General features: G+C 59.3%; 52 protein-coding genes, 1 tRNA gene and 1 pseudogene (1 of these 54 cut by a window edge). 27 read left to right on the forward strand and 27 right to left on the reverse strand.

What is annotated here, in order from left to right; all coding sequences use genetic code 11:
• The 3 genes and pseudogenes from HMPREF2996_RS08460 to HMPREF2996_RS08470 form a co-directional block, all read left to right on the forward strand.
• A pseudogene (locus HMPREF2996_RS08460) lies at positions 1-467 on the forward strand (lyase family protein); the annotation flags it as partial.
• 407 nt (positions 468-874) lie between these two features.
• Complete coding sequence (locus tag HMPREF2996_RS08465; protein ID WP_070710727.1) at positions 875-1,498, forward strand: TetR/AcrR family transcriptional regulator; 624 nt, start codon at positions 875-877, stop codon at positions 1,496-1,498.
• Positions 1,492-3,066, forward strand: coding sequence for an MDR family MFS transporter (locus tag HMPREF2996_RS08470; protein ID WP_070710726.1), 1,575 nt, complete (start codon positions 1,492-1,494; stop codon positions 3,064-3,066). The genes HMPREF2996_RS08465 and HMPREF2996_RS08470 overlap by 7 nt, the downstream gene beginning before the upstream one ends.
• Positions 3,067-3,146: 80 nt before the next feature.
• On the opposite strand, the gene HMPREF2996_RS08475 is transcribed toward HMPREF2996_RS08470, so the two are convergent.
• The 5 genes from HMPREF2996_RS08475 to HMPREF2996_RS08495 all read right to left on the reverse strand — a co-directional run bounded on the left by HMPREF2996_RS08475 (position 3,147) and on the right by HMPREF2996_RS08495 (position 8,168).
• On the reverse strand, positions 3,147-4,280 hold the full coding sequence (locus HMPREF2996_RS08475) for a hypothetical protein (RefSeq protein ID WP_070730937.1): 1,134 nt from the start codon (positions 4,278-4,280) through the stop codon (positions 3,147-3,149).
• Between the two features lie 81 nt (positions 4,281-4,361).
• On the reverse strand, positions 4,362-4,937 hold the full coding sequence (locus tag HMPREF2996_RS08480) for a GNAT family N-acetyltransferase (RefSeq protein WP_070710724.1): 576 nt from the start codon (positions 4,935-4,937) through the stop codon (positions 4,362-4,364).
• A 71-nt stretch (positions 4,938-5,008) separates the two neighbouring features.
• A complete protein-coding gene (locus tag HMPREF2996_RS08485) occupies positions 5,009-6,367 on the reverse strand; it encodes a PhoH family protein (RefSeq protein ID WP_070730939.1) in 1,359 nt (452 codons plus the stop codon).
• A gap of 334 nt (positions 6,368-6,701) precedes the next feature.
• The gene (locus HMPREF2996_RS08490) at positions 6,702-7,331 is read right to left on the reverse strand and encodes an LGFP repeat-containing protein (protein WP_246823018.1); all 630 of its coding nucleotides are present in this window, start codon (positions 7,329-7,331) and stop codon (positions 6,702-6,704) included.
• Between the two features lie 135 nt (positions 7,332-7,466).
• The gene (locus tag HMPREF2996_RS08495) at positions 7,467-8,168 is read right to left on the reverse strand and encodes a LysR family transcriptional regulator substrate-binding protein (protein WP_070730942.1); all 702 of its coding nucleotides are present in this window, start codon (positions 8,166-8,168) and stop codon (positions 7,467-7,469) included.
• Between the two features lie 98 nt (positions 8,169-8,266).
• Here HMPREF2996_RS08495 and HMPREF2996_RS08500 point away from each other — a divergent pair, with 98 nt between their 5' ends.
• The gene (locus HMPREF2996_RS08500) at positions 8,267-8,623 is read left to right on the forward strand and encodes a DUF5997 family protein (RefSeq protein WP_210384596.1); all 357 of its coding nucleotides are present in this window, start codon (positions 8,267-8,269) and stop codon (positions 8,621-8,623) included.
• Here HMPREF2996_RS08500 and glyA read toward each other — a convergent pair.
• Positions 8,620-9,921, reverse strand: coding sequence for a serine hydroxymethyltransferase (gene glyA, locus HMPREF2996_RS08505; protein WP_070447049.1), 1,302 nt, complete (start codon positions 9,919-9,921; stop codon positions 8,620-8,622). The genes HMPREF2996_RS08500 and glyA overlap by 4 nt on opposite strands.
• 196 nt (positions 9,922-10,117) lie before the next feature.
• On the opposite strand from glyA, the gene coaA reads away from it, so the two are divergent.
• Positions 10,118-11,044, forward strand: coding sequence for a type I pantothenate kinase (coaA, locus tag HMPREF2996_RS08510; RefSeq protein ID WP_070447050.1), 927 nt, complete (start codon positions 10,118-10,120; stop codon positions 11,042-11,044).
• 15 nt (positions 11,045-11,059) lie between these two features.
• Here coaA and HMPREF2996_RS08515 read toward each other — a convergent pair whose 3' ends face one another.
• The 3 genes from HMPREF2996_RS08515 to mca are packed head-to-tail and all read right to left on the reverse strand — an operon-like array spanning position 11,060 to position 13,039.
• On the reverse strand, positions 11,060-11,830 hold the full coding sequence (locus tag HMPREF2996_RS08515; protein ID WP_070447051.1) for an isoprenyl transferase: 771 nt from the start codon (positions 11,828-11,830) through the stop codon (positions 11,060-11,062).
• A 21-nt stretch (positions 11,831-11,851) separates the two neighbouring features.
• Positions 11,852-12,145 carry a hypothetical protein gene (locus HMPREF2996_RS08520; RefSeq protein WP_010187365.1) on the reverse strand — a complete coding sequence of 98 codons (294 nt, stop codon included), beginning with the start codon at positions 12,143-12,145 and terminating at the stop codon, positions 11,852-11,854.
• Positions 12,146-12,148: 3 nt separating this feature from the next.
• Complete coding sequence (mca, locus tag HMPREF2996_RS08525) at positions 12,149-13,039, reverse strand: mycothiol conjugate amidase Mca (protein ID WP_070730944.1); 891 nt, start codon at positions 13,037-13,039, stop codon at positions 12,149-12,151.
• Between the two features lie 92 nt (positions 13,040-13,131).
• Here mca and HMPREF2996_RS08530 point away from each other — a divergent pair, with 92 nt between their 5' ends.
• The 3 genes from HMPREF2996_RS08530 to HMPREF2996_RS08540 all read left to right on the forward strand — a co-directional run bounded on the left by HMPREF2996_RS08530 (position 13,132) and on the right by HMPREF2996_RS08540 (position 14,569).
• The gene (locus HMPREF2996_RS08530) at positions 13,132-13,623 is read left to right on the forward strand and encodes a DUF4307 domain-containing protein (protein WP_070447054.1); all 492 of its coding nucleotides are present in this window, start codon (positions 13,132-13,134) and stop codon (positions 13,621-13,623) included.
• Between the two features lie 117 nt (positions 13,624-13,740).
• Positions 13,741-14,262: a transcription elongation factor GreA gene (greA, locus tag HMPREF2996_RS08535; protein ID WP_010187368.1), complete on the forward strand. Its 522-nt coding sequence runs from the start codon at positions 13,741-13,743 to the stop codon at positions 14,260-14,262.
• Between the two features lie 49 nt (positions 14,263-14,311).
• Positions 14,312-14,569, forward strand: coding sequence for a hypothetical protein (locus HMPREF2996_RS08540; RefSeq protein ID WP_070447056.1), 258 nt, complete (start codon positions 14,312-14,314; stop codon positions 14,567-14,569).
• Positions 14,570-14,662: 93 nt separating this feature from the next.
• Here the strand turns inward: HMPREF2996_RS08540 and HMPREF2996_RS08545 are convergent, their stop codons facing one another.
• The 9 genes from HMPREF2996_RS08545 to HMPREF2996_RS08590 all read right to left on the reverse strand — a co-directional run bounded on the left by HMPREF2996_RS08545 (position 14,663) and on the right by HMPREF2996_RS08590 (position 24,509).
• Positions 14,663-16,483, reverse strand: a complete 1,821-nt coding sequence (locus tag HMPREF2996_RS08545) for a hypothetical protein (protein ID WP_246823019.1) — start codon at positions 16,481-16,483, stop codon at positions 14,663-14,665.
• Positions 16,484-16,496: 13 nt separating this feature from the next.
• On the reverse strand, positions 16,497-17,165 hold the full coding sequence (locus HMPREF2996_RS12485; protein ID WP_083313801.1) for a DUF3558 family protein: 669 nt from the start codon (positions 17,163-17,165) through the stop codon (positions 16,497-16,499).
• Between the two features lie 840 nt (positions 17,166-18,005).
• Positions 18,006-18,806, reverse strand: a complete 801-nt coding sequence (locus HMPREF2996_RS08560) for a Bax inhibitor-1/YccA family protein (RefSeq protein ID WP_070646298.1) — start codon at positions 18,804-18,806, stop codon at positions 18,006-18,008.
• Between the two features lie 1,035 nt (positions 18,807-19,841).
• Positions 19,842-19,918 (reverse strand) — tRNA-Leu (locus HMPREF2996_RS08565).
• Between the two features lie 78 nt (positions 19,919-19,996).
• A complete protein-coding gene (locus HMPREF2996_RS08570) occupies positions 19,997-20,959 on the reverse strand; it encodes a Ppx/GppA phosphatase family protein (RefSeq protein ID WP_070646294.1) in 963 nt (320 codons plus the stop codon).
• A 16-nt stretch (positions 20,960-20,975) separates the two neighbouring features.
• The gene (locus tag HMPREF2996_RS08575) at positions 20,976-21,524 is read right to left on the reverse strand and encodes a DUF501 domain-containing protein (protein ID WP_070730953.1); all 549 of its coding nucleotides are present in this window, start codon (positions 21,522-21,524) and stop codon (positions 20,976-20,978) included.
• Between the two features lie 34 nt (positions 21,525-21,558).
• Complete coding sequence (locus tag HMPREF2996_RS08580; RefSeq protein ID WP_070646291.1) at positions 21,559-22,062, reverse strand: FtsB family cell division protein; 504 nt, start codon at positions 22,060-22,062, stop codon at positions 21,559-21,561.
• A 235-nt stretch (positions 22,063-22,297) separates the two neighbouring features.
• Positions 22,298-23,575, reverse strand: coding sequence for a phosphopyruvate hydratase (eno, locus tag HMPREF2996_RS08585; protein ID WP_070730955.1), 1,278 nt, complete (start codon positions 23,573-23,575; stop codon positions 22,298-22,300).
• 142 nt (positions 23,576-23,717) lie between these two features.
• Complete coding sequence (locus HMPREF2996_RS08590) at positions 23,718-24,509, reverse strand: lysozyme family protein (protein WP_070730956.1); 792 nt, start codon at positions 24,507-24,509, stop codon at positions 23,718-23,720.
• 239 nt (positions 24,510-24,748) lie between these two features.
• Here HMPREF2996_RS08590 and HMPREF2996_RS08595 point away from each other — a divergent pair, with 239 nt between their 5' ends.
• Positions 24,749-25,171: a hypothetical protein gene (locus HMPREF2996_RS08595; RefSeq protein ID WP_070447076.1), complete on the forward strand. Its 423-nt coding sequence runs from the start codon at positions 24,749-24,751 to the stop codon at positions 25,169-25,171.
• On the opposite strand, the gene HMPREF2996_RS08600 is transcribed toward HMPREF2996_RS08595, so the two are convergent.
• Positions 25,168-25,785: a MazG nucleotide pyrophosphohydrolase domain-containing protein gene (locus tag HMPREF2996_RS08600; protein WP_070730958.1), complete on the reverse strand. Its 618-nt coding sequence runs from the start codon at positions 25,783-25,785 to the stop codon at positions 25,168-25,170. The two genes, HMPREF2996_RS08595 and HMPREF2996_RS08600, sit on opposite strands and share 4 nt — an antisense overlap.
• An 81-nt stretch (positions 25,786-25,866) precedes the next feature.
• Between HMPREF2996_RS08600 and HMPREF2996_RS08605 the strand changes: the two genes are divergently transcribed.
• The gene (locus tag HMPREF2996_RS08605) at positions 25,867-27,354 is read left to right on the forward strand and encodes an amino acid permease (protein WP_070730964.1); all 1,488 of its coding nucleotides are present in this window, start codon (positions 25,867-25,869) and stop codon (positions 27,352-27,354) included.
• Here HMPREF2996_RS08605 and HMPREF2996_RS08610 read toward each other — a convergent pair.
• The 3 genes from HMPREF2996_RS08610 to HMPREF2996_RS08620 are packed head-to-tail and all read right to left on the reverse strand — an operon-like array spanning position 27,351 to position 32,089.
• Positions 27,351-27,776: a hypothetical protein gene (locus HMPREF2996_RS08610; protein ID WP_246823020.1), complete on the reverse strand. Its 426-nt coding sequence runs from the start codon at positions 27,774-27,776 to the stop codon at positions 27,351-27,353. The genes HMPREF2996_RS08605 and HMPREF2996_RS08610 overlap by 4 nt on opposite strands.
• Before the next feature lie 53 nt (positions 27,777-27,829).
• A complete protein-coding gene (gene mfd / locus HMPREF2996_RS08615) occupies positions 27,830-31,468 on the reverse strand; it encodes a transcription-repair coupling factor (RefSeq protein ID WP_070730968.1) in 3,639 nt (1,212 codons plus the stop codon).
• 12 nt (positions 31,469-31,480) lie between these two features.
• Positions 31,481-32,089 (reverse strand): TetR/AcrR family transcriptional regulator, encoded by a 609-nt coding sequence (locus tag HMPREF2996_RS08620; RefSeq protein WP_070646275.1) that lies wholly within the window; start codon positions 32,087-32,089, stop codon positions 31,481-31,483.
• 428 nt (positions 32,090-32,517) lie between these two features.
• On the opposite strand from HMPREF2996_RS08620, the gene rhuM reads away from it, so the two are divergent.
• A complete protein-coding gene (rhuM, locus tag HMPREF2996_RS08630; RefSeq protein ID WP_083313802.1) occupies positions 32,518-33,648 on the forward strand; it encodes a RhuM family protein in 1,131 nt (376 codons plus the stop codon).
• A gap of 379 nt (positions 33,649-34,027) precedes the next feature.
• On the opposite strand, the gene HMPREF2996_RS08635 is transcribed toward rhuM, so the two are convergent.
• Positions 34,028-34,747, reverse strand: coding sequence for a trimeric intracellular cation channel family protein (locus tag HMPREF2996_RS08635; RefSeq protein WP_210398915.1), 720 nt, complete (start codon positions 34,745-34,747; stop codon positions 34,028-34,030).
• A gap of 292 nt (positions 34,748-35,039) precedes the next feature.
• A complete protein-coding gene (locus HMPREF2996_RS08640; RefSeq protein WP_070730970.1) occupies positions 35,040-36,674 on the reverse strand; it encodes a multicopper oxidase family protein in 1,635 nt (544 codons plus the stop codon).
• Positions 36,675-36,744: 70 nt separating this feature from the next.
• Between HMPREF2996_RS08640 and HMPREF2996_RS08645 the strand changes: the two genes are divergently transcribed.
• From HMPREF2996_RS08645 to HMPREF2996_RS08700, 12 genes are all read left to right on the forward strand, one after another.
• Positions 36,745-37,986, forward strand: coding sequence for an MFS transporter (locus tag HMPREF2996_RS08645; protein ID WP_070730972.1), 1,242 nt, complete (start codon positions 36,745-36,747; stop codon positions 37,984-37,986).
• 65 nt (positions 37,987-38,051) lie between these two features.
• Positions 38,052-39,515, forward strand: a complete 1,464-nt coding sequence (gene glmU / locus HMPREF2996_RS08650; RefSeq protein WP_083313803.1) for a bifunctional UDP-N-acetylglucosamine diphosphorylase/glucosamine-1-phosphate N-acetyltransferase GlmU — start codon at positions 38,052-38,054, stop codon at positions 39,513-39,515.
• A 24-nt stretch (positions 39,516-39,539) separates the two neighbouring features.
• Positions 39,540-40,514, forward strand: coding sequence for a ribose-phosphate diphosphokinase (locus tag HMPREF2996_RS08655; protein WP_070529220.1), 975 nt, complete (start codon positions 39,540-39,542; stop codon positions 40,512-40,514).
• 210 nt (positions 40,515-40,724) lie between these two features.
• The gene (locus HMPREF2996_RS08660) at positions 40,725-41,381 is read left to right on the forward strand and encodes a 50S ribosomal protein L25/general stress protein Ctc (protein ID WP_070730974.1); all 657 of its coding nucleotides are present in this window, start codon (positions 40,725-40,727) and stop codon (positions 41,379-41,381) included.
• Between the two features lie 93 nt (positions 41,382-41,474).
• The gene (gene pth, locus HMPREF2996_RS08665; protein WP_070447102.1) at positions 41,475-42,023 is read left to right on the forward strand and encodes an aminoacyl-tRNA hydrolase; all 549 of its coding nucleotides are present in this window, start codon (positions 41,475-41,477) and stop codon (positions 42,021-42,023) included.
• Between the two features lie 5 nt (positions 42,024-42,028).
• Positions 42,029-42,907, forward strand: a complete 879-nt coding sequence (locus HMPREF2996_RS08670; protein ID WP_070447104.1) for a fumarylacetoacetate hydrolase family protein — start codon at positions 42,029-42,031, stop codon at positions 42,905-42,907.
• Positions 42,908-43,002: 95 nt separating this feature from the next.
• On the forward strand, positions 43,003-43,467 hold the full coding sequence (locus HMPREF2996_RS08675) for a PepSY domain-containing protein (RefSeq protein ID WP_230307889.1): 465 nt from the start codon (positions 43,003-43,005) through the stop codon (positions 43,465-43,467).
• A gap of 75 nt (positions 43,468-43,542) precedes the next feature.
• Positions 43,543-44,448, forward strand: coding sequence for a polyphosphate kinase 2 (ppk2, locus tag HMPREF2996_RS08680; protein ID WP_070447108.1), 906 nt, complete (start codon positions 43,543-43,545; stop codon positions 44,446-44,448).
• Between the two features lie 30 nt (positions 44,449-44,478).
• Entirely contained in the window at positions 44,479-45,684 is a 1,206-nt protein-coding gene (locus tag HMPREF2996_RS08685) for a sensor histidine kinase (protein ID WP_070447110.1), read from the forward strand.
• The gene (locus tag HMPREF2996_RS08690) at positions 45,665-46,336 is read left to right on the forward strand and encodes a response regulator (protein WP_070730976.1); all 672 of its coding nucleotides are present in this window, start codon (positions 45,665-45,667) and stop codon (positions 46,334-46,336) included. The genes HMPREF2996_RS08685 and HMPREF2996_RS08690 overlap by 20 nt, the downstream gene beginning before the upstream one ends.
• Before the next feature lie 86 nt (positions 46,337-46,422).
• On the forward strand, positions 46,423-47,166 hold the full coding sequence (locus tag HMPREF2996_RS08695; protein WP_070447115.1) for an ATP-binding cassette domain-containing protein: 744 nt from the start codon (positions 46,423-46,425) through the stop codon (positions 47,164-47,166).
• Complete coding sequence (locus tag HMPREF2996_RS08700) at positions 47,159-48,691, forward strand: ABC-2 family transporter permease (RefSeq protein WP_083276486.1); 1,533 nt, start codon at positions 47,159-47,161, stop codon at positions 48,689-48,691. The genes HMPREF2996_RS08695 and HMPREF2996_RS08700 overlap by 8 nt, the downstream gene beginning before the upstream one ends.
• Positions 48,692-48,870: 179 nt before the next feature.
• Here HMPREF2996_RS08700 and HMPREF2996_RS08705 read toward each other — a convergent pair whose 3' ends face one another.
• Complete coding sequence (locus tag HMPREF2996_RS08705) at positions 48,871-50,325, reverse strand: glyceraldehyde-3-phosphate dehydrogenase (RefSeq protein WP_070730978.1); 1,455 nt, start codon at positions 50,323-50,325, stop codon at positions 48,871-48,873.
• Positions 50,326-50,389: 64 nt separating this feature from the next.
• Positions 50,390-51,373 (reverse strand): nitronate monooxygenase, encoded by a 984-nt coding sequence (locus HMPREF2996_RS08710; protein ID WP_070730980.1) that lies wholly within the window; start codon positions 51,371-51,373, stop codon positions 50,390-50,392.
• A gap of 38 nt (positions 51,374-51,411) precedes the next feature.
• Here HMPREF2996_RS08710 and pth (HMPREF2996_RS08715) point away from each other — a divergent pair, with 38 nt between their 5' ends.
• From pth (HMPREF2996_RS08715) to HMPREF2996_RS08730, 4 genes are all read left to right on the forward strand, one after another.
• A complete protein-coding gene (pth, locus tag HMPREF2996_RS08715) occupies positions 51,412-52,092 on the forward strand; it encodes an aminoacyl-tRNA hydrolase (protein ID WP_070730983.1) in 681 nt (226 codons plus the stop codon).
• A gap of 41 nt (positions 52,093-52,133) precedes the next feature.
• A complete protein-coding gene (locus HMPREF2996_RS08720; RefSeq protein ID WP_070730985.1) occupies positions 52,134-52,991 on the forward strand; it encodes an SDR family NAD(P)-dependent oxidoreductase in 858 nt (285 codons plus the stop codon).
• A 24-nt stretch (positions 52,992-53,015) separates the two neighbouring features.
• Positions 53,016-54,647: a peptide chain release factor 3 gene (locus HMPREF2996_RS08725; protein WP_070646236.1), complete on the forward strand. Its 1,632-nt coding sequence runs from the start codon at positions 53,016-53,018 to the stop codon at positions 54,645-54,647.
• Positions 54,648-54,722: 75 nt separating this feature from the next.
• Entirely contained in the window at positions 54,723-55,733 is a 1,011-nt protein-coding gene (locus HMPREF2996_RS08730; RefSeq protein ID WP_070710705.1) for a CaiB/BaiF CoA transferase family protein, read from the forward strand.
• A 9-nt stretch (positions 55,734-55,742) separates the two neighbouring features.
• Here the strand turns inward: HMPREF2996_RS08730 and HMPREF2996_RS08735 are convergent, their stop codons facing one another.
• Positions 55,743-56,619, reverse strand: partial view of a GntP family permease gene (locus tag HMPREF2996_RS08735; protein WP_070730987.1) — the 3' portion only. Its footprint extends 623 nt past the window's final position; 877 of the gene's 1,500 nt are visible here — the last part of the coding sequence; its start codon lies beyond the right edge, outside the window; its stop codon occupies positions 55,743-55,745.

The following is a 56,619-nucleotide window of genomic DNA, read 5'->3' on the forward strand; positions in this document are numbered from 1 at the left end:
CCTCCATCATGCCGGGTAAGGTCAACCCGGTTCTGAGCGAGGCCGCCACCATGGTGGTCAGCCAGGTCATCGGCAACGACGCCGCTGTTGCTTTCGGCGGCTCCAACGGCCACTTCGAGCTCAACGTCTACATCCCGATGATGGCCCGCAACGTTCTCGAGTCCTCCCGCCTGTTGGCTAATGTTTCCCGCGTCTTCGCTGAGAAGTGCGTTGACGGCATCGAGGCCAACGAGGAGCGCATGAAGAAGTTTGCGGAGTCCTCCACCTCCATCGTCACCCCGCTGAACTCCAAGATCGGCTACGAGAACGCCGCTAAGGCAGCTAAGCACGCACTGAACGAGAAGATCACTGTCCGCGAAGCCGTCATCGACCTCGGCTTCGTCGACGGCGAGAACCTCACGGAGGAGGAACTCGATGAGCGCCTCAACGTTCTCACCATGACCAACCGCGACCGCGACAACTTCTAAGCTCGCTTTCGCCCACGCCGCCGCTCTCCGCACCACCTCCTTGAGGTGGCGCGCAGGGCGGTTTCGCTGTTTTCTCATCCGCCCTGCGGGGCCAACAACAAGGTCGGGGGCAGCAACTGCCCGATCTGCCAAAACCACCGCTCATGACTCAAGATCTGGCAATAACTTCGTCAACTAGGGCAGTTTTGGGCTTGAGAGTTCCTTTCCAAGCCATCACTTCGCGCCCTTCGCGCTCACGGCGAGCCTTAATCAGCCACAGCGCATGCTGCTGGTGAGCGCGAAGGGTAGGGTTGCTACCATCTGCTCCCCCCTTCCTGTGCGCTACGCCATAAAGAGCTCCCCGCCCTCACGAGAATCACCATCATTGCACTTGGTGCAAACTTGCACCGGGTGTAGGATTGCACTCCGTGCAAGAAGAACTGTCATTACGCGAGCAAAAACGCCTGAAAACTCGCCTACGCATAGAGGATGCTGCCACCCTCTTGGTAGACGAGCATGGCTTTGCCTCCGTCACGGTGGAGGAGATTTGTGAGAAGGCCGGAATTTCCCGGCGCACCTTCTTTAACTATTTCGATTCCAAGGACTCAGCCGTCTTGGGCAACCCCAGCCAAGAGTTCTCCCAGGAGCAAAAGAGCTATCTGCTCGATACTCCTACGGAGAACCTCTTTAAGCTGGCCGTAGGTCTCATCAAGGAACACCTCAATGGGCAGCACGCCAATAAGGAAATTGCTGAACGACGCCGCCGTATCTCCCGCGATGCGGACGCAGCGGCGGCGTCCTTAAGCAGAAAGCGTGCCAAGTCTAACGAAGTACTTGAGCTTCTCACCCAGCGGCTAGAGAAGGAGCCAGCGTTAAAGACCATGCCGGATGTCTCCCCGCACACGGAGGCACTACTCATTGCTGTCACCATCCGTGAGGCTTTTTGGTTGGCCACCACCTCGCCAGACTTCAGCTGTGATATCCCCTTTGAGCAGCGCTTTAACTCCGCACTCGCACTCATCAACAACTATTCGAAAGGACTGTCATGGTAGCTACCGCGAAACCGCCAGTGGCCAACACTGACAATGGCAAGCCGGAAAACAACCTTGCCCTCGTCTTCTCTGCCCTCGTGCTCACCATGTTGATGAGCTCCCTGGGGCAGATGATCTTCGCGTCCGCTCTTCCCACCATCGTCGGCGAGCTCGGCGGTGTCGACCACATGAGCTGGGTTATTTCCGCCTTCCTGGTCACCATGACCATTGCTATGCCTATCTCCGGCAAGCTCGGTGACATGATGGGCCGCAAGTGGCTCTACATCGGCGGTATTGCCACCTTCGTCATCGGGTCCGCCGTGGGTGGCTTCGCCAATTCGATGAATCTGCTCATTATTGGCCGTGCCATTCAGGGCTTCGGCGCTGGTTTCATGATGATCTCCTCCCAGTCCATCATCGCGGAGGTCACCACGGCACGTGAGCGCGGTAAGTTCATGGGCATCATGGGCGGCGTTTTCGGCCTGTCCTCCGTCCTCGGCCCAGTCCTTGGCGGCTGGTTCACTGATGGACCTGGCTGGCGCTGGGGTCTGTGGATGAATATTCCCCTTGGTCTGCTCGCCATGACCGTGTGCGTGCTCGTTCTGCACCTGCGCGTCGGCGATACTGATCTGCGTAAGTTTGATGCCTTGGGAGCCACCTTCATCGCTATCACTACCGCCTCGCTCATCCTCATGACCACCTGGGGCGGCACTCAGTATGAGTGGTCGGATCCCGTCATTCTTACCTTGGCCGTCATCGTTGTGATTGGTGCTGTTATCACGGTCTTCGTCGAGAAGCGGGCCGAGGAGCCCCTGATCCCAGTTCTGCTGTTTAAGAACCGCAACATGGTGCTCACGACGGCCGCCGGCATGGTGCTGGGCTTGGCTATGTTCGGAGTGCTGGGCTACATGCCGACCTACCTGCAGATGGTGCACACCCTCACACCTACCAAGGCGGGTCTCATGATGATCCCGATGATGCTCGGCATGATCGGTACTTCCACCACCATTGGGTTCGTCATCGCGCGCACGGGCCACTACAAGCGCTACCCCATCATTGGCCTCGCCATTACGGCTGGCGCGTTGTTCTGGATGTCGAAGCTGACTGTGGAGACCTCCCTGACTCAGCTTGGCGCGGAGTTCCTCGTCTTCGGCATCGGCCTTGGCTTTGTTATGCAAGTGCTCGTTCTCATCGTTCAGAACTCCTTCCCCGTGGCGCTGGTGGGCACCGCTACTGCGGCTAACAACTTCTTCCGCCAAATCGGCTCCGCCATGGGCGCTTCCCTCGTGGGCTCGCTGTTCATCCACAACATGAAGGACGAGTTAGCTGCCAATATGCCTGCTGCCATTGCTTCCATGGGCAAGGCCGGTGCACCGTTTGCGGAAAAGTTCAACGCCGAGGGCGGCGGTTCCTCCAACCTGACCCCATCGATGGTTGCACAGCTACCGGAGCCGATCCGCGATGTCGTCCTCAACGCTTATAACGATGGTCTAACCCCAGTCATCCTGCTCATGGTTCCGATGGCCATCATCGCTCTCCTGCTTATCCTGCCCGTGCGGGAGGAGCACCTCAAGGAGACCATCGATTAGAGCACTCCCCTAAGGACGCAACAACAAGAAATCCTCGCTACGAAGAATCACGTAGCGAGGGTTTTCTCGTATCAAAGTGCCTAGCGCAGGATTCCTAACTGGCGCGCTACCTGCGCAGCCACACCGATGAGTGCCAGCAGACCGGCAATGATGCCCACGATGGTCCCAACATCCGTGCCACCGGTGCTCGAGCTTCCGAGAAGAGACTTCTTGGTCACCTTCACGGTCTTGGTGACTTGGTTGTTTGACAGCTGGGGCTGACCATTACGCAACACATGAGTGTTGAAGGTGATGGTCGCAGTGCCCTCGGACTTGGCCGTGTAGGTTCCGTCCTCGTTGACTTCCAAGACCTCCGGATCGCTGCTGCTTGGCGACGCCACCGGAACCCCCAGCTTTGCTCCCCGGAAGCCGTCGATGCTCAATCCCAGGCTTCCTTGGCTTCCGACGGAAGTGCCACCCGTAGTCATGAGCTCGGCTTTGCCGACTGTACTTTCCGGCACGGCAATAGGGAATGCGTGGCGGCCGGAAATACGCGCGGGTTGACCGGGCATATCGCGGTTGGAGAAGAAACCAGCAGTCACCTCCCCTACCTGCGCCTGAGCGAATGTTACGTGGGTGGGATCGATAATCGAGTAGAGGTGCCCAGTGCGATCATTGAACTGGCCATGTGAGCGAATGAGCATATCCCACTCGCTTGCCCCCTGGTACTTATCGGTCGACCACGATGCGATCGCGTCCGACATCCCTTTAGTGGTCAGGTTTTCACCGGCCCAGAGGTTGTTAATGACTCCGAAGGGAGGAACCCCTGGCAGTCTCTCATGGTTGAAGTCAAGGTTCTCCTCGGCAGCGCGCTGCAAAACCGCGTGCTCGAGACCGCGATCCCAGGAGATGGAATTCACATAGGCATCGCGGGTGCGGAAACCTGCGGCGCTAGCAGCCTGGCGCAGCGTTCCGCCGTTGAAGGGAAGATTATCGTCCCAAGCCTTGCCGCGTAACTGCCGAACCTGGCGGGTAACCAGGTCAATATCGGACTGCATCACGGGCTCAGCAAAGACATAAGCCAAAGCACCATTGGGGTGGTTAACGTCGAGCTCCGCCACAGGGACGGAGCCGGCGGATGGAAACTCAGCAGCCGTGGCAACGGGCGCTGCGAAAGCACCGGTCGACACGGCTACGGCGGTAGAAAGGGCAAGCACAGAGGTGCGGAAAGACATGATTCGCCTTCGATAGAGAGTGGTTGAGAACAGGTTCTATTCTATCCCCACTCCTGCCCTGATATTAGAAAAGTGAGATAATTACTTTCTCTTCTGGTTGGCTTCTGCCTTCTTTTCCTCCGGCTTCGGAAGGAGCAGCTCATAAACATCGGTATCGCGCCACTGGCCGGCAAGCTCACCATAAGTCATCTTTGCCATGTGGGAGTAGGTACCCACCTTGACGAAGCCACGGGATTTATGGAGACCAGCGGAGCCTTCGTTCTCCGGGAAAATCCACGAATGGATGGCCCACTTGTGCAAGTCGCGGCAGACCTCAATGAGCTGATCCAGCAAGGCACCACCGATACCCCTGCCTTGGGCTTCCTTACTCAGGTAGATGGAATCCTCTACCACGCCGTGGAACACGGTACGGGTGGACGCCTGCGCAGCGCAGACCCAACCGAGAACCTTCGAGTCATCGTCTTCCTCAACAGCGACGAAGACGGACGACATGATCTTGACGTTCTTAAATTCCTCGAAGGTCAACGAGCGGGTCTCATAAGTAGCGTGACCGGTGTTCAGGCCCTGCTCATAGATTTCCCGCATTTGCGGGTAGTCCGCAGCGTTGAAGGGCCGGATGCGGAAATCCTTCTTCTTGTTTTTTGCGTTGTCGCTCATGAAACAATTATTACTGAGCACACTGCGTTAATGCCAAGCTGAGAGCAGGCAGATCGCCATTCGCGAACGCGTTAATTCTCACCCTCCAACAAATCGGTGACGAGCTCCGCAATGGCAGAGCGCTCAGAGCGCTGCAGGGTCACATGCGCAAAAAGCCCATGCCCCTTGAGTTTCTCAATGACCGCCTGCACACCATCGTGGCGGCCAACACGCAAGTTATCGCGCTGGGCAACGTCATGTGTGAGCACCACACGGGAGCCGCGGCCCAGTCGCGAAAGGACTGTGAGCAGCACATTGCGCTCTAGTGACTGGGCCTCGTCGACGATGACGAAGGAATCATGCAGGCTGCGGCCACGGATGTGGGTCAGTGGGAGAACTTCCAAGAGGCCGCGGTCTTGGACTTCCTCCATGACGTTTTCGGATACCAACCCTTCCAAAGTGTCATAGACTGCTTGGGCCCAGGGGTTCATCTTTTCGCTCTCCGAGCCCGGCAGGTATCCCAGGGACTGCCCTCCCACCGCATACATCGGGCGGAATACCACGATGCGGCGGTGCTCACCGCGCTCCAGCACTGCCTCCAAGCCAGCACATAATGCCAGCGCGGACTTACCCGTGCCCGCTCGGCCGCCGATGGACATGATGCCCACGGAAGGATCTACTAAGAGGTCCAGTGCAACGCGCTGCTCGGCGGAACGGCCTTGCAGACCGAATACATTGCTATCCCCACGCACCAAGCGAACAGTGCCCTCAGCCGTCATGCGTCCCAGTGCTGACTGCCCGCCTGCCTGCAGAGTCACGCCACAGTGCACCGGCAGGTCTTCGACGCGGGTGCCGGCGGTGGTCACGGAGCCGTCGATAAGCACCTCGCCTTCCCCGTAGAGCTCATCGATGACCTCGGCGCTGGTGGGCACGATGGCCATGCCGGTGTAGCCGGTGAGCACGACATCCTGCGCATGGTACTCATCGGCCTGCAGGCCCACAGCACCGGCCTTGACGCGCAGCGGGACATCCTTGGTTACCAGAACGGTGTCCTTGCCTTCATGCTGCAAGTTCAGCGCACACGCGAGAATTCTGTGGTCTCCCTCCGGCCCGCGGAAGGCCGCCGGCAGCAAGGATTGATCCTGGTGGTTAAGCTCCACGCGCAGCGTTCCGCCTGCGGCATTGACGGGCAGCGGCTGATCCAGAGCTTCGTAAGTGGCGCGGAGGTCCTCCAAAAAGCGAAGAGCTTGGCGGGCGAACCAGCCAAGCTCCGGGTGATGACGTTTTCCTTCCAACTCAGAGATAACGACGATGGGCAGAACCACATCGTGCTCTGCGAATTTACGCAACGCCCAGGGGTCGGAGAGAAGGACGGAGGTATCGATGACATAGGTCTTGGTTGCCACAGCGGCCTCGTGCGGCTGCTCGGTCAGGACGGAAGGATTGGTCATAGCGGCAGGGTTCTCCCTTTTTATGCCCGTCCCAACAAATCGACCTGGGAGGGCATGGTGAAGCTGGTGATTGTCGAACTGCCCGGAAACTGCACTTAACCTCCGGACACCGTCCACGCTAGAGAGCGAAGGTTGAAATTACATGGGTGCAAGATGAACAGTTTTTAAACGGCATTCACCGCAGTCACACCATTCCCACAAGTTGGGAGTAGTTTATTCTTTCGCGAAGCCGTGACCATGGAAAACAGCGACAGGCTCCGCACCGATCTATCAGTGCGGAGCCTGTCTTAGAAGCTCAACGGGCGGTTAATCCCGCTACATGCGAGCTAAGCCTTTAGTTGATCGTGGCCTCGTACTCGCCGGACTCACCCTGCAGCCAAGAGATAGTGCCGTTGGTGAACTCCTGTACCCAACCGTTGCCCTCGGCCTGCTCCGGGGCAGTCGGCAGGCCTACCTTGCTCTCAAGGCCGCCTTCCTCGGTCCAGGTCTCGGCGATCTTGCCAATGATCGGCTGGGTGCCTTCGCCCTCAGCGAATGCCAGGAGCTTGTCCTTGGCAAAAGTTGCAACGCTGCCCTTGTCGGTGGTCTCGATGGACTCCGGGTCGCCCCACTCAGCAGCCTTCTCCTTGATAGCCTGAGCGAAGTCGGCCGGGACCTCTACATCACCGTTGGCGGTGGATACGCTCTCCTTGTCGCCCTCAGCGCCGCCCTCCGAGTCGGCAGAATCTGTTTCAGAAGAGTCAGCATCCTCTGCACCCTCAGCATCAGAAGGATCGGCGGACTCGGAGTCCTTCATGGAATCCTTGGCGTCCTGAGCAGCAGAGCCGGCAGCATCGGTAGCGTCGGACGCGGCGGACTGTGCGGCGTCGCCAGCATCCTTAGCGGCATCCTCAGCATCCGAGCAAGCAACGACACCCAGGGACAGGGTGGCGGCGGCGATACCAGCAGCGAAACGACGAGTCATCTTCTTCATTCTTAAACCTTTCTCTTCTAGTTGAGCACTGTTCTAAGTACTTTTGTTGAGAACGAAACCCACCGTAGGCCTAGCCAGCACGTCTTGCCACCATCGAACCTGTGATTTGACAACAAAGAGACTTATTTATCGGCGTTTCCGCTGTTGAGAACCCCTATATCTTTTCGATAACGGTTTGGAAATCGAGCCCTTGTGAGACTTTCCTTGGGCCTTTCTGCGTTCTTGCTTAGCCTTTGCTTTGTCCCGGGCGCTGCGCTTCTCAGCCGTGTTGCGGGAGGAATTCCGCGTCCTTCCCTTTGCCACCCCGACGAAATCCTGAATCTCGTCACCATCATCAGCCCGGCGCCACACCAAAGCGATTTCTGTGCGCGCAACGGAAGGGTCCTCTAGCCCAAGTGCGACTACCTGCTTCTTGCTCAGCACCTTCAGCAGTGGTCGAGGCGCGATGGCCACGCCCACGTTGGCTGCCACGACCTGGAGGGCGGTGCGCAGGGCTGGAACGTCGACACTGCCGTCCCGCGCAATCCGGTAGTTCACGATCTCTTCGGCAACATCCGCTGGCGCAATGTCCTCCCCTACCTCCGCATAGACCGAGTCTTTCGGCACCGCAATACCAGGCGCCTCCTCATAAAGACGAACCACATGGAAGCTGTCATCAACCCGCGAATCTGGCAGGCGGGTCAGTGCGAGGTCTGCCTCATGCGCGAGAAGAACCGCCAGCGCGTCATCGGCGTCGATGGTCACCAGGGACTCGGGGGAATGCGAGTCACGGTAGCGGCGAAACCACTTACCGGGTTCTGTACCAGTAGAAAAGACAAGGCGGAGCATGCACCTCATACTACGGTGCTGCTAGCGTGGTGAGCGTGACTGATACCCCGAATAAGGAAACCCCCAACAACGAAACCCAGCAGCCTTCCGGTACCGCCATGCGCGCACAAACCGCAGCCAAGAAGCTGGGCATCTACCTGCCGGCCACCCCGGAGGAGTTTCAAGCCAACGCAGTAACCCACGCGCAACTGCGCGACTTGCAGGAGAATCCGCCGGAATGGTTGGCTAACCTGCGTCGAGAAGGCCCCCACCCGCGCCCAGTGGTGGCACAGAAACTGGGAATCTCCGTGACCGCGCTGAAGAAGAACGAGATGGACCGTCCTCTCACCACCGCGGAAATTAAAGAACTCCTCAGCGCGATGCCCGAGTGGCTCGAAGCCGCTCGGAAAGCTCACGCTGAGGAGCGCTCGAATGAGCTCTCCCAAGAAGAGTCAGGAGAGCGCGGGAAAGCTTAGACCAGCTTCCAATCCTCAAGACCGTCGTAGAGCGGGAAGTCTGCGGCGACCTTCTCCACGCGAGCGCGCAGCTTGGCGACGTCCGCGTCCTTACCGTTTGCTAGTGCAGTACCGATGACATCGGCCACCTCGGTGAAGGCCGCCGCGTCGAGGCCGCGGGTAGCCAAGGCCGGGGTACCGATGCGCAGACCAGAGGTAACCATCGGCGGGCGCGGATCATTCGGAACCGCATTGCGGTTCACGGTGATGCCAACCTCGTGGAGAAGGTCCTCCGCCTGCTGGCCATCGAGCTCGGAGTTACGCAAGTCCGCCAGGACGAGGTGCACGTCGGTACCACCGGTGAGGACGTCGACGCCCGCCTTGGTGCAATCCTCAGCGGTCAGGCGCTCAGCCAAAATGCGAGCACCTTCCAGGGTGCGCTCCTGACGCTCCTTAAATTCCTCGGTGGCCGCAATCTTGAGGGCGATAGCCTTTGCCGCGATGACGTGCATGAGCGGTCCGCCCTGCTGGCCCGGGAAGACGTTGGAGTTGATCTTCTTGGCAAAGTCCTGCTTGGCCAAGATGAGGCCAGAGCGCGGGCCACCAAGCGTCTTGTGCACGGTGGAGGACACAACATCGGAGTGCGGCACCGGGGAGGGGTGCAGACCGGCGGCCACGAGGCCCGCGAAGTGCGCCATATCCGTCCACAGGTACGCGCCGACCTCATCGGCGATGGAGCGGAAAGCCTCGAAGTCGATGGTGCGTGGGTAGGCGGACCAACCAGCAATGATCACCTGCGGCTTTTCTGCCAGAGCTTGTTCGCGCACCTTATCCATGTCGAGGCGCATGGTCTCCGGGTCAACCTCGTACGCGGCAACGTCGTAAAGCTTGCCGGAGAAATTCAGCTTCATACCGTGGGTCAGGTGACCGCCATGCGCCAAGGATAGGCCCATGATCTTGTCACCTGGCTGGATCAGCGAAGCCAGCACAGCAGCGTTGGCCTGGGCACCGGAGTGCGGCTGGACGTTGGCAAAATCAGCGCCAAACAGCGCCTTGGCGCGATCGCGAGCCAGATCCTCCACGACGTCGACGTGCTCGCAGCCGCCGTAGTAGCGGCGTCCCGGGTAGCCCTCTGCGTACTTGTTGGTGAGAACAGAACCCTGTGCCTGTAGAACCGCGCGGGGGACGAAGTTCTCCGAGGCAATCATCTCGAGGGTATCGCGCTGACGAGCAATCTCACCGGAGATAGCATCGAAGACCTCGGGGTCAAGATCGCGCATCTCCTGGTAGCGCACGTCTGAATTGTTCGTAGTCGTCATGAAAGCGTGGTGTCCCTTCCTAAAGATGGTCAAGATCGCCGGCAGTGCCCGCTCGCAGCACAACACCACCGGCTTGAGAAATCGCCGAAGCTAGTTCTACATCCTAACGCCCGCATCCCCCGCGCGGGGGCCTCTAGGAATCTTTTCATTCGGGGCAATTGCACTAGGCGCCCGATGCAGTGCGACAATAGTCGGCATGGCGCGAATGACCGATGCGAGCCCGTACCTCGATTTTGACCGTGATACGTGGCGTGCCCTACGTAAATCCATGCCACAGGTGCTCACGGCAAACGAGGTGGAAAAACTCCGCGGCATTGGTGACCGCATCGACCTCACCGAGGTAGCAGAGGTGTACCTCCCCCTTTCGCGTCTCATTCACATGCAGGTGGAGGCCCGCCAAAAGCTCACCGCAGCCACGGAGGCCTTCTTGGGTAACCCACCGACGCACGTGCCCTTCGTCATCGGCGTCGCTGGTTCCGTTGCCGTGGGCAAGTCCACGACAGCACGCCTGCTCCAAGTGCTCCTTGAACGCTGGGATTCCCACCCGAAGGTCGACTTGGTGACCACGGACGGCTTCCTCTACCCCACCGCCTACCTTAAAGAACACGGGCTAATGCAGCGCAAGGGCTACCCGGAGTCCTATGACCGCCGCGCACTGATGCGTTTTGTTACCGACGTTAAATCGGGCAAACCCCTAGTCACGGCCCCGCTCTACTCGCACGTGTCCTATGACATCGTCCCCGGGGAATTTCAGGAGGTTCGCCAGCCGGACATCCTCATCTTGGAGGGCCTCAACGTCCTACAAACCGGTCCGACCCTCATGGTCTCCGACCTGTTCGACTTCTCTGTTTATGTGGACGCCCGAGTCGACGACATTGAAAAGTGGTACATTGACCGCTTCCTCAAGCTCCGGCACACCGCTTTCCGCGAGCCGGGTGCGCACTTCGCCTCCTTCGCGGACATGACGGATGAGGAAGCCTACGTGCAGGCCCGAGAAATCTGGCAGTCCATCAACCTGCCCAACCTTATTGAAAATATTTTGCCCACCCGAGTGCGTGCTTCCTTGGTTCTACGCAAGGGCTCACACCATTTGGTGGAGCAAGTGCGGATGCGCAAGCTCTAGGCGGGCATTATCGGGCTAGCGCCCAAAGCGGCGTGAGCGCTGCGAATAATCGCGCAAAGCGCGCAAGAAATCTACCCGGCGGAATGCGGGCCAATACGTATCCGTAAACCAAATCTCTGAATAAGCAGCCTGCCACAGAAGAAAGCCGGAAAGACGCTGTTCACCGGAGGTGCGGATCACAAGATCTGGGTCCGGCAAACCTTTGGTGTAGAGGTTGCCCGTGATGGCCTCTGCCGTCACGTTCTCCGCAATCTCCTCAGCGCTCAATCCCTTTTCGGCTTCGCTACGAATGAGACTCTGCACGGCATCAACGATTTCTTGACGCCCGCCGTAGCCCACCGCGATGTTAACGATGACGCCCTGGTGATCTTCTGTGGCTTCAGCAGCGCACTGCATTTTGGCGGTAACCTGTTCAGGAAGCAGATCTAGGTGTCCCACGAGACGGATTTGGCAATCCAAATCGCCCTGGGAAAGGTGCGTGACAACATCAGAAATGATGTCAAAAAGCAGCTGCACTTCCTGCTCGCTGCGCTTCAAATTTTCCGTCGACAACAGGTAAATAGTGACGACCTCAATGTCAGTGCCTTGGCACCAAGAGATCATCTCACTAATTTTCCGCGCTCCCTGGCGGTGACCGTGGCTAATATCCGTAAAGCCCGCCTCGCGCGCCCAGCGGCGATTGCCATCCGCCATGATTGCCACGTGGCGTGGCTGCGGTTTGTTCTTAATCTCACGCGTTAGACGCGCCTCATACAGGGGATATAGGAGCTGGCTTAGGAACTTCACGGTGGGGAAACGTCCTCTGCGTTAAAAGATGGACTTCTTACTGTTATCGAGGATGCCGGCTTCCTTCATAGCCGCATCGACCGCCTCATCATCGAAAGGATCAATGCCGTGATCCTGCGCGAACATGGTACGGCGGCGGAAACGCGAGTAGCGGCGGTGAAAATTCCAGCCTGCGAAGAGGACGGCAACGCCCATCAGGGCAAGGATGAGCAAACCGATGGGCGAGGCCTTACCGAACTCTGGTCCTACCGGCCCGCTTTGGCTCCCCTGGGCGAGCAGGGCGACGTCATGCGCCGCGAAGTACAAAGCGTTCATGTTTTAAGCCTCCCCTACTTCCGGGATTCCCGCAAATAAATCATCCTCCGGCAGCGCCGTCGAAACGCGGGTCTTAGCCAGCTCAAATTCCTCCGTAGGCCAGTGCTCCTGCTGCACGGACACCGGAGTCGCAAGAAAGGCACCGGCCGGATCAATTTGGGTGGCGTGTGCGCGGAGAGCGTCCTCCCGATTTTGGAAGTAATCCGCGCACTCTACCTGCGTGGTCACTCGCGCCATGATGTCACCGAAAGCGGTATCCCACCGCACAAGCATCGGCTCATAAGGGCTCACCTTTCCTTCCTCCACAAGGAGGTCGTGGAAAATCTTCATCCTTTGATACACAAAGCCGTGCGTGTAGTAGAGCTTCAGCGGCTCCCACGGCTCCCCCAATTCTGGGTGGTACGCGGAATCGCCCGCCTTGTCCCACGCCAACATAGACGCTCGGTAGACCATGAGATGATCCGGGTGTGGGTAGCCGCCGTTCTCGTCATAGGTAATGATGACGTGGGGGCGGAAGTCACGGATAATCTCCACCAGCTCTTGGGCTACCTCATCATCTTCCTTGAGAGCAAAGCAGCCCTCGGGGAGCAGGTCCTTAATATTAGGCGCAAGCGGGTTGCCGGGAAGGCCCGAATCCACGTGCCCAAGCCAGCGGTGTTGCACGCCCAAAGCGGCGGCCGCTTCCGCCATTTCCTCTCGACGAATACTGCCCATATTCTCAAGGACGCCAGGGCGGTCCATGGCCGGGTTGATAATATCCCCACGCTCACCACCGGTACAGGTGACGACGAGGACCTCCGCCCCTTCCGCAGCATATTTCGCGGTTGTCGCCGCACCCTTCGAGGATTCGTCGTCAGGGTGCGCGTGAATAGCCAAAAGGCGCTTTGTACTCACTGGGTGCTACATCTCCCTAGATTGCTTCTTTAAACAGACGCCCAGTCTAATGGATAGTAACTTCGCGGCGACCGTTGGATAGAATCAGACTCATGTCTGACGCCCAACCCGCTTCTCGCTCCGCACGTTCACAGTCTCGATACGGTTCCAAGACACGCACCCCGCGTACAGGAGGTTCCTGGACCAATCGGGCACTGGTGCTGGTGTTTTTGGCCATGTTTGTCGCGGCCATCGTCTTTGGCGTTCAGTACTTCCGCAGCCAGCAGAAGGTCAACGCAGATATATCCTATGTCACACACGAGATCCTCTCCGATGACTCCATGCGCATTTGGGTAGACATCACACGCAACCGCGTTGAAGAACCTGCTTATTGCATCGTGCAGGCTTTTGACTACTCCAAAGCGGAGGTCGGCCGCCGCGAAATTGCCGTGCCGGCCGGCGGCGAGTCTGCCCAGCGCGTCGCAGTGGACATCCCCACCAACCACCCGGCTGTCGCCGGTGGCGTCTACGGTTGTTCTGGAAATATTCCTTCTTATCTCGATACCAGCGCAATGGATACAGCGGGTGAGGCAACCGACAACTAAAAGCCCAGCTGTGCTAGTATGTTGAGCGTTCTGAATGGGCCGCGCCACCTGCACTTTTGCGCCCGTTCTTTGAGAAATAAAAGTGTTCATTAGAAACCGTATACGGAAGGTTGCACTATGGCTGAGCAGCAGAAGCAATACATCACCCCGGAAACCAAGGCCAAGCTCGAGGCCGAGCTGCAGGCCCTGATTGACCACCGCCCGGTCGTCGCCGCGGAAATTAATGAGCGCCGCGAGGAGGGTGACCTTAAGGAGAACGCGGGTTACGACGCCGCACGCGAGATGCAGGACCAGGAAGAGGCCCGCATCAAGCAGATCTCCGAGGTTCTGGCTAACTCCACCACCGAGCGCACCGCCGTCCAGGAGGGCGTTGCCCACATCGGTTCGGTGGTCCACGTTTACTACAACGGTGACGAAGAGGACCGCGAGACCTTCCTCATTGGTACCCGCGCTGCTGCTTCCGACAACAAGGACTTGGAGACCTACTCTGAGCAGTCCCCGCTGGGCGCTGCCCTTCTGGGTGCTGCCGAGGGCGAGACCCGCGAGTACACCGCGCCGAATGGCAAGACCTTGTCGGTGACCGTGGTCTCCGCTGCACCTTATGATTCCGCAAAGGCCGCAACTCCGCGCAAGTCCTAATTTATACTGCTCTTAGGTCACCGTTTTTCTGAGAAAGAGTTTTATCCCCATGAAGAAGTTCACTCGTTTCGCTGCTGCTGGTCTGGTTGTCTCTGCTGGTCTTACCCTTGCTGCTTGCCACCCGCCGAGCGAGCAGGATTCCACTGAAAAGGTCGACACCGGTGCTACCTTCACCGGTGAGGCCCCGGGAGCCGGCGCAGCCGAATCCTCCGAGTCTGCAGATGCCACCGACGTCGTTGGCACCGAAGCTGCCACCGAGACCGCAGTAGCTCCGGCTGAATACACCACTGCCCCGGTTCAGCAGTAAGCTCAACGGCATCTTAAAGCAAGAGCGGCGCCCCGAATAATCCGGCGCCGCTTTTAGCGTTCTGAGGGCACTCCCCCCTCCACCGCCTTGCACCTAGTTTTCTTCGCGGGCCCAATCCCCAATAACCCCTGGCAGCACCGCAGGGGCTTCGCCTAATAGGTCGCGGCGGTTGGGATCGCGCTCTACCTGCGTGGTAACGGATTTGATTCGCCGTTCACCATCGCCGCCACGTGCCATCCCACCCATCAACGGCATCATGCGCATCCCCGCACCACGGGCATTGCCAACACCCGGCTTCGCACCGTGCGCTCCGCCGGCAGCACCCACGACACCACCGGCGTTGCCGACGGCACCAGGACCGGCCACGCCGCCCATGCCACCCACACCAACGGCACCACTGCCTGCATTACCGCCCAGGAGGCCACTGCCGCTTAGCGACGCCCGCCCCTCCCGCTGCTGACCAGCCCCTGTTACGGCCCCGGGAAGTCCACCAAGTACCGGATGCGTTCCAGTCTGCGGCCCGCCAAAGGAGGAATTCAAGCCGCCCACGCCCGCCGCGGAAGTGGTTGGATTCGCTGATGCCTCCGGCAAACGACCATTGAGTCCCGCAATTCCTCCGGGAAGCTGGTTGCCACGTCCATCAGCGAGACCGACCGATCCCAACCCATTGAGACCACTCGCCGCATAAGGCGCACCACCCGGAGCAGTCGTGGCTCCTGCCATCGTGCCGTGAACTGGGTTAAGAGCCCCGATTCCCGCACTAGCGGCCGACGTGTTTACCTCGGCTGCATTGATGGGTGCCAGCGCTTCACCAAAGCCTAGGTCGTTGAGGATACTGCGCCCACGATTATGTAAATCACCATGAAGCTTCGCGATATCCTCAGCGCCCATCCCGACGCTTTCAAGCCCTTGGATCTGACCATTGGCGACATTGAAAGACCCAGGCCCCACAGCACCACTCTCGATTGCTTCAGCAATCTTTTGGGGCCAGGCAACCCCATCTGTGTTGTACTGGTTTCCGTCGCCCGCGACGGCTCCAAAATGAGTGCTGGTGTCCCCACCGCCGCTGGGTGGTGCCGCATCCATGAGTGCATGCTGATACGGCATAGCCGAAATCACTTGCTGCTGCAGAACACCCTGCATATAGGTCAATGCTGCTTTTTCAGCAGCTGCGCGTGCAACAGGATCTGGAATTGCGGCCACCTCGAATGCCAGGGCAATGGCTTCGGGTTGAACGTTCACTAGCTGCGCTTGGAAGCCAAAAAGCTTCTGCTGCATGACATTTGCGTTGGCGATGAAGTGCGTTCCTGCCTGTGCGACTTCACGAATTTTTTGTGCCGCTCGTGTAGTAGCTTCGCTGTCATTCTCCGATTCTAAGGACGCGGCTGAGCGCTCAAGCCCAGCGACGATATCAGCGACTTCCCCACTTAGCGCTCCCCACCGCGCATTCGCTTCGGACACATCCCAGAAGCGAGTGCTGAACAGATTCGATGCCAGGCCCATAATGGACGCGCCGGTGTCCACGATCGGAACAGTAAACCCAAACGGACTATAGCCCGGATCCGGTTGCGAGACTATCGGCATCGACGCTGCACCGCCTCCCCCGCCAGCATCAGCGACATCCAGCCCCCGGCTGGTAAGTATGTCTTGTGATTCAAAGCTTGCTAGCTCTGTTTGAAGAGCTTCCCCGAGCCAAGAAACCTGCCCCCTAAATCCTTCCAAAGAATTCCGCGCGGACCCAGGGTCCGTTGCCAGCACACGCTGGTGGATTGCACCAACTTCACTTAGGCCGATCACCGTGGAGAAGCCACCGTCTAGAGGCGATGTCGCTTTTCCTTGCAAAGCATCTAGTCGCCTAGAAAGCCGGTCGACATTTTGAACTTCTACCCGCATGTTTCGTCTATCAATCAGCATAAGTTTCCCCTTATTAAGTAAGATTCACAAGAATTTCTTCTGCTTGTTCGCACTGCTCTATTTGGTTTGAGTAGTCAGAGAGAAGGCTGTAGGAAACGGTGATCAGGCCACGCTCAGTTGAGAGGTTTAGCGAGCACATCGACTCCCCTGAGAATTGATCTTCAAACGCGACAGCTGGAATGCGCCTTCCCTCATAGATCACCCTCCTGCCCTGCGCTTCTTCAACCTCCGAAGTGGCCGTATCACTGCTCGCGAGGTTTACTACCCCTTCTGCCCCTTCCATTTGATGGCCGAATGAACAAAAGATCGTGTCTCTTTCGTGAAATTCTTGCCCCGCGATGCGAGAGAGCCCTACCCTTTGTAAGTCTTCGTCAGGGATTTCCCGACAAGGATCAAACAACTGGAAGCCTTCAGCATGTCGATCAAATTCACCGAGCGGCGGCAGCACCCCATCTCCCGCACGAGGCTCGCCGCGTGAAGCCTGATCCTCTCGCGACCTCGTGGCGGTGGCATCAGCGACCCCCGAGTCCCCTGAGCCACCGCCGGTGTTATCGCCAGGAACATTGTGAAAGTCCCCCGGATTATCACCATGGTCGCGAGCACCTAGACCTAGCGGAGATGCACAGTTTGACAGCACCCCGATACAAACTGCCACCAGCACTAGGCCCCCGATTCGCTTCATGGTTTCCTTTCAACCAATTTTCCTGACCATCAGAAGCCCCTCGCTGAAGCTGAAAGCTTCGAGCGGCTTCTGCGACCAGAATGCATGAGAACTATCAAGATGTCGCGCCAGAGCCAAATAAGATTCATGCAATATTTCCTGACAGAACGCCCATTCGACGAAATTAATAGAACTTTTATAAATAATCGCTGGTCGTAGCCTGTAAGAAATTTGGACGCCAGCAGTGATCTACATGTGACCGAGCTGCCGATTATAACCAAGTGGGGGTCCCCTAATTACAACACTGTTAACTTTCGGGTGTCGTTTTTCCAATCGGAAAGCAGGAAGCCAACCACCTCAGATGATCCCACTAGACAACATCTCAAGCTCCGCTTAAAAGCCCAGCTAGTTCCATCGACACGCAAGGAAGTGGCAATAGCACAACAACGCGACACTGCGGTTTAGTAACAGTCACACCATTGCCAGCAGACGAGCGGCAACCCGCATAACCCCTGATTGACTTCTCTCAAGCTTCGATAAATCGAACATTTCGCCCATAGCCACCAGGAGAACCTTTGGCTTCACAAGCATAACTACGTGGATGGCCATCCACGTAGCGCGGGGAAAATGACTAACGCACCGAGCGGAATCAATACACAATCACACACGGGACTGTAGGAACATTCGTGCTAACCGCTGGCTAGCTTCAACGGTTTTAGCACTGAGGCGAAAGAAAGAACGCTCTGCCTATAGCCGGCGCTGTGCCCAATAGAAGGTTCGCGGCTCAGAAAAGAAACCGGTGGCCGGAACCACAAAGATTGTGGTTCCGGCCACCGGTTCGCAATAGCGTTATGAGACTGATTAGTCCCTAAAGTAGCTCAGCAGACGAAGAATCTCGGTGTAGAGCCAGACCAAGGTCACAGCCAGACCAAGAGCGATACCCCAGGCGTACTGAGCCGGAGCGCCCTGACGGATAAGGCGATCAGCTTGGTCGAAGTCCGTCATGAAGGACAGCGAAGCCAAGACGATGCAGACAAGGGAGAAGATGATGGCGAGCATGCCGCCATCACGCAGCGGGTTGAAGCCGAAGAAAATAGCACCCAACATGTTACCCAGCGCCAACACTGCCACACCGGCAATAAGACCGAACATGATTTTGTTGAACTTCGGGGTGACCTTGACCGCACCGGTCTTGTAGACCATCAGCATGCCGATGAACACACCTACAGTGCCCATGATGGCCTGACCGATAAGCGCCATACCATCGGAGTTACCGAAGGATACGCCAGCGAACATGAGCGAGAAGCCGCCCACGAAAAGGCCCTCAAACACGGCGTAAATCAACGTCGCCGCAGCGGAACCAAACTTCTTGCCAAACGTTGAGACGAGAACAGTAATGAAACCGCCCAGCGCACCAACCAGGGTAAGAATCATCGCAATGCCCGGGTTAATCAACTCACCAATGGCGAAGTTAAGTACGGCCATAACGATGATGACGCCAAGAGTAATACCAGTCTTGGTCACGACATCATCAACCGTCAGCGGACGATCGGCGCTACGGTTTCCTTGGTTAAACGGATTGTCGCTCTGACCGTAGGGGTTAACCTGGGTCTGACTTTGGCTGGACGAGAGGGAACTCATGACGGGGTTGCTAGAACGCACGCGAATCCCGATTCCTTTCACAGTCGTTCTCTAAAAAGCGGCCACTCGGGGCCGCCTTGTCTTTCACTTCACTAGGATCAACGCTCCCCATCGCTAGGAAGTTCCCAAAATCCCAAAATTCGCAAAATTATCCCCGCTTAACAGGGACACGCCGCTGGGCACTGTGTTTGACCGATAGGCGTGGCGGCCGGCGATACTTAGTGCGCGTAGTTGTCAGGATCTTAACTTGTTCCTCGCGCACCAATTGCGAAGGGCTACTATTCAATCATCTGGCTATCTCCTTCGCGAAAGAGGACACCCCGTGAAAAAGCTTCCTTTAATGTTCACCGCCATTGCTGTTGCCCTTAGCGGATGTAGCCATGACACTGAGCCTGCTCCTGCCCCAACTAGTACCAGCATCACGAGCACCACCGAGGAATCCTCGACTGCAGGAACAGTTGAATCCACCGAACCATCAATCACGTCTGAGGAATCTCAACCTGAGCCGGTCCATCCTGAAAACGATGCGCCCATAGCCGAGCAGGCCACACTAGAGCCCACCGTTATCGAATGCCTTGAGGGGGCACCCGGCCCAGCCCGCTGGTCTGATGGCACTGTGTCCTACTCCCAGTGGTGCTTCGATACCCGAGGCGGCGAGCAGTACCTCGAGAATGAGCACCAAGCCGGACTAGTAGAAACTGAGGAATGCGTTGGACCAGCGGCAGTGTGTGGATACGGCACTGCAGATAATGGCGCCCGAAACCCAACCTCGGGCGAAATTCAGACTTACCATGGCTGTCAAGACGGATACATTAATGACCCATATCTGTGCTCCGCGACAAAAGATGTAGTCCACGCCGCCGACCCAGACGGCTCGATCTATTAGTAGGTAAGTGCATCCGTCGCAATGATGGGTGAAGCTCGTGCCTTTTCCTAGGTTCTCAGAACAAATACGGCAGTTGGACGCTGCGAGGGCGAGTAAAACCAACCTTGCTTGGCATCCCAAGCTGGCACTGAAGGTTTTCCGCCCTTGAGCTGGTCCTTTAAGGGTTGTAGTGGTGCCCCCACTGGGACTCGAACCCAGACTGAATCGATTTTAAGTCGACTGCCTCTGCCGATTGGGCTATGGGGGCCAAACCGTGCCCACTTATCTTAGGGCACGGATAGTCATGAACTGAAAATAGGGTCGGCTTCTGCGTAGCCTTCCGGCCTTAGCCCGCTAGTTTTGCTGCAAGGCCGGTAATGATGCCATCGAGGATGTCTTTCTCACTGATGAAGAAAGAACGTGCCTCGCTATTGCGTTCAATCATCGTCATGATGCCCTCGACTGCCACGCATCCACCGCCAATGACATCCGCGCGTCCAGGGTGGATGACGGGGTTGAGAGCGCGAACATCCGAAGGCAGACCAATCATCTGTCGGGTGAGCACCCGCAGGGCGTCGAAACGCAGCTCGGAGCCATGAATGGAATCGGCATCGTAGCGCTCCATTCCCTGGGCCAGCGCGGAAAGAGTCGTAAACGTACCGGCGCAGCCAACGAAGGTCAGGGCTTTATCGATAGGAACGATCTTCTCGACTTCGGCCATGCGCTCAGCCACATAATCCGTAGCGATCTCAATTTCCGCTTCGGTGGGCGGATCATTGCGCATGATGCGCTCGGTAAGACGCACACATCCCATTTGTGCCGAGTGGGAGCCGAGAATCTCACCGTCGATGGTGCCAACGACGAACTCCGTCGAACCACCACCCAAATCGATAACGCAATATGGGCCCTCTTCAGAATGCAGGTCCCCCACCGCGCCGGTAAAGGACAGCAGTGCTTCCTCCTCGCCGGAGATAACCTCCGCACGAGCACCAGGCTGGACTTGACCGAGCAGTTCTTCAGTCATGTCAAAGAATTCGCGGTGATTTTTGGCATCGCGGGTGGCTGAGGTGGCCACCATCCGCACGCGCTCAACCTTCTCAAACTTCATCTGTTTGACGTAGCCCTCGAGCGCCGCGCGGGTCCGCGCAAGGGCCTCTGGTTCAAACTCGCCGGTGGCGTCGACGCCCTGTCCGAGACGAACGATCTCCATCGTGCGGGAGATATCGCGGATCTTTCCATCTTCCTGAATCTCACTGATAAGCAGGCGGATGGAGTTGGTTCCGCAGTCGACAGCAGCGACGCGTGTCATAAGGCTAGCCTTTCTCTTAACCGGCGTTAGAAAAATCGAACTGGGCCATATCAATGCCCAGGTCCCCCACGGTGGGCCAATCCTCTGGGATGGCGCTTCCTCGAAGTTTACCGTGTTCTGCGGCCATCGCTACGGCTTCGGTGCCGAAACGTACGCGGCCTGGCCCCTCCGCCAGGGCGTACGCAATGAGGACGTGAAGGCACTTCACGCGCTCAGGCATGCCACCACCGGAAAAGTCAGTACCTAGGTCTTCCATGGCGTTGCGGGTTGCCAGGTAGTGTTCATGCGCGGCTTGATAATCCTTCTGCAAGTCCTCGCCCTCTGCAAGACGCTGCTCCATCCATTTCATGACATGGGCAACCTCAAGGCGCGATGCCTCAGCAGTCAAGCGCGGATCGGTGAGGTAATAAAGGGTGGGAAACGGGGTGCCGTCGGGAAGCTTAGGCGCGGTCTTAATCACCGCCGGGGCTCCGTCCGGAGTGCGGTATGCAATGTCCACGACGCCGCGTGGGGTGCGGCCCAGTTGTTCGCGGACGACTTCAAGATCAGCATCGGTCACGGTCATAGGAACCATTGTGACACGGAGGAATGGTTGAGTCCTATTCAGCAGGGGCTTGCGGTTGATTCTCTGCTTCTTCCGCTACAGAATCCCACAACACCGCGTACCACTCGCGGTCATCGGTATCCTCGCGACGCTCCGAGGTTACCGTGTCACCCGAGTCCATGCGCGGATCCATAATGCGGAAGGCCGTTTCACCCTCATCCATCACACCGAACCGGCGACGCGCCTCTTGCTTGACGTACTCCTCCGAGTTGTACTTATCAATCTCGGTGAGGAGCTCATCCTTATGGGCCTGCTTGGCGGCAATAGAGCTTTCTAGGCGGGCAATTTCTGACTGGCCGTGGTAGTAATTGCGCAGCGGGACAGCAATGGATAACAAGACTACGAGAATAACGGCAATGATCACACCGACGCCCAGAATGTCCAGGCCTTTAGGCTGGACCGGGGTCTTCTTCCGCTTGGTGCGCTGCGCATCGCGGGCACGCGTGTGTACCGGAACGGTGTTCCGGCGCTTCGTACGAGGAGAAATAGTGCGTGCCATCGGGAAGCCATTGTATCCCGGACCGGCCCCAGTGCTGTGCGGCGCGCGTCGTGTCTCAGAAATAACACGTGTCACAGAAGTTCAAATTCCGTTCCGGTACGTGCTCCGCGTCAACTTGGGCTCTGCAGCTACCCTCCCAACGCAAAAGGTGCCACAGTTTCCTGTGACACCTTCTGAACTAGCGCTAGCTCAGCGGACAGTCCGAGAAGACTGCCACTAGAGGCTAGTGGCAAACTTAGCCCTGAAAGCGCGGAAATGCGGAGCGGCCGGCGTAAACAGCGGCATCGCCCAGCTCCTGCTCAATACGCAGCAGCTGGTTGTACTTGGCTACGCGCTCAGAGCGGGCCGGAGCACCCGTCTTGATCTGGCCACAGTTCAGGGCGACTGCGAGGTCAGCAATGGTGGTGTCCTCGGTCTCACCGGAGCGGTGGGACATCATGGTGCGGTAGCCGTTGCGGTGAGCCAGCTCGACGGCATCAAAGGTCTCGGTCAGGGTACCAATCTGGTTGACCTTGACCAGCAGAGCGTTAGCAGCCTTCTTGTCGATACCCTCCTGGAGGCGTGCCGGGTTGGTGACGAAGAAATCATCGCCGACGATCTGAACCTTGTCACCGATAGTCTCGGTGAGCTTGGTGTAGCCCTCCCAGTCATCTTCCTGCAGCGGGTCCTCAATGGACACGATCGGGTACTTAGCAACGAGCTCCTCGTAAACCTTGGCCATCTCCTCAGCAGTGTGCTCGCCGCCCTCGAAGTGGTACTTACCGTCCTTGAAGAACTCGGAGGAAGCAACGTCTAGTGCCAGAGCAACGTCCTTGCCCGGCTCGAAGCCAGCCTTCTTGATTGCGTCAACGATGAGGTCGAGCGCTGCCTTGGTGGACTCGACAGACGGAGCGAAGCCACCCTCGTCACCCAGACCGGTGGACAGGCCCTTGTCCTTGATGACGTTCTTGAGTGCGTGGTAAACCTCAGTGCCCTGACGCAGCGCCTCGGAGAAGGACTCCGCGCCAATCGGAGCGATCATAAACTCCTGGACGTCCACGCCGGAGTCAGCGTGGGAGCCACCGTTGAGAATGTTCATCATAGGAACGGGCAGGACGTGGGCGTTCGGGCCACCGACGTAACGGTAGAGCGGCAGGCCAGCGGACTCGGCAGCGGCCTTAGCTGCTGCGATGGAAACGCCCAGGATGGCGTTGGCGCCGAGGCGAGACTTGTTCTCAGTGCCGTCCAGCTTGAGCAGGGCCTGGTCAATGAGACGCTGGTCATCGGCCTCGAAGCCGGCAAGTTCATCAGCGATCTCTTCGTTGACGTTCTCAACGGCCTTAAGAACGCCCTTGCCCAAGTAGCGGTCACCACCGTCGCGCAACTCGTGAGCCTCGTGAACACCGGTGGAAGCGCCAGACGGAACGCCGGCGACACCGCGTGCGCCATCGTCGAGGAAGACTTCAGCCTCAACGGTGGGGTTGCCGCGGGAATCAAGAATTTCGCGTGCCATTACGTGGATGATGTCAGCCATGCTGCTTTCACTCCTATAGAGCCAAATTGATCTTGGTTTGTGTTCTGGGAGGTGCTCCCAAACCACCTGCAGCCAATTGTTCCAGAAAACTTCGGAACGTGTCGGGCTTAAACGGACAACGTGACAAAGATCTAGGAAGAGACTAGGACGTCGCAGGCTGTTCAATGGCGTAGGAATTCGCCGCTGCCGCCACTTTACGCAGGTAGTCCTCCGATTGGTTGTAGTTGAGGACGGCTGAGCGCCAGCCTTCCGGCGTGGAAAGGTCCCTATCCCCAAAACACAACAATGCGGCGGCACCTAGCGCAGCATCATCAATCTGGTTGGGATCAGCCACCCCATCGCCATTGGCATCACGACCTAAATGCTCCCACGAAGAAGCGATAAATTGCATCGGTCCGACGGCGCGATCAAAGTCGGTATCGCCGTCAATCACGCCGCCATCACTATCCGGAACCATGGTGGTGTTGTTCGTACCATCGAGAGGTATACCCACGATGGGTGGGTCGGGGTAGCCGTTCTCATCGAGTGTAGAACGGTGAAAGAGATTGCCGTTATAGGTCCCGTGACGGCTTTCAACCCAACCGATCCCCGCAAGGGTATTCCAGCGCAGATTACAGTTCGGCCAGGACTCCCGCGCAATCAACTCCGCATTGCCATAGGCCCGCAAAGCTTGATCGGGGATGCTGGTGGCATCAGCAAGCTGGTCGGACCACCACGTCAATTTATCCGCCGTGCGCCCCGGACCGTCGACATCAATATTGGGCACTTCTACCCCGCCGACCGGTGGAAGATCCTCTGGGACAGGGGAAAGCTGCCGGAACGGGGATGGCTTATCCAGGAAGGAAAGACTCCAGGCCACCAGGGAAATGATCAGAATGATGGCTAAGACAATTCCAAGGCCACAGCCCCCGCTCCTCCTAAGCCCCTGCGTCATAAAAGTGAATCCTACAGCCCGTTGCGCGAAGGGGGTCTAGCGACACAGAGGGCGCAACGAGGCGACTATATAGGCACGACCTACGAAATTTGCGAAACAAAAGTTATGTCAAAATGTTCCCACGCGTAACATTCTGCGCTACACTGCAGCGTTGAACAGAGAGCCGAGGCCCCGCTGGTGCTCCACGTTCTATCACTGTCCGTTCTAGAAACGTGCTTTTCTCTTAGTCAAGGAGTTCCATGTCCATCCGTCGTATCCTCGCTACTGCTTCCGCCATTGTTACTCTGGGTGCCATCGCACCCGCTACCGCCTCCGCCGCTTCCCTCACTGAGCTGGGCGGCTTCCTTTCCCAGGGCATCCAGTCGGCTGACTGCAACACCCTGCGCAGCACCCTCACACTCATCGATCAAAGCACCGAAGGCGAGCTTCTGACTCCGGATACCACCCGCAACCAGCTTTCAAAGAACCTCACTGCACTGGGCAACTCCAAGGAGCTCGGTCCGCTGGCTTTCGCCGCTGTGAAATACGCCGGCCAGACCGCTGACCGCGCTCTCGAGTGCAAGATTGTCAAGGAAGACACCATCGCCACCGGCGGCACGGGCCTGTCCTCCAAGATTGCGGACTACGCTCCCCTACTGTCCTCCATGATCCAGAAGGGCTAGTCCTTCTTTTCTCGGGCCTTACCTTCGGCCCACAAGCGCTCCTGTTCCTCTACCCCCACGATGTCCTCTGAGCCATCAAAAAGGTAGGGCGCGCGGGAGCGCATTTTGTTGACGAAAGACATCGCAACATCATCAAGGTTGAAGGCCCCACGGCGTGCCGCGATTTCGGCGTGGAAGAGGATCTGCAGGAAGACATCGCCCAATTCCTTAAGCAGCTCAGCATCCGAAACATGTTCCCGCACTGCCTCTGCAAACTCAGCGGACTCTTCCTCCATATATGGCAGCAGGGTCTCGTGGGTTTGGTCGCGCTCCCACTCCCCTATGCGCCGCGCGCGCATCATCACCTCGCGCGCCCGCCACATCGGATCCTCTAAGGAAGGGGCGAGGATGAGCTCCGCGTGGGCGTCGATAAGCGCGCGCACCTGCGGATGGGAGGGGTCCGTGCTCACCACAACACCGTGGCCTGCAGGATCCTCACCGCTCAGTAACTGGTCGAAGTCCCAGCGAACTTTCACAGGAACTTCATCGGTAAAAACAACAGGTCCCTGCAGTTTTCCAACGGCCTCCATGGGTATTAGGGTGGGCCAGCGCGGATCTAACAACAGGACAGTCATAAACAACGAGTATAGGTCCCGGGCCCTATGAACATTCGCTGCAGTTGCACAAAAGCCCGCCTAAAGGGGTACTTTTAACCAATGACCACTTCCAATCTCACCGAATCGCCGCGCACGCACTCCGTGACGCTGTGGACGCTCGTCGCGCTCATCATCGGTTCCACGGTGGGCGCCGGAATTTTCTCTCTTCCGCAAAACATCGCCTCCGTGGCCGGCCCTGGTGCCATGCTCATCGGCTGGCTCATTGCTGGCGTGGGCATGCTCTCTGTTGCCTTCGTTTTTCAGATCCTGGCTCACCGCAAGCCACATCTCGACTCCGGCGTGTACTCCTATGTCCGTGCCGGCTTGGGTGATTTCATCGGCTTTACCTCTGGTTGGGGCTACTGGCTCGGCTCCGTGATGGCGCAGGTGGGCTACGCCACCCTATTTTTCAACACTATCGGCCACTACGTCCCTTTCTTTGACGCCGACCACCGCTGGGTTTCTGCCATCGCAGTGTCTTTGTTGTCCTGGGGTATCTTTGCTGTTCTCGCACGCGGGATTAAGCAGGCGGCCATCATGAACATGGTGACGTCCGTAGCCAAGATTGTGCCCATCCTGGCCTTCATCATCATCCTCGCTTTCGTGGGTTTCAGCTGGGACAAGTTCACCTTGGATATCTGGGGCAAGACTTCCGATAAGTCCCTCTTCGAGCAGGTACAGGGCATCATGCTCTTTACCGTGTGGGTCTTCATCGGCGTAGAGGGCGCATCCGTGTACTCGAAGCAAGCCCGCACCCGTTCCGACGTCGGCCGTGCCACCGTCATCGGCTTCATCAGCGTCTTGGCGCTGCTGGTCTCCGTGTCCACGCTGAGCTTCGGTGTACTCACCCAGGAGGAGCTCGCCGCGCTGCCGGATAACTCGATGGCCTCCGTGCTCACCGCCGCCGTGGGTGAATGGGGTGGTGCGCTCATCTCGCTTGGTCTGTGCCTTTCTGTGCTCGGCGCCTACGTGTCCTGGCAGATGCTGTGCGCGGAGCCAATCGTCATGATGGCTGTCGATGGTCTTCTCCCCCGCAAGATCGGTACCGTGAACATCGCCGGTGCGCCGTGGGTGGCGCAGCTGATTTCCACGCTGACGATTCAACTCTTCGTCATCGTCTTCTTCCTCAACGAGACTTCCTATAACGCCATGGTGCAGCTGGCCACCATCATGTACCTGCTGCCCTACATCTTCTCCTCGCTGTACTTGGTCCTCTTGGCCGTGCGCGGCAAGGGGCTGACTCACCCGCATGCCGGGGTGCGCTTCGATATTTCAGGCCCGGAGGTGAGCCGTCGCGAGAACCGCCGCCACCTCTTCATCGGCCTCGTCGCCTTTATCTACTCACTGTGGCTCATCTACGCCGCCGACCCGGTCTACGTGCTGCTTGGTGCGCTGGCCGTGGTCCCCAGCATGATTCCTTACGTGGCCACCCGCCTGTACAAGAAGGAGCGCGTGTTCAACACTTTTGAGTGGTTCGTGGTAGCGCTGGTGATTATCGGCGCAGTGGCCGCGGTCTGGGGCTTGGGCACCGGCCGCTTGGTGCTCTAGAAGACCTCAGGCGCCGAGCGATGCGATAACACCGCATAGGCGATGCAGCTCACTAGCCACAGCACATGACCAATGGCGCTGACGATGAGGAAGAGGCCACCAGTCATAGAGGCCGCTTCCTCGTTGCCAAACCACCACGTCGGAACGGTGGCTGGTCCGACGTCCCCAAAATCCGGCAGGTTGGCGTTTCCCACGATAAAGCCGATGAACACTAAGGCCATCGACACCCACGCCCACCCCAGCTTGCTTGTGTAATCACCGCGGATAAACAGCGGGAGCAAACCGAGCAGCACCCAGACACCAACCAGGATTATCCCGAACATCATCAACATGAAGGTGAGCCAGCCACCGTTCTCACCACTGAACTTGATGACCAGCGAGACGGGGATGCTGAGCAGCGAGGCAGCCATCCACACCGCCACTAAAACGATTCTGGGATTGGCCCGAGAACTCCCGGCGGCGGTGCTGGCGTCCATTATTTTTCTCCTACGCTAATGACATTCTTCTTAGTCTTAGCACCACTGACATCGACGCGCTCAAGTTCGAACATCGAAGCCAAGAAGTCCGCCACCCACTGCAAGAGTTCGACGTCACGCAGCTTCGGGTCGGTGACATTGCGGCCAGCCTTGGGGAAGTTGAGCTGGATGGCCTTGGCCGCTGCACGGTAATTGGAACCTGGGAAGAGACGCTTGAGGCGCACTTGTTTGGAATCCGCCAGCTCCACCGGGTGAACCTTGATGCGTGTGCCCTGCACCGTGATATCGCTGACCCCGGCCCGGCGGGCCTGGTGGCGCAGGCGCGCTACCGCGAGAAGGCGTTCCACAGGCTCCGGGACAGGCCCGTAACGGTCCTGCATTTCTTCCACCACGTGTGCCAGGTCCGCGTTGTCCTTGGACGTTGCAAGCTTGCGGTAAACCTCCAGGCGCAGCCGCTCGGAGTTGATATAGGACTCCGGAATATGTGCGTCCACCGGCAGGTCGATGCGGATTTCCTTTGGCCCTTCGTCCGTGACCACGGGGGTCTCACCGCGGGCAAGCGCTTTGAAGGTCTCTACGGCCTCGCCGACGAGGCGCACGTAGAGATCGAAGCCCACGCCGGCGATGTGGCCGGACTGCTCGGCGCCCAGCACGTTGCCGGCACCGCGCATCTCAAGGTCCTTCATGGCCACTGCCATACCGGCGCCCAGATCGTTGTTCTGGGCGATGGTGGCCAAGCGGTCATAGGAGGTCTCCGTCAGCGTGGCGCCCTTCGGGTAGAGGAAGTAGGCGTAGCCGCGCTCGCGGGAGCGGCCCACGCGCCCGCGCAACTGGTGCAGCTGGGATAGGCCCATGTGGTGGGCGTTTTCCACGATGAGGGTATTCGCATTAGCGATATCCAAGCCGGTTTCCACAATGGTGGTACACACCAGGACGTCGAATTCGCGATCCCAGAAGCCTTGGACGGTGCGCTCAAGCACGTCCTCGTTCATCTGGCCGTGTGCCACGACGATTCGGGCCTCCGGCACTAGGTCCCGCAGTTCGCGTGCTTTCTTTTCGATGTCAGCGACCTTGTTGTGGATGAAGAAGACTTGGCCGTCGCGAAGCAGCTCACGGCGGATGGCCGCGGCGACCTGCTTGTCTTCGTACGCACCCACATAGGTCAGGACCGGGTGACGGTCCTCCGGAGGGGTCAAAATCGTAGACATTTCACGGATGCCCGCCATGGACATCTCCAAGGTGCGCGGAATCGGGGTCGCGGACATGGTGAGCACGTCCACGCTGGCCTTGAGCGCCTTGATGTGTTCCTTGTGCTCCACGCCAAAGCGCTGTTCCTCATCCACCACAATGAGGCCTAGGTTCTTCCACTGCACGCCTGTTTGCAGCAGGCGGTGTGTGCCGATGACGATATCCACGGAACCATCCGCCAAACCGGCGAGAATCTCCTTGGACTCCTTGGCCGAAGTAAAGCGCGAGAGCACCTCGATATCCACTGGGAAGCCCTGCATGCGCTCGCGGAAGGTATCGGCGTGCTGTTGCGCCAGCAGGGTCGTGGGCACAAGGACCGCCACCTGCTTGCCATCTTGCACCGCCTTGAAGGCTGCGCGCACTGCCACCTCGGTCTTGCCATAGCCCACATCACCGACGACCACGCGGTCCATCGGCACCGTGGATTCCATGTCTTCCTTGACGGCATCGATGGCCAGCATTTGGTCTTCCGTCTCGATGAAGGGGAAGTTATCCTCCATCTCCGCCTGCCACGGGGTATCGGGCCCAAACTGGTGGCCCGGTGCTGCCTGGCGCTTGGCATAAAGCTCCACCAGCTCACCGGCGATCTCGCGCACCGCGGCGCGCGCCTTCTTCTTAGTGTTCTTCCAATCCGAGCCGCCCATCTTGGACAGCGTCGGTGCCTCACCGCCGGTGTATTTGCTTAGCAGGTCCAGCGAATCCATGGGTACCCACAGCTGGTCGGCAGGCTGCCCGCGCTTAGAGGCCGCATACTCCAGCACGATGTACTCGCGGCGGGAGGTCTCATCACCGGATTGGACGGTGCGCTCGGCCATCTTGAGGAATTTGCCGATGCCATGGGTCTCATGCACCACGTAGTCGCCCTGCTTCAAGGCGAGGGGATCCACGCGGTTGCGGCGCTTTGCTGGGCGACGCTTCGCCCCCGCAATATCGCCCACACGGTTACCCGTGAGATCCGTTTCCGTGATGACGACCAACGGCAACGCCTCAGCGTCCTTGAGCTTGCGCACCTTCGGGAACACCAGACCCGCATGGGACAAGGCCTGGTAGAGGGTGACCTCACCAGGACTCGGCTCCCACCCAGGAGTGGCCACCTTGGTGGGAATGCCCTTTTCCGCGAAGCGCTCCACCATGCGTTTGATCGCACCCTGCGCAGGGGCAATGAAGGCGGCACGTCCGCCGGCGGTGGTGTGCGCTAAAAGCTGCGCCATCATGGCATCAATCTCTGGGATATCACCACGCGGGGTCGGGCCAGGCTCAAAGTCCAACGGCAGGGTCTCCGATTCGGCGGCGGCGAACATCCCCGGCGGGGCAAAAGTCCACAGCGGGGACTCGATATTCCGGCACGTCGCCTCAAGGGACTCATAGGAGCGGTAGCTCGACGCCGAGGTGTCCAAGCCCTCAGCAGCCAGTGGACCATCCGCGCCCATCGCAGCGGCCTCCCAGCCAGCAGCCAAGAACTCCGCATCGGTGGATTCCAGGTCTGCAATGCGGGTGCGGATCTTTTCCGGTGCCACGAGCAACACATGGGTGCCTGCTGCAAGGAGCTCGGGGAGGGTGACGAAGGGCTCGGCGGCAAGCACCGCCAGCACAGCTTCCATACCTTCAGCCGGGATGTGCTCCCCAACCTTTGTCAACAGCTCTGCCAGCGCTGCGTTGCCACCAAATTTCTGCGCTAATTCGCGCGCGCGTGCGGCAACCTCATTAGTGATCGGCAGCTCGCGGGCGGGATAGATAGCAACCTCGCCGACCTCAATCTCCGGGATGGCGCGCTGGTCCGCCACGGAGAATTGGCGAATATCCGTAATCTCATCGCCCCAGAACTCCACACGCACCGGGTAATCCGAGGTGGTGGGGAAAACATCGAGAATTCCGCCGCGCGTGGCGTATTCACCGCGCTTGGCCACCATATCCACGTGCTTATAGGCGCGAAACTCCAGCTCCGACAGGATATCAGAAAGCTCGTGCTCATCTTCTTCCTTCAGGAAGATGGGTGCACGCCCCTCCACCTTGCTCAGGATGGGCTGGCAATACCCGCGGGCAGAGGTCACCACCACCTGGGCTTTGCCCGCCCCCACCAGGTCGAGCACACGCGCGCGCTTGCCGACGATATCCGGGGCCGGCGACAGCCTCTCATGTGGAAGCGTCTCCCAGGCTGGGAAGTAGGCGACCTTATCCCCCAGCATGGCCGTCAGCTCCGCGGTGAGGTCCTCCGCCTCACGCCCGGAGGCAGTCACCACCAGCACCGGCGCATGGTGTGCCAGCGTACCGATCGCCCACGGGCGCGCCTGGTCAATGCCAGTAATGTGCAATGAGGCTTCCCCCACTTGGGAGGCGAGGCCTTTAAGTTTCGGATCTGAGGCGGCTACCTTGAGCAGCCCGCCCAGCATCGGCGTTGCCACCTACTTAGCTCCCTTCAACTTCGGTGCTGCTTCCATGCCGGAAAGACCATTCCAGCACAAGTTAACGATGTGTGCTGCGACGGTCTCCCGCGAAGGCTCGCGCACGTCCAACCACCACTGCGCTGTGGTGGCCACCATGCCGACGAGCGCCTGGCCGTAGAGCACCGCCAGCTCGGGGTCGAGACCACGGTGTTCGAAGGCCTCACCGAGGATATGCGCAATCTGATTTACCGCCGTGTTCAACAACGTGGAAAAGCTACGCTCCTCTCCCGGCTTGGAGTCACGCACGAGGATCAAGAAACCATCGGTCTCCTCCTCCACGTAGGTCAGCAAGGCGACGACCCCCTGCTCGATGCGCTCGCGCCACGACCCCGTCTGCAGTGAATCCGTCACAACCTTCTCTAACGCGACAAGCTCGCGGTCGATGACGACAGCATAGAGGCCTTCCTTGCCTCCAAAGTGCTCATAGACCACCGGCTTGGACACACCAGCGCGTGCTGCAATGTCCTCAACGCTGGCGCCTTCGAAGCCACGTTCTGCGAAGGCCGCACGTCCTATGGAGATCAACTGCTCACGGCGCTCACGCCCGGTCATCCTTTGTCGAACCATGCCTTCTACTGTATCTCCCCCACTGGACATGGCCCGCACCAGCTAAAAGTAAGCCGCAAGCAACGGGAATGCGAGTCTTGGCCACCTGTTTAGGTCTGATACGCACCCGTCGGGTAACATGTCCCCCAGCGCTCATAATGTGAGCGCGTTTCCCCATGGTGTAATCGGCAACACTACGGTTTTTGGTACCGTCATTCTAGGTTCGAGTCCTGGTGGGGAAGCCGATTAGGATAGCCCGTCTACCTGTTTCTTTGCAGGTTGCGGGCTATTGCGCTGGCGATATCTCGGAACCTGTGGAAACCGCTCCGGGCATTTACAGACCAACAGGTAATCGCATTTGTAGCGCGCCGCACCAATAATATGCTCGCCCACTGGGCAGAAACCTTTGACGACGTGCTCGAACGTGAATATATCCCGTATCCTGCCCCATGTCCGGTGCCTCTGTTTCACTGCAGGATGAGGATGACAGCGCTGTCCGCGAGCTAGATCGCGAGCCGAACAAATTCGCTGCCGACTCGTCACTAAACAAGCAGGAAGTACGAGAAAACGAGGAGAGGATACCATTGACTGCCCCCGACCAAGTCGCTATGTACACCACCCAAGATGGTAAAGCACACGTAAGACTCCAACTAAAAGACAACGACGCCTGGCTCACCCAGAAGCAGATGGCCGATCTCTTCGACGTCACCACAGCTTCCGTCTCGCATCATATTCAGTCAATCACACGCTCAGGCGAATTAGGTGCAGAAGCTACTTTCAAACAACTTTTGAAAGTACCAGGTCAAACCAGGTCCGTTAATCACTACAACCTAAACATGATTCTCGCCGTTGGCTACCGCGTACGAAGTCCACGCGGCTCACAATTTAGAAAATGGGCCACAGAAGTTCTACGCGAATACCTCACCAAGGGTTTTGCTATCGACGCTCAAAAACTCAAAAACGAAGGTGCTGACACCCACTTCGACGAATTACTTGAAACCATTCGAGAGATTCGAGTCTCCGAACGCCAATTCTTCCGCAAAATCTGTGACGTCATAGCCGCAACCAGCGCTGACTACCAAGAAAAGAAATCATTTAAAGAAGTCCAACAATTCTTCGCAGGGATTCAAAACCGACTTCACTTCGCCACCCACGGCCGAACCGCAGCAGAGCTAATCTGGGAGCGCGCAGACCGCACCAAGCCATACGCTGGGCTCACGACGTGGGGCGGAGAATCGCCTCACAGGAGCGACATGGGCATTGCGAAAAACTTCCTTACCGAAGACGAAGCTAGGCGTATGCGCAGGCTCACCACAATGTATTTAGACTATGCAGAAGACCAAGCCGAGATGGGAAAGACCATGCTCTTGAAAGATTGGGTGGAAAAAACGGAATCCTGGCTCGTCTTCAATGAACGCGAAGTCCTCAAAGGATACGGGAAGAGGAAGCACAAGCAGGCAGTAAACAAAGCTGAGGAAGAATGGAATGCCTACCAGAGCCAACTCGATTATAAGGTCAACGAAATAGACATGAAAGCTCTAGAAGCCGAAATCAAGACCTTGAAACAGGATAAGGATTAAATTGATTAATCTTGATGTCCTGGTTTATGCAGCGCAGGTCCGAAACTGTACCCTCCTCACAAGCTACGCAACAAGGGGTGGATAACGACATCTAGCTATGCGCCCCCTAAGATACATGAGCATCACGCGGTGGCAGTCGCCCGAGAAGTGATCGAGAAGCAGGTTGAGCGCAGTAAAGATCTTGGTCCGAAAGCACTATCGCGGACCAAACAGCGTAGCGGGCAGCTGCGTGCCCCGGGCACCGTGCATGGTTCGACGGAGCGATGACGCGTATGTTGAAAAGCGAAGGAACACATCGAGAAAGCGCTGGACGAGGGCCTCTGGGGCCGCGTGGTACTGACCGTATTGAGCAAGTCATAGGTTCAAATCTCACGAGAACCTATTTGCGTTTTCTGTTCCCTCGCCTAAAGCCCCTAATTTCAGCTTTCCGCGCTATCGATGCCACCTGCGCCGCGGTGTAGTTCAAGGGAGCAATGCCGGCTCGCGGAAGCACCCATCCGCGCCAATACGCCATAACTGCTAGGCCAAAGCCCACGAAGGGCGAGATGACCATGCCGAGGGCAAACTGGTCGAAATACGCGAAGGATGCCATCACGATTCCTGTAAGCACCGCCGGCACGGCATAGAGCGGGCTGCCGCCAAAGACCGAGGGAATCTGGCCGGAAGCAACATCGCGCACCATTCCGCCACCCACTGCGGTCAAGACGCCCAAGAATACGCAGGCAATAAACGGCATTCCATGAGTCAGCGCCTTCACGCAGCCAGTTGTGCACCACACGCCCAAGATGACAGCATCCGCGTGCTCGAGGAAGATCTCCCAGGCCTTGCCCTTTAGGTCCGTCAAGAAAGCAATGAGCGCACCCACACACGCCAGTGTGAGATACAGCGGATCAGAGATAGCCGCTGCCGGGCCGCTAGCGATCAGCATGTCACGGATCATGCCGCCAGCCAGCGCCGAAAAGAGCGCCAGGAAGACGAAGCCAATAATGTCGAATTCCCTACGGCGTGCAATCGTTCCACCGATAATGCCATTGAGCACCACACCGATGAGGTCAAAGACCTGGTACAGGGAATGGATGAGGGGGTCGACGTCCTGAATCACAGATACTGACCCTAGCGTACTGCTCACATCATGATGGTGAATTTGATTCAGTTCACTATCCCCGTGCCGCCTCAGTGTGATTCAAAGGAACCCTACTGACGGTCGTCTTTACCAAATGTGCAGACCTGGAAGTACAGACCCCCAGGTGGGCGTCGTGAAGCACCAACACATTGCTTGGCGACGCACGGGGCGAGTCTGCACTTTGGCAAGTTTCAAGCTCCTCCGCATCGGCACCCCGCTGGCACAGCTCAGCGCTAGCCGGCCGTGCCTACGAGCGAATCGTGAAAGGTTAGGCCCTCGCCTCCGGCGTCGCATAGGGGCTGCGGGAGGAGTCCACCACCTGTCCCGCGTGGGCGGAGTGGGCGGTGGCGGTTTGGTCGAAGACTAAGGCGGCGGGTTTGACGCGCACGTCGGGTTTCTCGCCTTTATTGACCATGACGTACTGCCCCATCATTCCCTCGTCCTCATGCAGCAGCATGTGGCAGTGGTACATATACGGAATGGTCTTATCCGGGAAGTGGCCGAACTCCACCAGCAGGCGCGCGGTTACCTTCGGCGGAAGGTTCACAATGTCCTTCCACCCGGAGTTGAAGACATCCATTTTCTCATCGCCGTCCCAGTCAAGAACCTTGAAGCGGGCGTTGTGGATGTGGAAGTTGTGCGGCCAATCAGAGTTCTCATTGGTCACGGTCCAGATCTCCGGGGCATCGTGATCAATGACGGTATCCACGCGGGCCATGTCCATCTGCTCACCATTAATCATGAAGGTGTTGAGCACGAACTCACGCTCTTCAAGGCCCTGCGTGGACGGGGTCTTCGCCGCAGCGGGGTCAAGCGTTGCCGGCAGGGCGGGGGCTTCGGGCGCGGACTCTTCCGGCCCGGAAATGGTGAGCAGGTCGAAGGAATCTTGGAAGCCGAAGTCAGCCGCATCCTTGTCCTTGGGCACCCCGAAGTTATCCTTGCGCGGCACCGAGCGCAGCGTGACCTCTTTACCGGGCTCCAGGTCCACGATGATTTCGGCGCGCTCGCCGGGACCGAGGAAGAGGGAGTCGACTTCCACGGGGGCGTCGAGAAGCCCCGTGTCCGTGGCGATGACGTGGAAGGGGCCGTTTGTAAGCTCCAGTGTGTAGAAGCGCATCGAAGCGCCGTTGAGCAGGCGCAGGCGGACCCGGCGCGTGGTGGCGTCGAAGCGCGCATTGGTGATGCCGTTGACCAGAGGCGTGGTGCCCAGAAGGCCCAGGGTGTTATCGCTCTTTTCATCAATCTGGCCGTCATCGGTGAACTTGGCATCCATGATGACGACTGGGATGTCATCCACGCCATACTCCTGTGGAATGTCGAGGTTATCGGCCACATCGTCATCGATGAGGAACATGCCCGCCAACCCTCGGTAGGCGTGCGTGGCGGTGGCCATATGCGGGTGCGGGTGGTACCACAGGGTGGCCGCGGGCTGGATGATCTCCCACTCGGGTTTCCAGGTCTTGCCCACCTCAATCGGCGAGTGAGGGCCGCCATCCGAGTAGGCCGGCAGCTTCATGCCGTGCCAGTGCACCGTGGTCATCTCAATGAGGTCGTTGGTGATCTCCGCGCGGACCTTCTCACCGCGGCGGGCGCGCAGCGTGGGGCCTAAGAACGGACCGTTGAAGCCCCACGTCCGCGTGCGGTCGTTACCGGGGAGGATCTCCGAGTAGCCGTCTTGGGCGGTGAGCTTGAATACGCGTGTGCCGTCGACAACCTCTCCTTCCTCCACAGGCGGAATGGGCAGAGCGCGCGGCTCGCCGTCGTAGCCCAGCGGCTCCGGCTGATTCTTCGACCCCGAGGTGGAGCAGGCGCTCAATCCCATCACGGCGGCACCGGCGACAGTGAGCACGGAACCCTGGACGAAAATACGGCGGGACACTGTAGAGCGAGCGGAGATAGACATGCCTCCCAGGATAGAGATCAGGTGAACCTTAGGGCCCAGATAAGGCCGAGCCGGGCTTAAGATCACAGTCATGACTCAGAGCTCGTCACACTCCCAGGAATCCGCCAATGCCCGCCGCTTCGTCTGGTCGAACGGCCTGCAGGGCGTGGGCGATCAATTGCTCTCTGGAAAGACGGTCCTACCCTGGCTGTTCAGTGTGGCCGGGGTCCCAGGCTTCTTCACCGGCCTGCTGGTGCCCTTGCGCGAGTCCGGTTCCATGCTCCCCCAAGCCGCCTTGACTCCGTGGGTGCTCACCCACCCAGCTCGCAAACGCCTGTGGGTGCTGGGCTCGGTGGGCCAGGGTCTGTGCGCGGCGATCATCGCGGCGGCTGCCGTGCTTGTCGAAGGCCCCCTCCTCGGCCTCATCGTCTGCCTCGCCCTTGCGGCGCTTGCCGTACTCCGCGCGCTGTGTTCGCTGACCGGCAAGGACGTGCAAGGCCGCACCATCTCCAAGGGGCACCGCGGAGTGGTGACCGGTCGCGCTACACAGCTCGGCGGCGCAGTCACCCTTATTACTGGCGTCATCCTCGCTGTACTAGGTGAGCTCCCGCGCTGGGGTTTGGCGGCGTTGCTGGCCATCGGCGCAGCCACGTGGTTCCTGGCGGCAGCGGTCTTTCGCGGCATCGAGGAGCCGGTGCCAGAAAACTCCGGCCGGGAAGGTATGAACCGCAGCTGGTGGAAGGATACCTGGCAGCTATACACCCAGGATGCGCGCTTCCGCAGCTTCGTCAACGTTCGCGCCCTGCTGCTGGTGTCTGCCCTATCCTCCTCCTTCATCGTGGTGCTTTCACAGAGCATCGGCTCGCAGGCTTTGAGTGGGCTCGGTGGCTTCGTCTTGGCCTCGGGCTTGGCCAGCCTCGTGGGCGGCCGTGTATCCGGTGTGCTCTCTGATAAGTCGTCGCGCTTGGTCATGTCCTGGGCCGCAGGTGCCGCGGCGATCATCTTGCTGGCCATCGTGGCCTGTGCGGCGTGGGCACCGACAGCGGTAAGCATGTGGGCGCTTCCCCTCGGATTTTTCCTGGTCAACCTGGCGCACGCTGCCATTCGCGTGGCGCGCAAGACCTATGTGGTGGATATGGCGGGCGAGGATAAACGCACCCGCTACGTCGGAGCCGCGAACACCATGATGGGCGTCATCCTCCTCGTGATCGGCGGTATCTCCGCCGTGATCGCTTTGGCTGGCCCCTCGGCGGCCATTTTGTTCCTGGCCTGCATCGGGCTACTTGGAGCATGGCGTGCCCGCGCACTTCCGGAGGTATCACGCGGAAAATAGGACGTACGCGTTATGATGAAAAAAGTAAGTCCTGACATCCCCAATCACAGGAGAAGCACACACTCGTGGCTGAAGTAACTAACTGCGCCGCCATCGTCCTTGCAGCAGGCGCAGGTACCCGCATGAAATCCTCAACCCAGAAGACGTTGCATGAGATTGGCGGGAGGTCACTTCTCGGCCACGCCCTCCACGCAGCCGCTGGCCTGCACCCAGAGCACCTCGTGGTCGTCGTGGGCCACCAGCGCGACCAGGTCTCCCCTGCCGTCGATGCCATCTCCGAGGAGCTGGACTGCGCGGTCTCCCAGGCCATCCAGGAAGAGCAGAACGGTACCGGCCACGCCGTGCAGTGCGGCCTGAGTGCATTGCCTGATTTCGATGGCACCGTCATCGTGACTAACGGTGACGTTCCCCTGCTACGCCCGGAGACCCTGCGTCAGCTGCATGAGGCCCACACCGGCGAAGCTAACGCCGTGACCGTGCTGTCCATGACTCTGGAGGATCCCACCGGTTACGGCCGCGTGCTGCGCGCCGAGGATGGTTCTGTCACCGCCATCGTGGAGCAGAAGGATGCCTCCGAAGAGCAGCGCGCGGTGCGCGAGGTCAACTCCGGCGTCTTCGCATTCGATGGGGCCGTGCTTCGCGACGCCCTGACGAAGCTCAACTCCGATAACGCCCAGGGTGAGCTCTACATCACCGATGTGCTGGAGATCGCCCGCGAGGCCGGCCACCGCGTCGGCGCGCACGTTGCTGCTGATCCGGAGGAGCTCTCCGGTGTCAACGACCGCGTACAGTTGGCCGCGGCCGGCCGCCTTCTCAACCGCCGTGTGGTCGAGGAAGCCATGCGTGGCGGCGCCACCATCGTTGATCCCGATACCACTTGGATCGGCGTCAACGTGACCATTGGCCAGGACGTTGTCATTCACCCCAATACCCAGCTGTGGGGTGCGACGATCATCGCCGATGGCGCCGAGATTGGCCCCGACACCACCCTGACCAATATGCAGGTCGGAGCAGGTGCCAGCGTGGTGCGCACGCACGGCTTCGACTCCGTCATTGGCAGCAATGCGCAGATTGGCCCGTTCACCTACATCCGCCCCGGCGTCATCGTGGGTGAAGAAGGCAAGCTGGGCGGCTTCGTCGAGGCGAAGAAGGCCCAGATTGGCCGCGGTACCAAGGTTCCCCACCTGACCTATATCGGCGATGCAACCGTGGGTGACTACTCCAACATTGGCGCCTCCTCCGTCTTCGTCAACTACGACGGCGTCAACAAGCACCACACCACCATCGGCAGCCACGTGCGCACTGGCTCGGACACCATGTTCATTGCTCCCGTTACCGTCGGTGATGGCGCCTACTCCGGTGCGGGTACAGTAATTAAGGACGACGTTCCCCCGGGAGCGCTCGCGGTCTCCGGCGGCAAGCAGCGCAACATCGAAGGTTGGGTGCAAAAGAAGCGCCCGGGCACGCCGGCAGCGGAAGCAGCCGACAAGGCACAGGACGCCAAGGCTGACGACCAGACCACCAACTAACGACAAGTAAAGGGATATCTACTGATGACTGGCAAGGTTACCGGCAGCAGCAAGAACATGATGCTCTTCACCGGGCGCGCTCACCCGGCGTTGGCTGAGGCTGTGGCCAAGGAGCTCAAAACCGATCTGGTTCCGACCACCGCCCGCGATTTCGCCAACGGTGAGATCTTCATTCGCTTCGAGGAGTCCGTCCGTGGTGCAGACTGCTTCGTGATGCAGTCCCACACCCAGCCGCTCAACAAGTGGCTGGTAGAGCAGCTCATCATGATTGACGCGCTCAAGCGCGGCTCCGCCAAGCGCATCACCGCCATCCTGCCCTTCTACCCGTACGCACGCCAGGACAAGAAGCACCTGGGCCGCGAGCCTATCTCCGCCCGCCTAGTGGCAGACTTGCTGGCCGCTGCCGGTGCCGACCGCATCGTGTCCGTGGACCTGCACACCGACCAGATCCAGGGCTTCTTCGATGGCCCGGTTGATCACATGCACGCGATGCCGATCCTGACCGACTACATCAAGTCCAAGTACCCCATGGACAACCTGGCCGTGGTCTCCCCCGACGCCGGCCGCGTGAAGGTGGCGGAGAAGTGGGCACACGAGCTTGGGGACGCTCCACTCTCCTTCGTTCACAAGACCCGCTCTACCACCGAAGCCAACAAGACTGTGTCTAACCGCGTCGTCGGTGACGTGGAGGGCAAGGACTGCATCCTGCTCGATGACATGATTGATACCGGCGGCACCATCGCGGGCGCAGTCCGCGTGCTCAAGGAAGCCGGCGCCAAGTCCGTGGTTATTGCCTGTACCCACGGTGTCTTCTCCGACCCGGCTCGCGAGCGCCTGTCCGAGTGCGGCGCTGTCGAGGTCATCACCACCGATACCCTGCCGCAGTCCACCGAGGGCTGGGACAACCTTACGGTGCTGTCCATCGCCCCGCTGCTGGCTCGCACCATCCACGAGATTTTCGAGAACGGTTCTGTGACCACGCTGTTTGAGACTCACTAGATTTGGTTCTGCGACAACGCTGCTGCTAAAATCTTCTGCGTCTCGGCGAGGGAGAAATCCGTTATCGACGCGATAGCACAAGTTAAGCAGTGAATCTTGTATTTAAGCCTGCGATGACTCGTCCAAGACGTCCATCGGCAGGCTTTTGTCGTATCTACACGGTCCTTCAACAGCCCTTGCCGCACAACGATACTTTAAGGAGATTTACTTATGGCTTCTGAGCGCCCCGTAGTGAAGGCTGAAGTCCGTTCTGAGTTTGGCAAGGGCTTCGCTCGCCGTCTGCGCGCTGCCGGCAAGATCCCGGGCGTTGTCTACGGCCACGCCGTCGACGTTCTGCACTTCGCCGTTGACCGTCTGGAAATGACCGCAGTCGTCCGTAACCAAGGTGTTAACGCCGTGTTCGAGCTGGAGCTCGAGGGCGAGCAGCACCTGGTCATGGTCAAGCACATCGACCAGAACGTCCTGACCTTCAACATCGATCACATCGACCTGCTCTCCATTAAGCGTGGCGAGAAGGTTGAGGTTGAGGTTCCGCTCGCTATCGAGGGCGAGCCGGCTCCGGGCCTCATGTTCATCCAGGATGCCGACGTCCTCCTGGTCGAGTCCGACGTACTCAACATTCCGGAAGAGATCGCCGTGTCCATCGAGGGTCTCGAGGACGGCACCGTGGTCACCGCTGGCGACATCACCCTGCCGGAGGGCACCACCCTGGTGGCCGAGGAAGACACCGTCATCGTCTCCATCTCCGAGCCGGAGGTTGATGAGGACGTCGAGGCTGCCGCTGAGGCTGCCGAGGAAGGCGGCGCTGAGGCTGGCGCCGAGTCCACCGATGAGGGAGCTTCCGAGGAGAAGAAGGACGAGGAGTAAATCCTCCCCCCTCACCTATTTAGCGCACCGCGCCTGGCCCCTGCTTTCCTGGGGCGGGCGCGGTTCGCCGTTTTAGCCCTCGCGCTGTTTAGAATGGGCAGCGTGACTTCTTCTCCCTTTCTCGTCGTTGGTCTAGGAAACCCCGGACCGAAGTACGCCGGTACCCGCCACAACATTGGCTTTGACGTGGCTGATGAACTAGCCCACGAGCTGCTGACTTCCTTTTCCGTTCATAAGAAGACAAACACGGATGTCGCCGAAGCGCGGCGTGGGGACGCCAAGGTGATCGTCGCCAAGCCGCGCAGCTTTATGAACCTGTCCGGCGGCCCCATCAAGGCCCTTGCCCAGTACTTCAACGTTCCGCATGATCACATCATCGTTGTCCACGATGAGCTGGAGCTTGACTTCGCCGCCATCAAGCGACGCCTCGGCGGCGGGGACCACGGCCACAATGGCCTGCGCTCCACCACGAAGTCTTTGGGCACTAAGGACTATCAGCGACTTTCAGTGGGTATAGGCCGACCACCTGGCCGCATGGACCCAGCCGCGTTTGTTCTCAAGCCATGGAGCAAACAGGAAGCCCAAGAGATTCCCATCGTCTGTGCTGATGCGGTGGATGAGATTCTTCGCGCGTTAGACTAGCCGGCATGAAGCTCGCTACTCTCCGCACCAGTTTTGGCACCTGCGCTATCCGTATTGACGGCCCCAACGTGGGCACCGAACTGGATTATGAGGATGTCGGCGAATTGCTGGCCAGTCCAGACTGGCGTAAAGCCGCGCAGCTCTCCGGCGAGCCGGTGGTTTTTGACGACGCCGACCTCGCCCCCGTCATCCCGAACCCAGGAAAGATCATCTGTGTCGGCGTTAACTACGCCAAGCATGCCCGTGAGATGGGCCGCGAGCTGCCTACACAACCCACGCTTTTCATCAAGTTTCCAGAGGCTCTGACCGGCCCTTTCGATGACGTCTACGTCCCGGACTATGCCACGAAGAAGCTGGACTATGAAGGAGAGCTCGCCGTGGTCATTGGGCGCCGTGCGCACCGCGTTCCGGTAGCGGAGGCACTCGGGCATGTGGCGGGCTATGCCATCATGAATGACTACACTTTGCGCGATTATCAGCGCGCTACCACGCAGTTCCACGCCGGTAAATCCTTCTACCGCACCGCCGGCTTCGGACCGTGGTTGACCACGACTGATGAATGGGCCCCGGGCAAGGCCGCGCGGCTAGTCACGACCGTCGATGGTGAAGTCCGCCAGGACGATAACACCGATGACCTCATCTTCTCCGTGGCCGAGCTCATCGCCTTCTGTTCCTCCCTCTACCCTCTGAATCCGGGCGATGTTATTGCCACCGGCACCCCGGAAGGCGTGGGCTTCGCGCGCGGTGAGGAAGCACTGCTTGGCGACGGCTCCCGCACCCGCATCAGCATCGAAGGGCTCGGCGCGATTGAGAACACCACGCGCTTCGGCGAACCTCCCGCTGCCGGGGGCTGCGGCGAAGGCTGTATCTGTCACGGCCGTTAACATTCAGCCGTATCCAGGATCTTCAGCGAAAACTGACAGGTTTCGTTAGGGTGGGGCACCACACGTGCCCGACTGACCAAGGAGGATGAGCCTCAATGACTCTTTGCTCCCGCTTCACCGCCGCCGGCCTCGCACTATGCGCCAGCACCGCGCTGGTTGCGTGCTCTTCAGATAAAGAGGCCGATCCCGCCCCGACGCCGACTCCCGCGTCTGTGGAAACCGTGACGGAAACAGCCGTTGCAACTGGCGCGGACCAGGGCGATGTTGATGACGACGATGACCGCGATGACGACGCCCAGCTGCCTGCAGACACGGCTGCTGCCGGGGACGCCGGAAAAGCAGAGAATTCCGGGAAACTCACCGGCGATGAAGCATTCGAGAAAGCTTTATCCCACGCCGGCGTTGATGCCCAGACCGTCACAGAAAAAGAGGTCGACTACGACGATGGTGACGACGGCAAGGGCCCGCACTGGGAGATCGAGTTCAAGGCGAATGGCCAGGAACACGAACTCGACGTCGACGCCGCCAGCGGCGCGGTGACGCAACACGAGGTTGACTAAATACCTCCCAATTCGCCCCACTTGCTTAACCCCCGCGGTTAGGGATTCTCCCAGCTAAGCGGTAAATTTAGAGGTATGAGTTCACAGTCTAAGAAGTCTGCCACCAAGCCGCCGAAGCTAGACAAGCAAGCCTATGAGGACGAGCTCAAGCGCCTCCAAGCAGAGCTCGTCGAGATGCAGCAGTGGGTCGTTGAGACCGGCGCCCGCGTGGTCATCATCATGGAAGGCCGCGACGCCGCCGGCAAGGGTTCCGCCATCAAACGCATTACGCAATACCTGAACCCGCGTACCTGCCGCATCGAGGCGCTGCCGAAGCCCACCGACCGTGAGGCGGGCCAGTGGTATTTCCAGCGCTACATTGAGAAGCTGCCCACCGCCGGCGAGATCGTCATCTTCGACCGTTCCTGGTACAACCGCGCCGGCGTGGAGCGTGTCATGGGCTTCTGTTCCCAGCAAGAATACGTGCGCTTCCTTCACCAGGCTCCGCTGCTGGAGCACATGCTCATCGAGGATGGCGTCATCCTTCTTAAGTACTGGTTCTCCGTTTCTGATGAGGAGCAGCTCGCACGCTTTAAGTCCCGCCGCAACGATCCGCTGCGCCGCTGGAAGCTCTCCCCCATGGACTTGCAGTCCATTACCCGTTGGGAAGACTACTCGCGTGCCAAGGATGAAATGTTCGTCCACACCGATACCCCGTCCTCCCCGTGGTACACCGTGGAATCCGAGGACAAGAAGCGCTCGCGCATCAACGTGATCAACCACATCCTCAAGATGGTTCCGTACCAGCACGTAGAGCAGGATGTTCCTGAGATCCCAGATCGCCCCGAGCTCGAGGCCGAATACGTACGCCCGCCGCGCAATGAATTTGCCTACGTACCAGATGTCGCAGCCGATTTGGAGCGCGACAAGGTCAACGGCAACGGCTCCGGCAAGAAGCAGGGAAAGAAAAAGAAGGGCAAGAAGGACAAGAAAAAGAAGTAGTACTTTCGGCATGTACTACCATGGCCGTCTATGAGCTCTTCCCGCACCGCGCGTACCTTCCTGTCCTCGGTGCATTTGGGGGACGCGCTACTCGCAGGAGTCGCGGGGCTCGTAGCGGCCTTTTATTGTGCCTTGGCGTTTTCCTCTTCCGGAACGGTGGAAGTACTCGAGGCTCTCTTGTCGCTGCTGTTCATACCGTTCTTCCTCGTGTGGCGCTCGAGGCCAATCGTGAGCGCAACAGGATTCCTAGTTCTGCTCCTGGCCTGGGCTGTCATATGGATGAACCAGCTCCCCACCAATAGCGGCCTCACCCCGTGGGCGCTGACCGCCCCCATGGCCGTGTACACCACCTCGCGGTACATCACCCAGAGGCTGGTTCCGCGGGTGGTCCTCCTCATCACCGCACTCGGTACCTTTATCTCCCCCTTCATGTGGCGCATCGACACTGAGACTTACCTTCTGCGCTATGAGGTAGACACACCCTTCCTTGCCATGGTGGTGGCCCATTGGGCAGTGCTGGGCAGCACGTATTTCATCGCTGCCCGGTATTTTGACCGTGATCGCCAACGGGAGATACTAGCCCGCGAGCGCTTCCACCAGGCACAAGAAGAAGAACGCCTCCTCATTGCACGGGAACTGCACGATGTCCTTGCCCATTCCCTCACCCTGATTAAGGTTCAGGCTAATGCAGGCATCGTTGCAGCGAATACGGACTCCGGCGCGGCTGAAGAAGCACTTCTTTCGATCCGCGATAATGCGGATACCGCCTTGGGCGAGGTTCGCGGAATCGTCGCTGCCTTGCGCTCACCCGGCCCCACGGCTCTAGAGCCTGCTCAACAACTTGAGCACATCGAAGGAATCCTCGAAGGCTTCCGCGCTGCCGGGCTGAAAGTCGACGCAAACCTCCCAGCTGAATACGCCGTGCCGTCGTTGGTGCAGATGGCATTGGTGCGCATTACCACGGAGGGCTTGACGAATGCTCTGCGCCATCAGGGCGTCGGCACGCATGTCGTGGTTGAGCTTGTACTTGATGACGCCGCCGCGCTCACCCTCATCTCCACCAATCCTCATCCCACGCCAAGCAACGTCGCGGGCAGCGGCGTGGGCTTAGTCGGAGTGGCGGAACGAGCTCGTTCGCTTGGCGGTCGCCTCGACTATTCCGGCGATGCTCATTCCTTTTCCTTGCACGCACAGATACCGATGAAGGAGACAATGGATGCAACCCAGCAGCTCTAGAATCCGCGTCTTGTTGGCCGATGATCAAGCAATGCTGCTCTCAGCACTGTCTACCATCCTCACTGCGCAAGAAGACATCGAGGTCGTGGCCACCGCGGCCACGGGGGCGGATGCCGTGGCAGCAGCAATAAGCCACCACATTGATGTGGCTATCCTCGACATTCGCATGCCTGGCATGGACGGCATTGCAGCGGCGCAAGCCATACTCGAGCGCAAGCCCGAGTGCCGCATCATCATGCTCACCACATTCAATGATGAAGAGCTCGTGGCGCGGTCCATCTCCGCTGGCGCCCACGGCTTCCTGCTGAAGGATGCCGACCCAGAGGTTCTTGTGACCGCCGTTCGCAACGTGGCGCAAGGAGAATCGGTGCTGGCCGCCGAGGTAACCGGCCCAGTGCTGGAGGCTTATCGCTCGGCGCTGACGCGCGAAAACCTCAGCGCCCAGGAACGCCAAGGACTCAGTCTTGTAACGCGCCGCGAGATGGAAGTGCTTTCGCTCATCGCGCGTGGTGCTACAAATGCGGAGATAGCCGCCGACATGGTCATCACAGAAACCACGGTGAAAACTCACGTCTCCGCGCTCATGTCTAAACTCGCCGCACGTGACCGAGTGGCCCTCGTTCTCTTAGCGCAGCGTGCTGGGGTTGCCTAAGCTCCTACCACGGTAGGAGGTCTGCTCGCTGAAGACCATCATGCAGGCGGATTCCTTTATGATGAGCCCCGGCGATACTGCATTTTATGAATTGCGATATCTCTTTTGAGCACATCTCGAAGTCTTTTGGTCGGCAACGAGTCCTCGATGATGTTTCCTTCCACATCTCCCCTGGCCGCGTGCATGCGCTCCTCGGGCGCAACGGGGCAGGAAAATCAACAATCTTCTCCATCCTCTTAGGCCTCCTGCCTCCTGACTCGGGCTCCATCAGCGTGGCGGGCCAACCTTGGAACCGCAATGTGCTTCGCCGCATTGGTGCCTCAGTGAACGGGCCAGCCTTTTATGGTCATCTGTCTGCCGCGGCGAATCTTCGCGTTCACGCTCGACTTCTGGGGCTTCCCGACTCTGAGATTGACCGGGTTCTCTCCATCGCTGGGCTCAGCGGCGTTGGCTCCAAGAAGGCGAAATCCTTTTCCACTGGTATGAAGGCCCGCCTAGCGTTAGCGCAAGCTCTCCTCGGCGATCCAGAGGTTCTTGTTCTTGATGAGCCCCAGAATGGCCTCGATCCCCAAGGAATCATGGAATTGCGAGAGCTACTACAACAACTAGCCGCGGCTGGGCACACCGTTATCGTCAGCTCCCACCAGCTTGGAGAGGTCCTGCACCTTGCCCATGACATCACCGTCTTGGCCGAGGGTACGATTCGCTATTCCGGTTCCCTGCACGAGCTAGCTCCACGTGGTCAGTTGGAGGAAGAATTCTTCCGACTTACCTCACCGAGCCACCCCTCCCAAGCGCCTACCAACCGGGAAGGAGAGTCACGTGCCTAAGCACACTACTGCCCCTCGCCCGAGTTACCTTTCAGCAGAACTACTGCGCAGCCGTGGAAGCGCCTTACAGTGGTTGCCTTTGCTGGCGCTACCGCTGGTCATCATGACAATCATTTTCTCCTCAATGGCCTCAGCACGCACTGATGCCACGGGCGTCTTGGCTTGGCAATCCTTGTTTGTTACCGGCATGTATTCCCCTCTTACTGGGCTGTTCGCTGCCATTCCAGAACGCCGCGAGACCATCACTCGCAGCGGCGGAACGCAATGGAGAAACCTCAACCCGCGTCTCGAGAATGCTGCTCGCTTTATCGTTGTCATTGTCAGCCTTGCGGTCTTCCATATTCTGAACTTTGGTGTTTCTTGGTTCGTTGTCGCTGCCCAGGGGCGGGAGAATCATGAACTTATCCTCGTAGCTGGGCTCTACTCCTTCCTTGGCGCGCTTGGCATTGCCGGGCTTTCCGCTGCCTGTGCCCGCCGACTGGGCTTCGGCTTAACGCTGGTAGCCGCGGCCCTATGGCAAATAATCAGCATCCTTCCGTGCACTGTCGAATCAGGCAGGTGGTGGGCCTTTCCCCCAGCATGGCCGCAACGATTGCTTCTGCGCGCATTGCGTATTCACCAGAACTCGGTGCCTCTTGAACCACAAGACCCACTTCTCACCAGCAGTCCACTACCGGCTTTCATATTGTGCGTCATCCTCGCCGTTCTCGGAGCATTAGCCGCAGTCTACACGCCGCGACGATACCGGCCAATGTTCTCGCTGCGACACCGTTTCGCGCGTTCCACAACGGCCCAGACTGATGCCGACGTTGCTAATACCACCATGGAAGAAGCCCAAGTATGGCAGCCAACGAGACACCCCCGTGCGGCGGCACAGTCCTCGCTGTGGTCCACGTTGCTAGGACTCCACCGTGCAGCTTTTAGCCCAGCGGTGTTCTCTTGCTTGATGCTCAGCATTCTGGCGCTAGGCTTTGTCGCCCTGCAATATCCCGCTAACTACGTCGAAGGTTTCTTTCACTACTTTCTGCTTCCGGTCGGCGCAGGTATCTTGCCGGTCCTCGTTTGGCCCCGTGTAGCTGATTCATGGCCGTTGGTCCATATGGAAACACGGTTCGGCACATCCGGGATTCTCCTCTGGTTCCTGTGTGTCATCCTGGCGGTATGCGCTGCCGCATACCTGGCCAGTGCGCTCGCAGGTGGCGATGTCGCGGCCCAGCTTCCGGCATTTCCCCTTACGGTTGGGGTGGGCTTTGCCATCGCGGCAGTATCACTCATCCTGGTGGTTCGCCTCGGCATTGTAAGCGCTATCGCCCTCAGCATCGTGGGGACTATCGTCTCCGTCACCTTAGGCGGCGACGTCTTGGCAGATACCGGTCTGTGGATACTCGCCTTCCCTGCTTGGCCCTTAGTTGCGTACTCGTCTCTGCGCTACGCCATCGCCATGACGCTGACTGTGGTGCTCTGTGCGGCTGCCGCGTTGCTCGCACGGCGTCTGCTCCACACGCGTGCGCTGTCTCCCCGCTAAAACTGACGAATCTGACAAAAGCAGTCTAGATTTTTCGATCTTGGCCCGTACTTTTGGCAGATCGGGCAGTTGCGCGTTTGAAGCATCCTGGCAAAGCTAGGTCGCAGACCGAGCAGGAGCCTAAAACAGCGAAACACCGCCCACGCCATGCAGCGAGGGCGGTGTTCTTGTTCTAGCTCTTAGAGTTCAGAAACATCGACGCGCTTCGGGTAGACCACCGGGCGAGCGCCGGCGATTTCCTCGACGATGCGGATGACCTGGTTGGAGTAACCGAACTCGTTGTCGTACCACACGTAAAGCACGAGGTGCTTGCCGGAGGAGATGGTGGCGAGACCATCGACCACACCGGCGTGGGTGGAACCAACGAAGTCAGAGGACACAACTTCCGGAGAAGCGATGTAGGAGATCTGCTGGCGCAAGTCAGAGTGCAGGGACACGTTGCGCAGGAAGTCATTGACCTCGTCGCGGTCAGCTTCCTTCTCCAGCTCGAGGTTGAGCACAGCCATGGACACGTCCGGGGTGGGAACGCGGATAGCGTTACCGGTGAGCTTGCCCTCAAATTCCGGCAGAGCCTTGGACACGGCCTTGGCTGCACCGGTTTCTGTGAGCACCATGTTCAGGCCAGCTGCGCGACCGCGGCGGTCACCCTTGTGGAAGTTATCGATGAGGTTCTGGTCGTTGGTGAAGGAGTGTGCGGTCTCCACATGGCCATGAACCACGCCGTAGCGGTCGTTGATGACCTTGAGCACTGGGGTGATGCCGTTGGTGGTGCAGGATGCGGCGGAGAGGATCTGGTCGGAGTCCTCGATGTCGCCGTGGTTGATGCCGTAGACAATGTTCTTCAGATCGCCCTTGCCCGGAGCGGTGAGCAGCACGCGAGCCACACCCTTGGACTGCAGGTGCTGGGACAGTCCCTCACGGTCGCGCCACACACCGGTGTTGTCGACGACGATGGCGTTGTCGATGCCGTACTTGGTGTAGTCAATGTCCGCCGGGTCATTGGCATAAATCATCTGAATCTTGGTGCCGTTGGCCCAGATGACCTCGTTCTCCTCGTCAACAGCGATGGTGCCGTTGAAGGCACCGTGGACGGAGTCACGGCGCAGGAGGGAGGCGCGCTTGAAGATGTCAATGTCGCCCTTCTTGCGCACGACGATAGCGCGCAGGCGCACGCCGCCGTAGGCAGCCTCGCGGGCGATGAGGATGCGAGCCAGCAGGCGGCCGATGCGACCGAAGCCGTAGAGAACGACGTCGGTGGATTCCTTATCCACACCGGCACCGACGAGATCGACGAGGGTCTCCTCGAGGTAGTTGCGCAGGTTATCGGAGCCGGATTCCTCGAAGCCAGTGGCCAGGCGGCCCAGGTCAATGGAAGCGGTGCCCAGGTTCATCGAGCACAGTTCCTTGAGAATAGGCAGGGTCTCTGCGGTGGAAAGCTCGCGCTCAGCGATGCGGCGGGCGTAGCGGTGCGCCTTGATGATGTCGATGTCGGTCACGCCGATGAGCAGACGGCCGTAGATAGAGGTGACAACGTTATTGTTGCGGTGCAGCTGGTGGATGAGCGGGATCATCTCTTGGGCCAGCTCCAGGCGCTCGTTCCAATCCTCGTGCCCAATGTGCGCGTTCGAAGTCACGTGCTTTGTATCCTTTACTCGTCAAAAAGGGTGTAAAACTCTGTCCATCCGTAAATATTAACCCTTATTCATGCCCGTTTGGGTGTAGTTGAGCGAGGATCTCCGCCACACTACCCCCGCGAAGTTTCATTACATCGACGCCGACGAGGCAATAGTCCACGTCTGCGTCGAGCTGGGCACGGCGAGGTTTCAGTAGCGCGTTGAGATAGGGGTAGACCAAAGGCAGGTTCGGGTGTGCCCGTGTGTAGGCGGTCTCCAGCCCGCGGGCATAGCGTCCGGAGAACGCGCGGGTGGAGACGGTCTTCCCGCCACGGCAGATGAGGTTACGGTTGTGCTCACTCGTCCCGGCCTCCTCGGAGAGCAGGAAGGCGGAACCACAGCTGACTGCTTTTACCCCCGGCCAGGCCAGGGCCGTGGCAACATCCTCTGCGGTGCGCAGACCACCCGCGGCAATGAGTGGAAGGTCCGTGACCTGGTGGACCGCCGCAACAAGTTCTTCTAGTGGGCGCTGATCCGGTTCCGCACCCGGGTCCCACACGCCGCGATGCCCGCCCGCTTCAGGCCCCTGCACGCATAAGACGTCGACGCCCCGCTCGGTGGCAGCCCGCGCTTCCTCGGGAGTGGTGACCGTGGTCCAGGCCTCTGCCCCAGCGGCATGGATGCGTGCGATCTCTTCCTCGCTAAAGACGCCGAACATCGACCACAGCACCGCTGCCCCGCCCTCCAGCGCGGCCTCGAGCTTGTCCTGCCAGCCGAAGTTTAAGGAGACGTCGCCAAGCACGGCGTTCTCTTCGGCGGCAAGGGACTGCGCAGCCGCGAGCTCCGATTCTGTCAGCTCCCTCTGCGGATAAAAGAGGTTGACGCCGAAGCGCGTGCCGGCGCACGCAGCGATGGCCTCCCGCGCGGCGTCTACCGAAGAGCTCCCCAGGCCCAGTGCCCCAAAGGAACCAGCCACCGCAGCGGCGGTAACCAGTTCAGGTGTGGTGGGCCCGCCCGCCATCGGGGCAGGTAGGACGGGGCAAGTGATAGTCTCAAGAAGTTGACTCATGGTTACCCAGCCTAAAGAAAGCCATCAAGGGAGTAGTTGTGTCTGCCATCCGTGACTTTTTCACCCGCCTCTTTGGCCGCGCCGGCGAAGCACCGAATAAGAAAACACAGAAGGCCGCCACCTCCGGATTAAACCCAGCGGATTTAAGCGCCGAGTGGCTCATCGTCGGCTTAGGCAATCCCGGCGCGAAATATGCCGCAACCCGCCACAACGTGGGGTACATGGCGGTGGATGATCTCCTCGCCGAATCTGGTGACATGCTTGAGCCTGTCACAGGGCACCAACTCAGCGCTGCACAGCTTGAGCTCGGTGGCACGAAGGTCGTGGCGCTACGCTCACACACGTATATGAATCTCTCTGGCGATCCGATCGCCCCGCTGGCCACGCAGCTGGGGGTTGCGGCCGAGAACATCATCGTCATCCACGATGAGCTCGACCTGCCCGTCGGCAAGGTGCGCATTAAAAAGGGCGGTAACGAGAACGGCCACAACGGTCTGAAGTCGCTGAGCGAGCGCCTGGGCACGCGCGATTACCTGCGCGTGCGCATCGGTATCGGACGCCCGCCGAAGGGTGGTTCCATCCCGGACTGGGTGCTCGCGCCTGTCGATGCCAGCGCTGAGCTCGATTCCACCATCGCCACTGCCGCTGAGGCTGCACGCCTCATCGTGACTGAGGGCCTCACCAAGGCCCAGCAGGAAATCCACTCCCGGGCGAAATAAACCCCGGCGCGACCACGCTCAACGTCCTACACTGTCCAAGTATGAGCCGCACGAGCCACAGCCTGCCATCGCATAACGACCCTCGAACTATCGTCATCACCGGCGCCTCGGACGGCGTGGGCGCGGCCGCTGCCCGTATCCTTCACCATCGCCGCCCGCAGGATTCGCTGGTTCTGGTAGGCCGCAATCCGGAGAAGACGCAGGCTGTGGCCGAGGAGATCGGCGCTGACTTTCATGTGGCCGATTATGAGTCTTTGGGCCAGGTGCGCCGGCTCGCCGAGGAGCTGAGCCAATACCCGCAGATCGATGCCTTGGGCAATAACGCCGGCGGCATGTTCGACGGCCCTTTTGCCACCGCCGATGGCTTCGAGCGCACGTGGCAGATCAACGTCGTGGCCCCGTTTCTGCTGACCTCCTTGCTGCGCGATACGCTGCGTGCCAGCAACGCCACCGTGGTGCAGACCGCCTCGTTGGCCAACATGCTGTATTCCTCTTTCGACCCCGGTGACCCGAATACCTTTGAAAAGTTCAGCGCCGAGCGCGCCTATGGCAACGCCAAGTTAGGCGATATTCTGTTGACCCGTTACCTCGACTCCCACGGGCTTACCTCCGTGGCCTTCCACCCGGGCATTTTGAATACTGGCTTCGGGCATAACTCAACGAGCAGGACGAGCAAGCTGTATTCGACCACTGCGGCGAAATACGTCTTGGGCAAGGCGGACAAGGGTGGGGAGAACTTGGCCTACTTCCTCAGCGGCACACCAGGCATCCATTTCAACTCCGGCGAGTACTACAACCAGAAGCGCAAGCCAGGCCTGCAGCGGCCGATTGCGAAGAAGCTCTCCGTGGCCCGGCGCATCTTTGATGATCTGGGCCGCCAGCTCAATGTGGAGTGGTAGCAGCCAGCGGCTAAACTAGCCCGCATGAGTATTGCCTCCGAAGCTTCCCGCCGCCGCACATTCGCCGTCATCGCCCACCCGGATGCTGGTAAGTCCACGCTAACGGAGGCGCTGGCGCTGCACGCGCACGTCATCAACGAGGCCGGCGCGGTGCACGGCAAGGGCAACCGCAAGTCCACGGTCTCTGACTGGATGGAGATGGAGAAGGAACGCGGTATTTCCGTGGCCTCCTCCGCGCTGCAGTTCGAGTACGCGCCCGAGGGTCATGAGGGCGAGCCCTACATGATCAACCTGGTGGATACCCCGGGCCACGCGGACTTCTCGGAGGATACCTACCGCGTGCTCACGGCGGTGGATGCTGCTGTCATGCTTATCGACGCCGCCAAGGGCCTCGAGCCCCAGACCCTCAAGCTCTTCCGCGTGTGTAAGGCCCGCGGCCTGCCGATCATCACGGTGATCAACAAGTGGGACCGCGTGGGACGGGAACCGCTGGAGCTTGTCGACGAAATCCTCAACGAAATCCAGCTGCAGCCCACCCCGCTGTACTGGCCGGTGGGTATCGCCGGCGACTTCCGCGGTCTAGCCCACATTAATGATGATGGTGAGGCTGACGAGTACGTGCACTTCCTGCGCACCGCTGGTGGTTCCACCATCGCCCCGGAGGAGCACTACGAGCCTGCGGAAGCCGCCGCGAAGGAAGAGGATGCTTGGGAGACCGCTGTGGAGGAAGCGGAGCTACTGGCCGCGGACGGCGCCCTGCATGACCAGGAGCTCTTTGAGCAGTGTGTGACCTCCCCGCTCATCTTCGCTTCCGCGATGCTGAACTTTGGCGTGCACCAGATTCTGGATACGCTGTGCGCGATTGCCCCGGCTCCGCGCTCTCGCGATTCGGATCCGCAGGCCATCGAGGCCGCTACCTCCGCCATCGATGAGGTCCGTGAGGTCACCGATGAGTTCTCGGGCGTCATCTTCAAGGTGCAGGCAGGCATGGACCGCAAGCACCGCGATAACTTGGCCTTCATGCGCGTGGTTTCCGGTGAATTTGAGCGCGGTATGCAGGTCAACCATGCCCAATCCGGCCGCAGCTTCTCCACCAAGTATGCGCTGACGGTCTTTGGCCGCACGCGTGACACCGTGGATACGGCCTACCCGGGTGACATCGTGGGCTTGGTCAACGCCGGTTCCTTGGCACCAGGTGACACGATTTACACCGGCAAGAAGGTGCAGTTCAAGCCCATGCCGCAGTTCGCTCCAGAGGCTTTCCAGATTTTGCGTGCAAAATCCTTGGGCGATTACAAGGCCTTCCGCAAGGGCCTGGACCAGCTGGCGGCAGAAGGCGTGGTCCAGATTCTGCGCAACGATACGCGCGGCGATGCCGCCCCAGTCATGGCCGCGGTGGGCCCCATGCAGTTCGAGGTCATGCAGGCCCGCATGGAGATCGAATACAACGTGGAGACCATCACCGAGCCCATCCCCTACTCGGTGGCGCGCCGCACCGATGCCGAGTCCGCGCCCGAGCTGGGCCGTCAGCGCGGCGTGGAGATCTTCACCCGCAGCGACGGCGAGCTCATCGCACTCTTTGGTGATAAGTGGAAGCTGGCCTTCATTGAGAAGGAGCACCCAGAGCTCACCATCGAAACACTCGTGGCGGATTAACTTTCACGCCCTTGTTGGGTGACCCACCCGACGGTACGATTGGATAGAAATTCGTACACCAATAGGTAGGTCACCATGAGCTCTCCACTCACCGGACTATCCGTCCTCTTCCTCGGCGGCATCGGCCCCGGCCCCTTTGCCGCGATGATGCTTGCGGATATGGGCGCTAGCGTTACCCGCGTGGTCCGCCCAGGAAATCCTCCCGCTGTGGTCCCGCACAGCATCCTCTACCGCGGGCAAGAAGTTCTAGAGGCAGACCTCAAGGATCCAGCAGACGTCGACAAGCTGCGTGAGCGCCTAGCCACGACCGATATCCTCATCGAAGGTTTCCGCCCCGGTGTCACTGAGCGCCTTGGTCTAGGCCCAGAGGAGGTGCAGGCGATCAACCCGGCGCTGGTCTACGGGCGTATCACCGGCTGGGGCCAATCCGGCCCGCTCGCCCACACTGCCGGCCACGACATCAACTACATCGCGGTCTCCGGTGCGCTGCACCCCATCGCAGCAAGCGACGGTACTCCTGTTCCACCGGTCAACTTCCTCGGAGACTTCGGCGGCGGCGCGATGTACCTGGTAACAGGCCTTCTGGCGGGCGTGCTGCAGGCAAAGAATACCGGCCGGGGCTGCGTGGTGGATGCCGCTATTGTCGATGGTGCCGCCAACCTCACCGCCATGCTGCATGCCTTCCGCGCCGAAGACCAGTGGCAGGAACGCGGGACAAACCTTCTAGACGGAGGCGCTCCGTTTTATAGCGTGTACCGCACGGCTGATGATCAGTGGATGGCCGCCGGTGCCATTGAGCCGCAGTTTTATGCGCTCATGGTGAAAGGACTCGGCCTTGAAGAGGAACTAGGCCGCTACGAGCAGAACGACCGCGACGCGTGGCCAGCCATGAAGGAGATCATCGCGCGGCGTTTTGCGAAAAAGACCCAAGCGGAATGGATCGAAATCTTCCGCGGCAGCGATGCCTGTGTCACCGAGGTTGTCTCCCCCGAACACGTTCTGGAACACCCGCACCTTGCCGCGCGCGACACTTATGTGGACGCCGAGGGCTACACGGAGCCGGCCGCGGCGCCACGCTTTCTCTAGCTCAGTTTTCTAACTAAGGCCCGGGATGAGCGCGTTGATGCCGAGCATCAACGCCAGCGTTGCCAGCGGGATAACGATGGTCACCACGGCAACATCCTTATAGGACAGACGGTGCGTCATACCGCACACAATCAACATGGTGAGTACCGCACCATTGTGCGGCATGGAATCGAAGGACACCGAGGCCATCGCAGTCACGCGGTGCATCAGCTCGAGGCTAATGCCCTGTTCCGTCGCTAGCTGGGCGAGTTGATCACCCAGGGTCTGCATCGTGATGGATAGACCACCCGAGGAGGAGCCGGTAATACCGGAAATGACGGCGGTAGACACCGTGGAGACCACCAAGGCATTATCGGAGATCCCCATCATGTTGCTTTTAACCACGCTAAAGACCGCCAGGGCGGCAATCACTGCGCCATAGCCCACCTCCGAGGCCGTGGTCAGGCACGGCAGAATAGCGTTCTTGGCGCCATCGGAGAATTCCTTGACGGACTCTGCAGCCCGCTTGGGGAACATCGCCACGATGACGAAGACCGCGCAAGCTAAAGCGACCGTCGGCGACCAAATACCCAACAACGAATCGAGATCGGTCTCGCCGTATTTCTCTTCGCCAAGATAAGATGTATCCAGAACCTTGGACACGCCGTAGACCATGGCGAAGTTCACCGCGATGACAACGGCGATGGGAACTAGGCCCAACAATCCCTGCACGTGGACGGAGGGTTCAGTTTCTGCCCGAGCATGAGTAGAAACGCGGCCACCGGAGTTGGTGTCGAAGGATTCTCCACCGATTTCTACGCTGGCTTCTTCCCCGCTGTCGCCGATTCCCTCGGGTGTTTCGATGACCTTGCCGTCAGCATCGAGCGGCTCAAATGTTTCCCCACCC

This window comes from Corynebacterium sp. HMSC066C02, from assembly GCF_001814945.1.
GTDB classification, from domain to species: Bacteria; Actinomycetota; Actinomycetes; order Mycobacteriales; family Mycobacteriaceae; genus Corynebacterium; species Corynebacterium aurimucosum.

Coding starts and splice junctions, on each gene's coding strand:
- HMPREF2996_RS08470 (WP_070710726.1), top strand. CDS start 1,492: ATGGTAGCTACCGCGAAACCGCCAGTGGCCAACACTGACAATGGCAAG.
- HMPREF2996_RS08475 (WP_070730937.1), bottom strand. CDS start 4,280: ATGTCTTTCCGCACCTCTGTGCTTGCCCTTTCTACCGCCGTAGCCGTG.
- HMPREF2996_RS08480 (WP_070710724.1), bottom strand. CDS start 4,937: ATGAGCGACAACGCAAAAAACAAGAAGAAGGATTTCCGCATCCGGCCC.
- HMPREF2996_RS08485 (WP_070730939.1), bottom strand. CDS start 6,367: ATGACCAATCCTTCCGTCCTGACCGAGCAGCCGCACGAGGCCGCTGTG.
- HMPREF2996_RS08490 (WP_246823018.1), bottom strand. CDS start 7,331: ATGACTCGTCGTTTCGCTGCTGGTATCGCCGCCGCCACCCTGTCCCTG.
- HMPREF2996_RS08495 (WP_070730942.1), bottom strand. CDS start 8,168: ATGCTCCGCCTTGTCTTTTCTACTGGTACAGAACCCGGTAAGTGGTTT.
- HMPREF2996_RS08500 (WP_210384596.1), top strand. CDS start 8,267: ATGCGCGCACAAACCGCAGCCAAGAAGCTGGGCATCTACCTGCCGGCC.
- glyA (WP_070447049.1), bottom strand. CDS start 9,921: ATGACGACTACGAACAATTCAGACGTGCGCTACCAGGAGATGCGCGAT.
- coaA (WP_070447050.1), top strand. CDS start 10,118: ATGGCGCGAATGACCGATGCGAGCCCGTACCTCGATTTTGACCGTGAT.
- HMPREF2996_RS08520 (WP_010187365.1), bottom strand. CDS start 12,145: ATGAACGCTTTGTACTTCGCGGCGCATGACGTCGCCCTGCTCGCCCAG.
- HMPREF2996_RS08530 (WP_070447054.1), top strand. CDS start 13,132: ATGTCTGACGCCCAACCCGCTTCTCGCTCCGCACGTTCACAGTCTCGA.
- greA (WP_010187368.1), top strand. CDS start 13,741: ATGGCTGAGCAGCAGAAGCAATACATCACCCCGGAAACCAAGGCCAAG.
- HMPREF2996_RS08540 (WP_070447056.1), top strand. CDS start 14,312: ATGAAGAAGTTCACTCGTTTCGCTGCTGCTGGTCTGGTTGTCTCTGCT.
- HMPREF2996_RS08545 (WP_246823019.1), bottom strand. CDS start 16,483: ATGCTGATTGATAGACGAAACATGCGGGTAGAAGTTCAAAATGTCGAC.
- HMPREF2996_RS12485 (WP_083313801.1), bottom strand. CDS start 17,165: ATGAAGCGAATCGGGGGCCTAGTGCTGGTGGCAGTTTGTATCGGGGTG.
- HMPREF2996_RS08570 (WP_070646294.1), bottom strand. CDS start 20,959: ATGACACGCGTCGCTGCTGTCGACTGCGGAACCAACTCCATCCGCCTG.
- HMPREF2996_RS08575 (WP_070730953.1), bottom strand. CDS start 21,524: ATGACCGTGACCGATGCTGATCTTGAAGTCGTCCGCGAACAACTGGGC.
- HMPREF2996_RS08580 (WP_070646291.1), bottom strand. CDS start 22,062: ATGGCACGCACTATTTCTCCTCGTACGAAGCGCCGGAACACCGTTCCG.
- eno (WP_070730955.1), bottom strand. CDS start 23,575: ATGGCTGACATCATCCACGTAATGGCACGCGAAATTCTTGATTCCCGC.
- HMPREF2996_RS08590 (WP_070730956.1), bottom strand. CDS start 24,509: ATGACGCAGGGGCTTAGGAGGAGCGGGGGCTGTGGCCTTGGAATTGTC.
- HMPREF2996_RS08595 (WP_070447076.1), top strand. CDS start 24,749: ATGTCCATCCGTCGTATCCTCGCTACTGCTTCCGCCATTGTTACTCTG.
- HMPREF2996_RS08600 (WP_070730958.1), bottom strand. CDS start 25,785: ATGACTGTCCTGTTGTTAGATCCGCGCTGGCCCACCCTAATACCCATG.
- HMPREF2996_RS08605 (WP_070730964.1), top strand. CDS start 25,867: ATGACCACTTCCAATCTCACCGAATCGCCGCGCACGCACTCCGTGACG.
- mfd (WP_070730968.1), bottom strand. CDS start 31,468: ATGCTGGGCGGGCTGCTCAAGGTAGCCGCCTCAGATCCGAAACTTAAA.
- HMPREF2996_RS08620 (WP_070646275.1), bottom strand. CDS start 32,089: ATGGTTCGACAAAGGATGACCGGGCGTGAGCGCCGTGAGCAGTTGATC.
- rhuM (WP_083313802.1), top strand. CDS start 32,518: ATGTCCGGTGCCTCTGTTTCACTGCAGGATGAGGATGACAGCGCTGTC.
- HMPREF2996_RS08640 (WP_070730970.1), bottom strand. CDS start 36,674: ATGTCTATCTCCGCTCGCTCTACAGTGTCCCGCCGTATTTTCGTCCAG.
- HMPREF2996_RS08645 (WP_070730972.1), top strand. CDS start 36,745: ATGACTCAGAGCTCGTCACACTCCCAGGAATCCGCCAATGCCCGCCGC.
- HMPREF2996_RS08655 (WP_070529220.1), top strand. CDS start 39,540: ATGACTGGCAAGGTTACCGGCAGCAGCAAGAACATGATGCTCTTCACC.
- HMPREF2996_RS08660 (WP_070730974.1), top strand. CDS start 40,725: ATGGCTTCTGAGCGCCCCGTAGTGAAGGCTGAAGTCCGTTCTGAGTTT.
- pth (WP_070447102.1), top strand. CDS start 41,475: ATGGGCAGCGTGACTTCTTCTCCCTTTCTCGTCGTTGGTCTAGGAAAC.
- HMPREF2996_RS08670 (WP_070447104.1), top strand. CDS start 42,029: ATGAAGCTCGCTACTCTCCGCACCAGTTTTGGCACCTGCGCTATCCGT.
- HMPREF2996_RS08675 (WP_230307889.1), top strand. CDS start 43,003: ATGACTCTTTGCTCCCGCTTCACCGCCGCCGGCCTCGCACTATGCGCC.
- ppk2 (WP_070447108.1), top strand. CDS start 43,543: ATGAGTTCACAGTCTAAGAAGTCTGCCACCAAGCCGCCGAAGCTAGAC.
- HMPREF2996_RS08685 (WP_070447110.1), top strand. CDS start 44,479: ATGAGCTCTTCCCGCACCGCGCGTACCTTCCTGTCCTCGGTGCATTTG.
- HMPREF2996_RS08690 (WP_070730976.1), top strand. CDS start 45,665: ATGCAACCCAGCAGCTCTAGAATCCGCGTCTTGTTGGCCGATGATCAA.
- HMPREF2996_RS08695 (WP_070447115.1), top strand. CDS start 46,423: ATGAATTGCGATATCTCTTTTGAGCACATCTCGAAGTCTTTTGGTCGG.
- HMPREF2996_RS08710 (WP_070730980.1), bottom strand. CDS start 51,373: ATGAGTCAACTTCTTGAGACTATCACTTGCCCCGTCCTACCTGCCCCG.
- HMPREF2996_RS08720 (WP_070730985.1), top strand. CDS start 52,134: ATGAGCCGCACGAGCCACAGCCTGCCATCGCATAACGACCCTCGAACT.
- HMPREF2996_RS08725 (WP_070646236.1), top strand. CDS start 53,016: ATGAGTATTGCCTCCGAAGCTTCCCGCCGCCGCACATTCGCCGTCATC.
- HMPREF2996_RS08730 (WP_070710705.1), top strand. CDS start 54,723: ATGAGCTCTCCACTCACCGGACTATCCGTCCTCTTCCTCGGCGGCATC.